This is a genomic window from Maricaulis salignorans (assembly GCF_900103475.1).
Classification (GTDB): Bacteria; Pseudomonadota; Alphaproteobacteria; order Caulobacterales; family Maricaulaceae; genus Maricaulis; species Maricaulis salignorans.
Genome location: NZ_FNHG01000002.1, coordinates 222,055 through 275,731 on the forward strand (window position 1 = coordinate 222,055; position 53,677 = coordinate 275,731).

General features: G+C 63.5%; 60 protein-coding genes and 2 tRNA genes (2 of these 62 running past the window's edge). 33 read left to right on the forward strand and 29 right to left on the reverse strand.

All coding sequences use genetic code 11. The features are described from left to right. The 3 genes from BLT42_RS02895 to BLT42_RS02905 form a co-directional block, all read left to right on the forward strand. Positions 1–483 carry the 3' portion of a J domain-containing protein gene (locus BLT42_RS02895; protein ID WP_091766495.1) on the forward strand. 132 nt of this gene lie to the left of the window's left edge, so 483 of the gene's 615 nt are visible here — the last part of the coding sequence; the start codon falls outside the window, past its left edge; the stop codon is at positions 481–483. Positions 484–810: 327 nt separating this feature from the next. After that, positions 811–1,797 carry a cobaltochelatase subunit CobS gene (gene cobS, locus BLT42_RS02900; RefSeq protein WP_091766498.1) on the forward strand — a complete coding sequence of 329 codons (987 nt, stop codon included), beginning with the start codon at positions 811–813 and terminating at the stop codon, positions 1,795–1,797. A gap of 81 nt (positions 1,798–1,878) precedes the next feature. Next, entirely contained in the window at positions 1,879–2,922 is a 1,044-nt protein-coding gene (locus BLT42_RS02905; protein ID WP_091766502.1) for a hypothetical protein, read from the forward strand. A gap of 156 nt (positions 2,923–3,078) precedes the next feature. Here BLT42_RS02905 and BLT42_RS02910 read toward each other — a convergent pair whose 3' ends face one another. Both BLT42_RS02910 and BLT42_RS02915 read right to left on the reverse strand, forming a co-directional pair. Beyond that, the gene (locus tag BLT42_RS02910) at positions 3,079–3,333 is read right to left on the reverse strand and encodes a hypothetical protein (RefSeq protein ID WP_143024025.1); all 255 of its coding nucleotides are present in this window, start codon (positions 3,331–3,333) and stop codon (positions 3,079–3,081) included. Between the two features lie 172 nt (positions 3,334–3,505). Further along, positions 3,506–5,542 carry a TonB-dependent receptor plug domain-containing protein gene (locus BLT42_RS02915; protein WP_091766906.1) on the reverse strand — a complete coding sequence of 679 codons (2,037 nt, stop codon included), beginning with the start codon at positions 5,540–5,542 and terminating at the stop codon, positions 3,506–3,508. A gap of 311 nt (positions 5,543–5,853) precedes the next feature. On the opposite strand from BLT42_RS02915, the gene BLT42_RS02920 reads away from it, so the two are divergent. From BLT42_RS02920 to BLT42_RS02930, 3 genes are all read left to right on the forward strand, one after another. Next, the gene (locus BLT42_RS02920; protein ID WP_091766508.1) at positions 5,854–6,282 is read left to right on the forward strand and encodes a MerR family transcriptional regulator; all 429 of its coding nucleotides are present in this window, start codon (positions 5,854–5,856) and stop codon (positions 6,280–6,282) included. A 215-nt stretch (positions 6,283–6,497) separates the two neighbouring features. After that, positions 6,498–8,411: a cobaltochelatase subunit CobT gene (gene cobT / locus BLT42_RS02925; RefSeq protein WP_091766511.1), complete on the forward strand. Its 1,914-nt coding sequence runs from the start codon at positions 6,498–6,500 to the stop codon at positions 8,409–8,411. Positions 8,412–8,425: 14 nt separating this feature from the next. Further along, positions 8,426–9,397 (forward strand): esterase-like activity of phytase family protein, encoded by a 972-nt coding sequence (locus BLT42_RS02930; protein WP_091766514.1) that lies wholly within the window; start codon positions 8,426–8,428, stop codon positions 9,395–9,397. On the opposite strand, the gene BLT42_RS02935 is transcribed toward BLT42_RS02930, so the two are convergent. Then, positions 9,394–11,169 carry an amidohydrolase gene (locus tag BLT42_RS02935; RefSeq protein WP_091766517.1) on the reverse strand — a complete coding sequence of 592 codons (1,776 nt, stop codon included), beginning with the start codon at positions 11,167–11,169 and terminating at the stop codon, positions 9,394–9,396. The two genes, BLT42_RS02930 and BLT42_RS02935, sit on opposite strands and share 4 nt — an antisense overlap. Positions 11,170–11,272: 103 nt before the next feature. Further along, the gene (gene rpmB / locus BLT42_RS02940; protein WP_091766520.1) at positions 11,273–11,578 is read right to left on the reverse strand and encodes a 50S ribosomal protein L28; all 306 of its coding nucleotides are present in this window, start codon (positions 11,576–11,578) and stop codon (positions 11,273–11,275) included. A 186-nt stretch (positions 11,579–11,764) separates the two neighbouring features. Between rpmB and BLT42_RS02945 the strand changes: the two genes are divergently transcribed. From BLT42_RS02945 to BLT42_RS02970, 6 genes are all read left to right on the forward strand, one after another. Next, positions 11,765–12,586: a DUF3108 domain-containing protein gene (locus BLT42_RS02945; protein ID WP_233342278.1), complete on the forward strand. Its 822-nt coding sequence runs from the start codon at positions 11,765–11,767 to the stop codon at positions 12,584–12,586. An 84-nt stretch (positions 12,587–12,670) separates the two neighbouring features. After that, positions 12,671–15,286: a helicase-related protein gene (locus BLT42_RS02950; protein WP_091766526.1), complete on the forward strand. Its 2,616-nt coding sequence runs from the start codon at positions 12,671–12,673 to the stop codon at positions 15,284–15,286. Then, positions 15,283–15,627 (forward strand): RNA-binding S4 domain-containing protein, encoded by a 345-nt coding sequence (locus BLT42_RS02955; protein ID WP_091766529.1) that lies wholly within the window; start codon positions 15,283–15,285, stop codon positions 15,625–15,627. The genes BLT42_RS02950 and BLT42_RS02955 overlap by 4 nt, the downstream gene beginning before the upstream one ends. Before the next feature lie 14 nt (positions 15,628–15,641). Continuing rightward, complete coding sequence (locus BLT42_RS02960) at positions 15,642–16,091, forward strand: tellurite resistance TerB family protein (protein WP_091766532.1); 450 nt, start codon at positions 15,642–15,644, stop codon at positions 16,089–16,091. A gap of 62 nt (positions 16,092–16,153) precedes the next feature. Then, the gene (fdxA, locus tag BLT42_RS02965; RefSeq protein WP_091766535.1) at positions 16,154–16,495 is read left to right on the forward strand and encodes a ferredoxin FdxA; all 342 of its coding nucleotides are present in this window, start codon (positions 16,154–16,156) and stop codon (positions 16,493–16,495) included. Positions 16,496–16,729: 234 nt separating this feature from the next. After that, positions 16,730–17,248 carry a CarD family transcriptional regulator gene (locus BLT42_RS02970; protein WP_091766538.1) on the forward strand — a complete coding sequence of 173 codons (519 nt, stop codon included), beginning with the start codon at positions 16,730–16,732 and terminating at the stop codon, positions 17,246–17,248. On the opposite strand, the gene BLT42_RS15340 is transcribed toward BLT42_RS02970, so the two are convergent. Together BLT42_RS15340 and BLT42_RS02980 are read right to left on the reverse strand one after the other, a co-directional pair. Continuing rightward, complete coding sequence (locus tag BLT42_RS15340; RefSeq protein WP_091766541.1) at positions 17,232–17,597, reverse strand: pentapeptide repeat-containing protein; 366 nt, start codon at positions 17,595–17,597, stop codon at positions 17,232–17,234. The genes BLT42_RS02970 and BLT42_RS15340 overlap by 17 nt on opposite strands. Continuing rightward, complete coding sequence (locus BLT42_RS02980; RefSeq protein WP_233342280.1) at positions 17,590–18,417, reverse strand: thermonuclease family protein; 828 nt, start codon at positions 18,415–18,417, stop codon at positions 17,590–17,592. Before BLT42_RS02980 ends, BLT42_RS15340 begins: the two co-directional genes overlap by 8 nt. A gap of 130 nt (positions 18,418–18,547) precedes the next feature. On the opposite strand from BLT42_RS02980, the gene BLT42_RS02985 reads away from it, so the two are divergent. From BLT42_RS02985 to BLT42_RS02995, 3 genes are all read left to right on the forward strand, one after another. Further along, the gene (locus tag BLT42_RS02985) at positions 18,548–19,105 is read left to right on the forward strand and encodes a methyl-accepting chemotaxis protein (RefSeq protein ID WP_091766547.1); all 558 of its coding nucleotides are present in this window, start codon (positions 18,548–18,550) and stop codon (positions 19,103–19,105) included. A 154-nt stretch (positions 19,106–19,259) separates the two neighbouring features. Continuing rightward, a tRNA-Arg gene (locus tag BLT42_RS02990) sits at positions 19,260–19,336 on the forward strand. Positions 19,337–19,452: 116 nt separating this feature from the next. Continuing rightward, on the forward strand, positions 19,453–19,776 hold the full coding sequence (locus BLT42_RS02995; RefSeq protein WP_091766550.1) for a DMT family transporter: 324 nt from the start codon (positions 19,453–19,455) through the stop codon (positions 19,774–19,776). Positions 19,777–19,841: 65 nt separating this feature from the next. On the opposite strand, the gene BLT42_RS03000 is transcribed toward BLT42_RS02995, so the two are convergent. The 4 genes from BLT42_RS03000 to BLT42_RS03015 form a co-directional block, all read right to left on the reverse strand. Further along, entirely contained in the window at positions 19,842–20,888 is a 1,047-nt protein-coding gene (locus BLT42_RS03000) for an NAD(P)-dependent alcohol dehydrogenase (RefSeq protein WP_091766554.1), read from the reverse strand. A gap of 78 nt (positions 20,889–20,966) precedes the next feature. Further along, entirely contained in the window at positions 20,967–21,749 is a 783-nt protein-coding gene (gene pgeF, locus BLT42_RS03005) for a peptidoglycan editing factor PgeF (protein ID WP_091766558.1), read from the reverse strand. Next, the gene (locus BLT42_RS03010) at positions 21,746–23,182 is read right to left on the reverse strand and encodes a protein adenylyltransferase SelO family protein (RefSeq protein ID WP_091766561.1); all 1,437 of its coding nucleotides are present in this window, start codon (positions 23,180–23,182) and stop codon (positions 21,746–21,748) included. The genes pgeF and BLT42_RS03010 overlap by 4 nt, the downstream gene beginning before the upstream one ends. Positions 23,183–23,222: 40 nt before the next feature. Further along, on the reverse strand, positions 23,223–24,146 hold the full coding sequence (locus BLT42_RS03015) for an alpha/beta hydrolase (RefSeq protein ID WP_091766564.1): 924 nt from the start codon (positions 24,144–24,146) through the stop codon (positions 23,223–23,225). A gap of 251 nt (positions 24,147–24,397) precedes the next feature. On the opposite strand from BLT42_RS03015, the gene BLT42_RS03020 reads away from it, so the two are divergent. Then, positions 24,398–24,766, forward strand: coding sequence for a VOC family protein (locus tag BLT42_RS03020; protein ID WP_091766567.1), 369 nt, complete (start codon positions 24,398–24,400; stop codon positions 24,764–24,766). A gap of 120 nt (positions 24,767–24,886) precedes the next feature. On the opposite strand, the gene BLT42_RS03025 is transcribed toward BLT42_RS03020, so the two are convergent. The 4 genes from BLT42_RS03025 to BLT42_RS03040 form a co-directional block, all read right to left on the reverse strand. Beyond that, positions 24,887–25,111 carry a hypothetical protein gene (locus BLT42_RS03025; RefSeq protein ID WP_091766909.1) on the reverse strand — a complete coding sequence of 75 codons (225 nt, stop codon included), beginning with the start codon at positions 25,109–25,111 and terminating at the stop codon, positions 24,887–24,889. A gap of 134 nt (positions 25,112–25,245) precedes the next feature. Next, positions 25,246–25,839 (reverse strand): DUF924 family protein, encoded by a 594-nt coding sequence (locus BLT42_RS03030; protein WP_091766570.1) that lies wholly within the window; start codon positions 25,837–25,839, stop codon positions 25,246–25,248. Beyond that, entirely contained in the window at positions 25,836–27,629 is a 1,794-nt protein-coding gene (locus tag BLT42_RS03035; RefSeq protein WP_091766573.1) for a long-chain-acyl-CoA synthetase, read from the reverse strand. Before BLT42_RS03035 ends, BLT42_RS03030 begins: the two co-directional genes overlap by 4 nt. Before the next feature lie 158 nt (positions 27,630–27,787). Further along, positions 27,788–28,279, reverse strand: a complete 492-nt coding sequence (locus BLT42_RS03040; protein ID WP_091766576.1) for a MarR family winged helix-turn-helix transcriptional regulator — start codon at positions 28,277–28,279, stop codon at positions 27,788–27,790. A 93-nt stretch (positions 28,280–28,372) separates the two neighbouring features. Here BLT42_RS03040 and BLT42_RS03045 point away from each other — a divergent pair, with 93 nt between their 5' ends. Then, the gene (locus BLT42_RS03045) at positions 28,373–29,485 is read left to right on the forward strand and encodes a dipeptidase (RefSeq protein ID WP_091766579.1); all 1,113 of its coding nucleotides are present in this window, start codon (positions 28,373–28,375) and stop codon (positions 29,483–29,485) included. A gap of 16 nt (positions 29,486–29,501) precedes the next feature. Here the strand turns inward: BLT42_RS03045 and BLT42_RS03050 are convergent, their stop codons facing one another. Beyond that, entirely contained in the window at positions 29,502–30,383 is an 882-nt protein-coding gene (locus BLT42_RS03050) for a DUF417 family protein (RefSeq protein WP_143024026.1), read from the reverse strand. Positions 30,384–30,480: 97 nt separating this feature from the next. Then, positions 30,481–30,565: transfer RNA gene (locus BLT42_RS03055), tRNA-Leu, on the reverse strand. A 125-nt stretch (positions 30,566–30,690) separates the two neighbouring features. On the opposite strand from BLT42_RS03055, the gene BLT42_RS03060 reads away from it, so the two are divergent. From BLT42_RS03060 to BLT42_RS03070, 3 genes are read left to right on the forward strand one after another with little or no spacing between them, the layout of a single operon-like run. Further along, entirely contained in the window at positions 30,691–31,308 is a 618-nt protein-coding gene (locus tag BLT42_RS03060) for an exopolysaccharide biosynthesis protein (RefSeq protein ID WP_091766585.1), read from the forward strand. A gap of 58 nt (positions 31,309–31,366) precedes the next feature. Next, positions 31,367–31,897, forward strand: a complete 531-nt coding sequence (locus tag BLT42_RS03065; RefSeq protein ID WP_233342281.1) for a disulfide bond formation protein B — start codon at positions 31,367–31,369, stop codon at positions 31,895–31,897. After that, complete coding sequence (locus BLT42_RS03070; protein ID WP_091766587.1) at positions 31,894–32,502, forward strand: demethoxyubiquinone hydroxylase family protein; 609 nt, start codon at positions 31,894–31,896, stop codon at positions 32,500–32,502. The genes BLT42_RS03065 and BLT42_RS03070 overlap by 4 nt, the downstream gene beginning before the upstream one ends. Here BLT42_RS03070 and BLT42_RS03075 read toward each other — a convergent pair. Together BLT42_RS03075 and BLT42_RS03080 are read right to left on the reverse strand one after the other, a co-directional pair. After that, positions 32,499–33,962 (reverse strand): sensor histidine kinase, encoded by a 1,464-nt coding sequence (locus BLT42_RS03075; protein ID WP_091766590.1) that lies wholly within the window; start codon positions 33,960–33,962, stop codon positions 32,499–32,501. The genes BLT42_RS03070 and BLT42_RS03075 overlap by 4 nt on opposite strands. Then, on the reverse strand, positions 33,955–34,737 hold the full coding sequence (locus BLT42_RS03080) for a TVP38/TMEM64 family protein (protein ID WP_091766593.1): 783 nt from the start codon (positions 34,735–34,737) through the stop codon (positions 33,955–33,957). Before BLT42_RS03080 ends, BLT42_RS03075 begins: the two co-directional genes overlap by 8 nt. A 131-nt stretch (positions 34,738–34,868) precedes the next feature. Here BLT42_RS03080 and rpmH point away from each other — a divergent pair, with 131 nt between their 5' ends. The 7 genes from rpmH (at position 34,869) to dapD (ending at position 40,367) form a co-directional block, all read left to right on the forward strand. After that, positions 34,869–35,003, forward strand: coding sequence for a 50S ribosomal protein L34 (gene rpmH / locus BLT42_RS03085; protein ID WP_091766596.1), 135 nt, complete (start codon positions 34,869–34,871; stop codon positions 35,001–35,003). A 5-nt stretch (positions 35,004–35,008) separates the two neighbouring features. Further along, a complete protein-coding gene (rnpA, locus tag BLT42_RS03090; protein WP_091766599.1) occupies positions 35,009–35,386 on the forward strand; it encodes a ribonuclease P protein component in 378 nt (125 codons plus the stop codon). Positions 35,387–35,400: 14 nt separating this feature from the next. Continuing rightward, positions 35,401–37,191: a membrane protein insertase YidC gene (yidC, locus tag BLT42_RS03095; RefSeq protein WP_091766602.1), complete on the forward strand. Its 1,791-nt coding sequence runs from the start codon at positions 35,401–35,403 to the stop codon at positions 37,189–37,191. A 68-nt stretch (positions 37,192–37,259) separates the two neighbouring features. Further along, a complete protein-coding gene (yihA, locus tag BLT42_RS03100) occupies positions 37,260–37,838 on the forward strand; it encodes a ribosome biogenesis GTP-binding protein YihA/YsxC (protein ID WP_233342282.1) in 579 nt (192 codons plus the stop codon). Between the two features lie 19 nt (positions 37,839–37,857). Next, positions 37,858–38,847, forward strand: coding sequence for a DUF1036 domain-containing protein (locus BLT42_RS03105; RefSeq protein WP_233342283.1), 990 nt, complete (start codon positions 37,858–37,860; stop codon positions 38,845–38,847). Beyond that, entirely contained in the window at positions 38,837–39,550 is a 714-nt protein-coding gene (locus BLT42_RS03110) for a pyrimidine 5'-nucleotidase (protein ID WP_091766611.1), read from the forward strand. Before BLT42_RS03105 ends, BLT42_RS03110 begins: the two co-directional genes overlap by 11 nt. After that, the gene (dapD, locus tag BLT42_RS03115) at positions 39,543–40,367 is read left to right on the forward strand and encodes a 2,3,4,5-tetrahydropyridine-2,6-dicarboxylate N-succinyltransferase (RefSeq protein WP_091766614.1); all 825 of its coding nucleotides are present in this window, start codon (positions 39,543–39,545) and stop codon (positions 40,365–40,367) included. Before BLT42_RS03110 ends, dapD begins: the two co-directional genes overlap by 8 nt. 70 nt (positions 40,368–40,437) lie before the next feature. On the opposite strand, the gene BLT42_RS03120 is transcribed toward dapD, so the two are convergent. After that, positions 40,438–41,742, reverse strand: coding sequence for a BaiN/RdsA family NAD(P)/FAD-dependent oxidoreductase (locus BLT42_RS03120; RefSeq protein WP_091766617.1), 1,305 nt, complete (start codon positions 41,740–41,742; stop codon positions 40,438–40,440). Between the two features lie 126 nt (positions 41,743–41,868). Here BLT42_RS03120 and BLT42_RS03125 point away from each other — a divergent pair, with 126 nt between their 5' ends. Continuing rightward, positions 41,869–42,210 (forward strand): aspartate decarboxylase, encoded by a 342-nt coding sequence (locus BLT42_RS03125; RefSeq protein ID WP_233342284.1) that lies wholly within the window; start codon positions 41,869–41,871, stop codon positions 42,208–42,210. Between the two features lie 3 nt (positions 42,211–42,213). On the opposite strand, the gene BLT42_RS03130 is transcribed toward BLT42_RS03125, so the two are convergent. Beyond that, positions 42,214–42,684, reverse strand: coding sequence for a cupin domain-containing protein (locus BLT42_RS03130; protein WP_091766623.1), 471 nt, complete (start codon positions 42,682–42,684; stop codon positions 42,214–42,216). A 50-nt stretch (positions 42,685–42,734) separates the two neighbouring features. Between BLT42_RS03130 and dapE the strand changes: the two genes are divergently transcribed. Together dapE and BLT42_RS03140 are read left to right on the forward strand one after the other, a co-directional pair. Then, a complete protein-coding gene (gene dapE / locus BLT42_RS03135) occupies positions 42,735–43,901 on the forward strand; it encodes a succinyl-diaminopimelate desuccinylase (RefSeq protein ID WP_091766627.1) in 1,167 nt (388 codons plus the stop codon). After that, complete coding sequence (locus BLT42_RS03140; RefSeq protein ID WP_091766630.1) at positions 43,898–44,479, forward strand: hypothetical protein; 582 nt, start codon at positions 43,898–43,900, stop codon at positions 44,477–44,479. Before dapE ends, BLT42_RS03140 begins: the two co-directional genes overlap by 4 nt. Positions 44,480–44,488: 9 nt before the next feature. Here BLT42_RS03140 and truA read toward each other — a convergent pair whose 3' ends face one another. Next, positions 44,489–45,232, reverse strand: a complete 744-nt coding sequence (gene truA / locus BLT42_RS03145; protein WP_091766634.1) for a tRNA pseudouridine(38-40) synthase TruA — start codon at positions 45,230–45,232, stop codon at positions 44,489–44,491. Next, positions 45,232–46,164, reverse strand: coding sequence for a methionyl-tRNA formyltransferase (fmt, locus tag BLT42_RS03150; protein WP_091766637.1), 933 nt, complete (start codon positions 46,162–46,164; stop codon positions 45,232–45,234). The genes truA and fmt overlap by 1 nt, the downstream gene beginning before the upstream one ends. Positions 46,165–46,250: 86 nt before the next feature. Here fmt and BLT42_RS03155 point away from each other — a divergent pair, with 86 nt between their 5' ends. Continuing rightward, positions 46,251–46,619, forward strand: coding sequence for a Kazal-type serine protease inhibitor family protein (locus BLT42_RS03155; RefSeq protein ID WP_233342285.1), 369 nt, complete (start codon positions 46,251–46,253; stop codon positions 46,617–46,619). Positions 46,620–46,666: 47 nt separating this feature from the next. On the opposite strand, the gene BLT42_RS03160 is transcribed toward BLT42_RS03155, so the two are convergent. Beyond that, positions 46,667–47,248, reverse strand: coding sequence for a hypothetical protein (locus tag BLT42_RS03160; protein ID WP_091766642.1), 582 nt, complete (start codon positions 47,246–47,248; stop codon positions 46,667–46,669). A 166-nt stretch (positions 47,249–47,414) separates the two neighbouring features. Here BLT42_RS03160 and BLT42_RS03165 point away from each other — a divergent pair, with 166 nt between their 5' ends. After that, complete coding sequence (locus BLT42_RS03165; protein WP_091766645.1) at positions 47,415–48,263, forward strand: pirin family protein; 849 nt, start codon at positions 47,415–47,417, stop codon at positions 48,261–48,263. Here the strand turns inward: BLT42_RS03165 and def are convergent. Next, positions 48,260–48,787: a peptide deformylase gene (gene def / locus BLT42_RS03170; RefSeq protein WP_091766648.1), complete on the reverse strand. Its 528-nt coding sequence runs from the start codon at positions 48,785–48,787 to the stop codon at positions 48,260–48,262. The genes BLT42_RS03165 and def overlap by 4 nt on opposite strands. Before the next feature lie 47 nt (positions 48,788–48,834). Beyond that, positions 48,835–50,265 carry a DNA recombination protein RmuC gene (gene rmuC / locus BLT42_RS03175; RefSeq protein WP_176780227.1) on the reverse strand — a complete coding sequence of 477 codons (1,431 nt, stop codon included), beginning with the start codon at positions 50,263–50,265 and terminating at the stop codon, positions 48,835–48,837. A gap of 135 nt (positions 50,266–50,400) precedes the next feature. On the opposite strand from rmuC, the gene BLT42_RS03180 reads away from it, so the two are divergent. After that, entirely contained in the window at positions 50,401–51,519 is a 1,119-nt protein-coding gene (locus tag BLT42_RS03180; RefSeq protein ID WP_091766655.1) for a GNAT family N-acetyltransferase, read from the forward strand. Here BLT42_RS03180 and BLT42_RS03185 read toward each other — a convergent pair. The 4 genes from BLT42_RS03185 to BLT42_RS03200 all read right to left on the reverse strand — a co-directional run. Next, on the reverse strand, positions 51,516–52,238 hold the full coding sequence (locus BLT42_RS03185) for a queuosine precursor transporter (protein ID WP_176780228.1): 723 nt from the start codon (positions 52,236–52,238) through the stop codon (positions 51,516–51,518). The two genes, BLT42_RS03180 and BLT42_RS03185, sit on opposite strands and share 4 nt — an antisense overlap. Positions 52,239–52,305: 67 nt before the next feature. Next, positions 52,306–52,911, reverse strand: coding sequence for a recombination mediator RecR (gene recR / locus BLT42_RS03190; RefSeq protein ID WP_091766660.1), 606 nt, complete (start codon positions 52,909–52,911; stop codon positions 52,306–52,308). Positions 52,912–52,930: 19 nt separating this feature from the next. Continuing rightward, the gene (locus BLT42_RS03195; RefSeq protein ID WP_091766663.1) at positions 52,931–53,254 is read right to left on the reverse strand and encodes a YbaB/EbfC family nucleoid-associated protein; all 324 of its coding nucleotides are present in this window, start codon (positions 53,252–53,254) and stop codon (positions 52,931–52,933) included. Beyond that, positions 53,251–53,677: the 3' end of a DNA polymerase III subunit gamma/tau gene (locus BLT42_RS03200; protein ID WP_091766666.1), read on the reverse strand. Its footprint extends 1,340 nt past the window's final position; the window shows 427 of its 1,767 coding nt (coding positions 1,341–1,767); its start codon lies beyond the right edge, outside the window — the gene reads right to left on this strand; the stop codon is at positions 53,251–53,253. Before BLT42_RS03200 ends, BLT42_RS03195 begins: the two co-directional genes overlap by 4 nt.

The following is a 53,677-nucleotide window of genomic DNA, read 5'->3' on the forward strand; positions in this document are numbered from 1 at the left end:
AAATCCAATGACCAGCTGAGCGATTTCTACTGGTTCTGCCAGAGCCATGCCTCGGAATACAACAAGTCGTGGAATTTCTTCGAAGGCATGAGCGAGACGGCGGCGCAGGCCTATCGCGAATCCTCCGCCTATGGACACCGCCCGACCTGGGGCTGGCGCAATTCGACCAGCAAGCGCGCCAAGGCCCAACGTGCCAGTCGTGACTTCGCCGATGGCTTCTCTGATCCGATGGGCAATTTCGGCGACAATTCCAAGCCTCACCAGGACGGCCCGCGCGAAAAGACCATGGGCCGGCTGCAATCCAAGGCACTGGAGACAATGGGCCTCAAACCCGATGTCGACCCGTCGACGGTGCGCCGCCGCTATGCCGAACTGGTCAAGCGCTTCCACCCCGACGCCAATGGCGGCGACCGCTCGAGCGAGGAACAGCTCGGCCGGGTGATTGCTTCATATCAGATCCTCAAGGGCGTCGGGATGGCGTGATTTTTCACGTTTTCTCCGCCTGCCGCCCGCTAAAGTTTTCTCAATAATCAACCCCTTGTCATCCCCGGCGGATGCCCCGCGCAAGCGGGGCGCAGATCGGGGAGCTACCCGTGCCTCCAGCTGGAACAGCGGCCAGGTCCCGGCTCTGCGCCCGGATCGCTACGCGTCCGGGCATCCGGCCGGGATGACAAGCGTTTGTTGGGTTGGGGGAAAAAGGGGGACATCTCACCCGCCTCCCTTGCCGTGCGACGCGGCCTGCGCTAGTCCGGATGCACGATCCCGTGCAGCTTTGCAGTCCTGACGTCCCCAAGCGAAAAGACCGGTTCCATGAACGACGAGTTCCCTGTGCCTGCCCCCGATGCCATTGCCGATACCCAGGCGCTGTTCGGCTTCGATGCCGGCTTCGAAGTGCCTATGTTTTCGAAGCCTGACGAGCACACGCCGAAGATCGATCCGGATTATGTGTTCGATCCGGCGACGACGCGGGCAATCCTGGCGGGCTTTGCGAAAAATCGCCGGGTAATGGTCCAGGGCTATCACGGCACCGGCAAGTCGACCCATATCGAACAGGTCGCAGCAAGGCTCAACTGGCCAATGGTGCGGGTCAATCTCGACAGCCATATCTCGCGCATCGACATGGTCGGCAAGGATGCCATCGTGCTGAAGGATGGCAAACAGGTCACCGAATTCCAGGAGGGCATATTGCCCTGGGCGCTGCAGCGTCCGGTCGCGCTGTTGTTTGACGAATATGATGCCGGTCGTCCGGACGTCATGTTCGTGATCCAGCGCGTGCTCGAGGCCTCCGGCTCGCTCACCCTGCTCGACCAGACCAAGGTGATCCGGCCCAACCCGTCCTTCCGCCTGTTCGCGACCACCAATACGATCGGGCTCGGCGACACCACCGGCCTCTATCACGGCACGCAGCAGATCAATCAGGGCCAGATGGACCGCTGGTCGATCGTGGCGACGCTGAACTATCTGCCGGCCGCGACCGAGAACGCCATCGTGCTCGCCAAGATGAAGGATCTCGCCGCCACCGAAGAGGGCCGCAAACAGGTCGCCGACATGGTCAAGCTGGCCGATCTGACGCGCGAAGCCTTCATCAATGGCGATATCTCGACTGTGATGAGCCCGCGCACCGTGCTGACCTGGGCGGAGAATAACGCCATTTTCAACGATCTCGGCCACTCCTTCCGCCTCACCTTCCTCAACAAGTGCGACGAGCTGGAACGCCCGACAATTGCGGAAATGTATCAGCGCGTCTTCGGAACGGATCTGGCGGAAGCGCCGATCAAGCCCGCCGCGGTTGCCTAAAGGACGAGGCGGGCGCTTGGTGCCCGCTTGACCCGTGCTGCGACTATCAGGACTATGCCCCCCGATACACGGGGGACAGGCATGATCAGAACCATCACACTCTGTGCGCTCGCGAGCGCCGGACTGGCCGCGCCGGCTCTGGCCTGCCCGCCGCCACCGCCGCGCTCCTACGAGCAAAACCTGGCCGCTTCGGCGACGCCGCGTCTCTATGACTATCTGTCCCGATCGGCCTTTGTGGAACTGGTCCGGCCCGTGGCCTGGCGTCCGACCGAGTTGTCTGGTTCTTGGGCGGCCATGATGGCCAATGTTGGACTGACCACATACACACTGCAGGTCGACCACCGCCTGAAGGGCATGGGCGAGGACACATTCGAGATCGACGGTGCTGCGGGCGCGGTCGCGGTTGAACCGGTGGCATCAGACGGCACCGATTATGCGGCCCTGCATGCGCAAACCCTGTTCTGGGACGAATTCCCCGTTGGCACGCCCAGCACAGCTTTTCTCAGCCTGCCGACCTGCGCCAATTCCATGGCGCTGATCCTCGAGCAGACCTATCTGGTCTTCCGCACGGCAGAGGGCGGCATCCTCGCGATCGAACCTGTCGGCGCGAATGATCAATTGGTACAGGGCGTGCGCAATCTGATCGCCGAGCCCGAGGCGAGACGGCCCTGGGAGACCGATCTGCGCGATTATCTGGTGCGCCACCGGCATCTCGACCGGATCGAGATCACGCAATGTGACCCGAGCCGCTATGAGGTCGAGATCACCAAGACCGGCGAGTATCAGCCCGGCCGCGGCCTCGTCCGTGACGCTGAGGACTGGGTCGAAGGCGCCGTTGCCCGGCGCGGGATCAATTATGCCCGTGGCCGGGTTGAAAGCCCCGATTGCGAGGCCGGTGAGGAATTCCTCGTCACGCATGATCGCTATATCGCCAGCTTTGGAGCCGGCCGGATCCTGAGCTGGGATTTGCAGAGCGTGTTTCTTGGCGCCTACCCGATCGAAGACGGACAGGCGGATTTCTCGACAACCTATTCGCAAATCGCCGTCACGGATGAGCGCGCTGTGCCCCTCACGGACGTGGAAGCCTGGTTTGCGGCCGCGCCGGCGATCCGCCCGCTCGACTAGCCGGCGGGCCGCCGCCCAATCCTTGTGAGAGGCAGCATCAGCACCGCCTCAACGCGATGTTCCGGCGCGAGTCGCTGCGGCGGACATTTCGGGGCCTTTCAGGCTCATCGATATACGTTGTGTATGCAGCATGCCGCCCGAAATGTCGGTCAGCCATCAGGCCGGCTCGACATCATTGCCGTTGGTGAGGCTCTCGAGTGCCAGGGCGACGCGGCGTTCCAGCAGCGGCCGGTCTGCCTCCATGCCCTCGGCCTCGGCGTCGGCGATTTCGGTGGCGTCGAATAGCCAGCGGCGCAGGATTTCGATCTTCTGCGCATCGCTCAACCCGGCCTGGCTCAATACCGCTTCGGGGGTATCAAAGGCCAGGGCAGGGTTTTCCAGGGCCTTGTCATAATCAAATGAAACACTCATTTCCGGCTCCTTCATTGCTTGGCAGGTCGCGGGGCTGGCAAACAGCCGCCAGTCCGCCATGAGCTGACATGGGAACACGCGACAGCCCGAACCGCAAACCGCGCGGCAGATGCCGCTCACCGCCGTCATCAACACTCGCAATTTCCGCTGGAAGATTCAGGTTGGTGCCCGATCAGCCACCAAATCGAAGCCGAAAGCCGCCATTGACGACGAAGCCATCCGTGCTCTGCCAGATATCCGTGGTCCACTGGCCGTCCGCCGCACGCGCCGGTCGCAGAATTGGATCCTCGTCGCTCTGACGCACGTCCAGCAGGTTTTCGAGATTGATGAACAGGCTCACCCTGCCGAGCACGATTTCGCCGAGCAGCCCGAGATGGAGATAGTCATCACTTCGCGTACGGTAGGGATTGTCATAGAGTTCTTGTTCGCCCGTGTAATAGGCTTCGAATCCCAGTCGTCCCTCACCATGACGCTCCCACATCGCCACAAATCCGGCTGAGTGTTGAGGGGTCAGGGGCAATTGGCGGCGAGCCAGTCCGACCGGGTCAACTTCGCTGGTATCCAGATAGAGATAGCTCCCGGTGAATTTGAAATCGCGCCAGAAATACCGGAGCAGAACTTCCGCCCCACGAATTTCGGTCTCGCCGTTCGCATTGACCAGCCGAACTGCATCGTCCGGCCCACCCGGCGCCGTTGCAAACGCCTGCAATTGTGTCGCGCCCTCCACGTCAGATCCGAACAGGGTCAGACCACCCTCGATTGCCCCGTTGCGGTAATTGAAATCAATCGAAGCGGTCGTCGCGGTTTCGGCCTCCAGACCGGCGAGGGGTTCCAGCCGCGACAGCCCGGCAGCTTCGATTGCCTCGACGAAAGGCGTCGGTGCAAAGAAGCCATTTCCCCACGATGCACGGATCGTCCAGTCGCCAGGCCGGTAGAGAACCGAGAGACGCGGACTGGTTTGCAACCCATATTCGGAGTGATCGTCGGCGCGCGCGCTCAATGACGCGGAAATAGTGTCGGTAAAGTCATGGTCGATCTGAGCGAAAATTCCCGGCGCTTCATAACGGTAGTCAAAGTCGCCAAAACTGTCTGAGCGAAAACCGTCAGCCTGATATGCAAGGCCCAGCACCCAGTCCGTGCGCTCACGCACGCCTGCGAGTGACGCTTCCAGGAGCAGCGTGTCATGGCTGTCCGAGTCGACCAGCCCACCGAAGCGGTGCTCGTGATCCTGCACCATGCCGGCAGCCCGGAAATTCAGGTCCAGCGAAGCGGAAAGGGGGTGCTGGGTGACCACACCGACATCAAAACGCGTGGTGTCCTGGTTCTGTCGGAAAGCCGTGCCCGCCGGTGTGAGAAAACCGTCGCGTGTGCCACCGGTGCGCTGCTCGGTCATGAAGCCGGCAGTCACATAGGCGGTCGACCCATCAAGGCCGTCGAAATGGAGGCGCGGGCGCACCGTGACGCGCTCATAGCCCGGCATATCAATCCAGCCATCATCATCAAGATCGACATTGCTCTGCCGGTGAGCCCCCAGTGTCAGCGAGGCAGCGAGCTGATCGCTCAAGGACGTGGATGCAAAGCTCGTAATATCCTGCCCGTCACGCGTCGTGGCGTTGAACAAGACCTCTGCATAGGGGGCTTCGGCGGGGCGACGTGAGACGAGATTGATCACGCCGCCAAGCGCGGATGCCCCGTAGAGCGACGAGGCCGATCCCTTGATGACTTCGACCTGGGCGAGGTCGGTTGGCGGAATTTGCAGCAACCCGATAGAGGCCGCCTGTCCGCCATAGAGCGGAAGCCCGTCGGCCAGCAATTGCGTGTAGCGTCCATACAGGCCCTGCATACGGATATTCGCGGCACCCAGTGCCGGCGATGTGACCTGCACACGCACGCCGCCGGTCTCATTGACCAGCATGGCGATATTGCCCGGTCGCATGATCGCCTTCTCCTCGATTTCCTCGCGGACAATCACTTCAACCCGCACCGGGTCGTCCTCAACATTTCGGCCGGTCCGCGTGGCACGCACGACGATGACGTCGTCCTCATGCTCCCCCTCATGATCGTGAGCATCGCCCTCATTCCGGTGGGCATGGTGTCCGGCCTCGGCCGCCGCACCGGGTTGTGGAACGGGTTCATCGGCTCGAGCGGCGACGCCACCCAGCGTGATCGAAATCAAGGCAAGAACGGTGAGGAGGCGGGCAATCGTCATGGGGGCATCTACCTGTTGAACTTGGACATGGATTGAGGCGTTGCGCGGGATGTCAGCGGGTATGGAGGGGATAGCGTGCAAGCCTGAACGGCCGATCAGGAGCCAATTCACGCCCGCGCCATTGAAGGCGGCGGGCATGAACTCTCCGGAGGATAAAGACCGCAGCCTTGCCCCCGCAGGCCTGCTGTCGAATCTTAGCTGGTTTTTACGGCGGGGCCCGGCCATGGCATTTCTCTCCGACTCGGCTTGCCGCCTATCAACAGAGATGCCAGATACAATCTACAGCCACTATAGATGCAAGAGGTAAAATCATGACGCGCACCTATGCCATCGGGGAGCTTTCCCGGCGCACCGGCGTCAAGGTCACGACGATCCGCTACTACGAGCAGAACGGTCTGATCGCCGAGCCCGAACGCGCGACGAGCGGCCATCGCCGCTATGATGATGCCGCTCTGGAGAGGCTGGGTTTTATCCGACAGGCGCGGCAACTCGGGTTTGATCCGACAGCCATCCGCGAACTATTGGACCTCGCAGCTGACCCGAACCGGCCGTGCACCGCGGTGGACATCATCGCCAAACACCATGTCGACGAGATCACCATCCGTATCCAGCATCTGTCCGCGCTCAGAAACGAATTGCAACGCGTGCTCGACAATTGCGGGAGCGGCCGGATCGGCGATTGCCATGTGCTGCAATCAATCGCTGACCGGACAGGGCATAAACAGGGCCCTGACGCATGACAGCACACTGCCCCTCGCCAGGCTTTCAACCAGGGCCGCGTGCAAAGTGAGCAGAGCGAGATCCCTGACAGGCTAGGGCACGGTCGATCAGCGCCGTCTGGTCGACCAGCTGCGAGACAGGGCCCCGCGCCGGCTTCGCCGAACCCACTTCTCAATGCCGCCGGCTTCCTGAACTCCCGGCTCGATTTTCTCCGCCAGCCGGTTAGTTTACACTCATGAGCCAGCCGCCCCCCGATCCCGACGCCTTCCGCCGCGCCCTTGCCATCACGACGCGGGCGATTGCCGGCGACAAGGAGCTCGATGTCCGCTTTGGCGGCGAAATAGCCGGGCTCAATGGCGGGCGCATGGTTCTGCCCAATCCGGGCCCCCAGCCAACCACCAAGGCCGCCGCTGCCGTGCGCGGTCGCGCCGACGCGCTGGCCCTGCGGATTGCCCACCACAATGAAGCCGCTCACGCTCGCGCCCTGCCGCCGGGCGCTACGGCGCGGGCCATTTTCCACGCCGCTGAACAAGCGCGGGTCGAGGGACTGGGCGCGCGCGAAATGCGCGGCATGGCGGCCAATCTTGACGCGGCCCTGATCGACCGTTGCCGCCAGAAAGGCTGGCAAAACGTCACCGAGCGCGAAATGGCGCCGATGGAAGAAGCACTGGCCATGCTGGTGCGCGAACGCATTGGCGGCCATCCCGCGCCCGCCGAGGCCGCCGGTCTGATGACACTGTGGCGTGATCAGCTCGAGGCCAAGGCCGGCACCTCGCTCGACGCGCTCGCGGTGAATGCCGAAGACCAGACCGCCTTTGCCGACATGCTGCGTTCGGTCATCAAGGATCTCGACCTGTCCGACGAGCTCGGCGGAGATCCGGAGGAAAGCGAGAATCCCGAAGACGAGGATGAAGGCGTCGAGCGCGAACAGAGAACCGGCGAAGACGAGGATGAAGACGGCCAGTCCGACGATAACCAGGACACGCCCGACGCTGCCGGTGAAGCCGGCGATGATGACGAGAATAATGCCGATAGTGATGATGCGGACACCCGCGTCGACTCGATGGATGATGAAGGCGCATCCCAGAAGGCCATGCGTCCCAACTGGCGCCCCGGCGATGATGGTGACGCCAAGTCCTACAAGGTTTTCACGCGCGAATTCGACGAAGTCATCCAGGCCGCCGATCTGTGCGACACCGAGGAATTGGCGCGCTTGCGCAAGTATCTCGACGGCACGCTGAAGGGGCTCGACCAGGTCGTCGGGCGCCTGGCTAACCGGCTGCAACGCCGTCTGATGGCGAAGCAGGAGCGGGCGTGGAAGTTTGACCTTGAGGAAGGCGTTCTCGACGGCGCGCGCCTGGCCCGCGTCATTGCAGACCCGACCCTGCCGCTCTCCTACAAGGCAGAAAGCGAAACCAAGTTTCGCGATACCATCGTCACCCTGCTGATCGATAATTCCGGCTCCATGCGCGGCCGCCCGATCATGGTCGCCGCCGCCTGCGCCGACATCCTGGCGCGGACGCTGGAACGTTGCGGCGTCAAGACCGAAGTGCTCGGCTTCACGACCAAGGCCTGGAAGGGCGGAAAGTCCAAGGAGAAGTGGCTCGCCGAAGGCAAACTGCCGCAGCCAGGCCGGCTCAATGATCTGCGCCATATCATCTACAAGGCCGCCGACACGCCCTGGCGCCGCGCCCGGATCAATCTCGGTCTGATGATGCGCGAAGGTCTGCTCAAGGAAAACATTGACGGCGAAGCCCTGCTCTGGGCCTGGAAGCGCCTGGCTGCACGACCCGAACAGCGCCGCATCCTGATGGTGATCAGTGATGGCGCTCCGGTCGATGACGGGACGCAATCGGCCAATTCAGCCGGCTATCTCGAACGCCATCTGCGCGAAACCATCGCCCTGATCGAAACCCGCTCGGATGTGCAGCTTCTCGCCATCGGCATCGGTCATGATGTAACCCGCTGGTATCGCCATGCGGTCACGATCAATGATGTCGACCAGCTTGGCGGGGCGATGACCGATCAGCTCGCAGCCCTGTTCGATGAAGACATGCCCGTAAGCTCCGGTTATACCAGTACTCGTCCGGCCTCGCCGACATCAACATTAAAGCGCGCCGACACTGCCGATATGGGGGCAAGGCGCTAACGGGGGGGATCCCGATGACACGCTACACCCTGCTGCTCGCGGTGCTCTTCGCCTCATCCTGTTCACAGCCCGTCCCGGTCGTCAGCAGCCCGACCACCCAGGCCGTCGCCCTTTTCCCCGATTCGCCGGAGATCCTGCAGCTGGGCCTTTTGGACTGGCGCGGCGGAATCGAGATTTCTGACGATGATGACCGTTTTGGCGGCCTCTCTGCGCTGGAGGCCTCCACCGATGGCGCGCGCCTGCTGGCCGTCTCCGACAGCGCCTGGTGGGTGACGACAGACCTGATCTGGTCCGATGCCGGCGAATTGAGCGGCGTGGACAATCTTGTCATCGCCCCCCTGCTGGACCAGGCTGGTCATCACCTCGAAGGCGAAGCGGGCGATAGCGAGGGCATCGCCGCCCTGGGCGGAGGCCGCTATGCCGTCAGCTTCGAGCGCGAAGCCCGTATCTGGTGCTATAATCTGGGTGAAAACTGGAACCGGATTGACCGGGCACGTCCGAATCTGCGCGACTTGCCGCCGACCGACCTGCCCATCACCCATAATGGCGGCATGGAAGCGCTGACCCTGCTCGATGATGGCAGCCTCTTGGTCGGCATTGAATGGCCCTTCTCCTCCGACACCGCCTATGACGTCTGGCGCCAGACAGGCGACCATTGGGCATTGTCGAGCATGGCCGCTGTCATCGAGTATGGATTGACGGGCTTGACGGTAATTGACGGCCAGGTCTACGCGCTCCAGCGCTACTGGACCCCGGCAGTCGGCTCCCAGCTGCGCATCGTCCGCTTCGACCAGACCGCACTTGATTCAGATGGGATCATCGAGCCGGAATTGCTGGCTGAATTTGGTGCCGCCAACTCCGTCGACAATTTCGAGGGCATCACTGCCTTCCATCGCGATGGTGAAACCATCCTGCTCATCGTCTCGGACGATAATTACAATCCGCAACAGCGCACCCTGCTGATGGCCTTCGCCGTCACAGGCTAGCCCTCATCGCTTTGATGGAAGGCGTCGGGCGCTTCAAAGACCACTTCGCCGTCGACGACCGTCATCCACGGCTGGACCGTCAGGATCTCCGCCTCGGGGATGGTCATGATGTCGGCCGAGAAAATGGTCAGGTCGGCGATCCGCCCCTGCTCGATCGTGCCCAATTCGTCTTCACGGAATGAGGCATGGGCCGGCCAGGCCGTGAACAGTTTGAGCGCGTCCTGTCGCGACAGGGCCTCTTCGCCATGCCAGTCATCGCCCTGGAAGCCGTCGAGGCTGGCGCGCGCGGTGGCGGCGTAGAATTCAATCCGTGGATCACCACGCTCGACCGGCGCATCACTGCCACCGATGAGATGGGCGCCGGCATCCAGAAGGCTCTGCCAGGCGTAGGCTCCGGCCAGCCGTTCCGCGCCAAGCCGCGCAGGCGCGAAATAGAGATCACCGATCGCATGCGAGGGCTGCATCGAGGCAATGACGCCGAGTTCGGCAAAGCGTGGAATGTCGGTGGGTTCGATGATCTGGCTATGCTCGTCGCGCCAGCGATGCTCCGGCAGCGCGCGTTCATCGGCGGGTACGGCGGCCATCGCTTCCTCGATCCAGTCGAGCAGGACCCGGTTTCCGCGATCCCCGATCGCATGCACATTGATCTGCACACCCGAGCGCAGCGCCTCGGTCATCACGCCCAGCATCTCATCGCCCTCGGGGAAGAGCAGGCCCGAACTCTCCGGGCGGTCGGAATAGGGTTCCAGCAGCGCCGCGCCGCGCGAACCAAGGGCGCCATCCATATACATTTTGACAGCGCGGGTGATGACGAGACCATCGGCGGCGATGCGCGGAGTCTCGGCAGCCAGGCGGGAATAGCCGCCCGGATTGATCGAGATGTAATCGCGAATCGGCAGACGGCCCGCGTCGGCGAGCGCCTCGATCATCGCGACATCCTCATAAGGCACGGACATGTCGTGTGCGCCGGTCCAGCCAAGGCTGGCCATCACTTGCGCACCCTGGGCATAGGTATCGGCGCGCACGCTGCCGCTCGGCTGTTCTATCAGGGAATAAACGGCGTACTGGGCAGCGTCGATCAGCATGCCATCAGGCTCACCGCTGGCCTCACGCAGGATCTCGCCACCATCCGGCGCGACACTGTCTACACCGATCCCGGCCTGTTGCAGCGCCAGGGAATTGGCGACCGAGGCATGGCCGTCGGCGCGGGTCAGGATGACGGCATGATCCGGTGCCACGGCGTCGAGGTCATGGCGATTGGGGAATCGTCCTTCAGGCCAATGCGTTTCGATCCAGCCACGCCCATAGAGCACGCTGCCAGCGTCCAGCTCTGCCGCCGCGGCGGCGATTCGCGCCTGCAGGTCTGCGATCGAGGTGACGTCGTCGAGATTGAGCGTGCGCTCGCGGGCGCCGACGCCCATCACATGGACATGACTGTCAGTGAAACCGGGATACATCGCGCCGCCATTGAGATCGACGACCCGCGTATGCGCGCCGATCCAGATCTCGGCGCCGGCCTGAGGGCCAGCAAACACGATGCGTCCAGCCTGGACAGCAACGGCCTGCACGGTGGGCTGGTTGTCATTGGCGGTGTGGATATTGCCGCCCCAGAACACCAGGTCGGCCGCGGGGATGGCGCCTTCAGCGGCGCGCTCGGTCGTCATCGCCTCCGGGGCCGCCTCAGGGGCTGGCGCAATAGTCTCGCCCGACGGGCCACCACAGGCGGCCAGCGCCCACAGGCAAAAGGGCATCAGAAAATTCATCGCACGCATGGCAGCCTCCCCGGATCAAGAGGGGCAAACTAGCGCCGCGGCACGCATACGACAACGCCCGCTGCAGGCAGCGGGCGTTGGCAGAATAATGAAGATCGCCGAATCAGGCTGCGGCAGTCGCCTCAGGGGCGGCCGAAGCCTTTTTCAGTGCGCGTTTGATCTTCAGGGCCTTGTCGGACAATTTCTCGTCGCGAGCCTTGAGGAGGAAGGCATCGAGCCCGCCAACATGATCGACGCTACGCAGGGCCTTGGCGGCAATGCGGAGTTTGAAATTGCGGCCCAGCTTCTCGGAAGCCAGGGTCACATCGCACAAATTCGGCAGAAAGCGACGGCGGGATCTGTTCATGGCATGGGAAACATTATTCCCCGACATTACACCCGTACCGGTCAGTTCGCAGCGACGCGCCATAGTCGCACCTTTCCAAAATAAAAAACTTTCGCTCGGGTCTTGCGACCAGAGTGGGAGCGGGCGAGATAGAGGAGGCGGCCCGCCTCGTCAAGCTTGCGGCGTTCATCTTGCAGTGGGTTTGGGTATATTATTGCAGTATGAAGGCGTCAATTGAGGCCTCCGGGTCCGGTAAAAGGAGTGCAGGGCGTGAAACAAGTGTGGTTAGCAGGCGTGGCAGCGCTGGGTCTGGTTGTCTCCGGCAGCGCCGGCATTGCCGATGACGCCGCCGATGCAGGGGTCTCGCCCCGCGCCGCCGGCACGCATGGCGTCACGGTACAGTATTCAGGCTCCGTGCTGATCTTCCAGGTCGCTGATATCAGCATCAGTACGGAATATGCCGATGATACCTATCAGGCTGCCGCGCGTTTCACCGCCGCCGGCCTGGCCGCCCTCTTCACCGATGCCGATATCGAAGCCGGTGTCAGCGGCTATCGCGATGGCACCCAGTTACAGCCTTACCGCTACAGCCATCTCAACCACGCCAGTTCCAAGAACCGGATCGTCGGAATCGACTTCCCCGATGGTGTCGCCATGCCCGACGTCAACCCGCCGTTTGGCAATATGGGCGAACCGGCTGCGACCGACGTGGATCGCGCAGGCGCCCGCGACCCGATCTCGACCCTGCTTGCCATGGGACTGGGGGCTGTTTCGTCTGGTAGCTCGCACTGCGATGGCCGCCTGCCAGTGTTCGATGGCCGCGCCCGCTATAATCTTCGCTTCGAGGATGGTGGCCGCAAGGATATCCGCACCCGGGCCTGGAGTGGCGAAGCGCTGATCTGCCGCGCCTATTACGAACCCATTTCCGGCTATGAGGCCGATGAATTCCCGACCGCCGAGGAGATTGCCGAACCGATCGATTTCTGGCTGGCCCCGATCAATGGCGGCGAATTCTATGTCCCGGTGAAGATCCGCACCAATGCCGGCTTTGGCGGCGTCACCGTATCGGCCCGCTCGATCGAGACCTATTGACCGCACCCGGCCCTCGCCGCCGGTAGGCGGGTGGCCTAATCTCTCGACTCATCAGACTTGTCCGACTCGTAACGGGAGAGCGGCGTGACGACGCATCGCGATACCGACGGCCAGATCACCGCCGCCCTCGGTCCGACCAATACCGGCAAGACGCATCTGGCGGTCGAGCGCATGCTGGGACGTTCATCCGGCATGATCGGCCTGCCTTTGCGGCTGCTGGCGCGCGAGGTCTATGACCGCGTCGTGCGCGCCAAGGGGGCCGCCGCCGTGGCTTTGGTCACCGGCGAGGAGAAGATCGTGCCGAAATCGGCGCGCTACTTCATCTGCACCGCCGAGGCGATGCCGCTCAATCTCAATGTCGCCTTCATCGCCATCGACGAAGTCCAGCTCGCCGCCGATCCGGAACGCGGCCATGTCTTCACCGACCGCATGCTGTATTGCCGCGGCAGCCAGGAGACCATGCTGCTTGGCGCCGCCACGATGGGCCCGCTGATCCGCGAACTGATTCCCTCAGCGCATATCGAGACACGGGAGCGCTTCTCCCAACTCAGCCATACCGGGCCCGCCAAGCTGACGCGCCTGCCACGGCGCTCGGCGATCGTCGCCTTCTCGGCAGAGTCCGTTTACGCGATTGCCGAATTGATGCGGCGGCGTCGCGGTGGGGCAGCGGTGGTGATGGGCGGTCTGTCACCGCGCACCCGCAATGCCCAGGTCGAGCTCTACCAGTCAGGGGAAGTGGATTTCCTCGTCGCCACGGATGCCATCGGCATGGGGCTCAACATGGATGTCGACCATGTCGCCTTCGCTGAGAGCCGCAAGTTTGACGGCCGCAAGCGCCGGCGCCTCAGCGCCGCAGAGCTGGCCCAGATCGCCGGCCGTGCGGGCCGTTTCCGCAATGACGGCACATTCGGCGAGACGGCCGATTGCGGTCCGTTTGATCCCGACCTGGTGCGACGGATCGAGAACCATCAGTTCGCGCCCGTCACCAAGCTGCAATGGCGCAATCCCGATCTCGACGAACGCTCGCTCGACAATCTCCTCATCTCCCTGGCCGAGCCGCCCGACCATCCGGCGCTGGAGCGGGCCCGTGAGGCAATTGACGAGCGCACCCTGGCGCTGCTTGCGTCCGATCCGGAGATCCGCGACCGCACCGCCTCCATGGCGGGCGTGAGGCGTTTGTGGGATGCCTGCCGCCTGCCCGATTTCCGCAAGGTCACCCTCGACGCCCATGCCAGTCTGGTGCGGACGATTTTCATGCACCTGACCGGCCCGGCCGGCCATCTGCCCGATGACTGGCTCAACGGACATTTGCAACGCCTCGACCGCACCGATGGCGAGGTCGATGTTCTCGCCGCCCGCCTGACCCAGGTCCGCACCTGGGCCTATGCTGCCCACCGCCCCGACTGGACCGCCGACCCCGAGCACTGGTGCGAGCGCACCCGCGAGATCGAAGACGCCCTGTCTGACGCCCTGCACGAAAAGCTGATGCAGCGCTTTGTCGACCGCCGCACCGGAGCGCTGATGAAAGGTTTGCGCGATGAGCGCGAAATGCTGGCCGGGGTCTCGCCCGAGGGCGAGGTCACGGTGGAGGGGCATTATGTCGGACGGCTGGTCGGGCTCTCCTTCAAGCCCGATGCCCAGGGACGCGAGCTGGCGGCCAGGGCCCTGCGCTCGGCGGCGATTGAGGCGCTGCGCCCCGAAGTCAATCGTCGGCTCGGCGCCCTCGCCCGCGTCACCCCCGATGAGATCATATTCGGCGAGGACGGCGCGATCAGCTGGCTGGGCGAGCCGGTGGCCCGGCTCACGGCCGGACCGGAGCCCTTGCGCCCGGCGGTCACCCTGGTCGGCGCGGAAATTGGCGCCGCCGAAGCCCGCGCCCGGGCGCGCTCGCATCTGGAACGTCTCGTGAGCCAGCTGGCGCAGGCACGTCTGGCGCCCTTGCTGAGACTGCGCGAGAGCGCCAATGGCGACGCGCTGGCCGGCCTCGCCAGCGGCATTGCCTGGCGGATGTTCGAAACGGGCGGCGCCCTGCCCCGGCTCGACGTCAGCGAGGAAATCCAGGCCCTCTCGCCCTCGGAGCGCCGCGCCCTGCGTGCACTGGGCGTCGAGATCGGCGAGCACATGATCTACCTGCCAGCCCTGATCAAACCGGCCGCGGCCCGCCTCAACAGCCTGTTGCGCGCCATCCATGCCGGTGACACCCGGCCCGCCTGGCGTCCGGCACCGGGGCTCACCTCCCTGCCGCGCGATCACAGCCGCTCGCCGGGGGATCATATCGCCATCGGCTATCAGCCCTGCGGCCCGCGCGCTGTGCGTTTCGACATTCTCGAACGGCTCGCCGACATGATCCGCGACGCCCGTACAGCCCGGCGCAAGGGCCAGTTCGCGCTGACGCCGGCCATGACCGCCCTGCTCGGCTGCAGCCTGGAAGATTTGCGCGGCATTCTCGGCGCGCTCGACTACCGGCGTCTGCAGAAGGGCCATCCACCCGAAGCGGGCCCTGAGGAGATCTGGGTCCGCCGGCGACGCACCCCGCGCGCCGCGCCGGCCAGCCCCGCCGCCATCACACCCGATACCGATAATCCGTTTTCCGCCCTCGCCGGTCTGAGTTTTGCGCCGCCGCCGGCCCGGCGTGTGCCTGCGGGCGCAACCAAGCGAGCCAGGCGGCGACGGCCACCCCGGCAGAAGGCGGGGTCATGAGCGAGCCGGCCGAAGCGCAACGGATCGATCTCTGGCTCTGGCATGCCCGGTTCTACAAGACCCGCAGCCTGGCCACCGCCATTGTCGCCAAGGGACGCATCCGTGTGACATCCAACGGGCTGACCCGGCGGATATCGAAGCCGGCAACACTGGTCCGCGCAGGCGACACATTGACCCTGCTGCGAAACGGTTCGATTGTCTGCCTCACCATTCTGGCGCTGGCCGAACGGCGCGGCACTGCCACGCAGGCGCAAGCGCTCTACCAATTGCCGGACGAGGCGCAGCCAGACGCCAGTCCGGCACAAGGAAGCAGAAGCGATGACCGCGTCAGCACCCGATAGCCTGGAGCCCGCCCATGTTTGACAAGCTGAAACAGATGTTTGGCCGTGACCCCGTCACCGCGCGGCCGGAGCTTGACCCCCATATCGCTGCGACTGCGCTCCTGGTCGAGGCCGCCCTTGCGGACGGAATTTATGCCGATTGCGAGCAGGACCAGATCAAGGAAATCCTCGCGGCCGCCTTCCTGCTCGACCCTGCCGCCGTCGACCGGGTGCTTGACCAGGCCGAGGAACTGGCCGAGGGCGCGATCGACCATCACCGCTTTACCAAAGTGGTCAAAGTCTGCCTGAGCGAGCAGGAGCGGGTCGCATTGATTGAGCAATTATGGATGGTCGCCCTCGCCGATGGCGAGAAATCACCCTTCGAGGACGCTTTCGTGCGCCGGATCGCGCCCCTGCTTGGCATTGCGGATCGTGAGCGGGTTTTCGCCCGTGCCCGTGCAGAAGCCAAGGTCCGGCACCGTTGACAAAACCGAGGCGGCAGCCCATGTCCGCCAAGCCCCGCCAATTCTCTGCATGACCGGTTCCCATGACCTATATCGTCACTGACGCTTGCGTACGCTGCAAATACACTGATTGCGTCGAAGTCTGCCCCGTGGATTGTTTCTATGAGGGCGAGAATTTCCTCGTCATTCATCCCGATGAGTGCATCGATTGCGGCGTTTGCGAGCCGGAATGCCCGGTCGAGGCCATCAAGCCCGACACCGAGGACGATCCGGACGGGAAGTGGCTGGCGATCAATTCGAAATTCGCCGAGACCTGGCCGAACATCACCGTCCGCAAGGATGCGCCCGCCGATGCCGATGCCCTGGCGGAAGAAACCGGAAAGTATGAAAAATATTTCTCGGAAAAACCCGGGTCCGGGGACTGAATCTTGCCCGGCTGCGCTCGCTAGCGTTTGGATTTCACGTAATTTTGTGATATGTAAGTCACATTGATGGGCAGCGCGTCTGGTGCGGCCCGCTTTTCTACGTGGTGGATTACACACAAATTTTGTCGATCTCGAAGCCGGATGGGTGCCGGAACTTCTTTGAGAACGCTCGGCAGTTTATTGTGTGCGATCAGCGTCAAGCGACCGCGTGAAGAGCCTAGCGAGAGTATATCAATGACGAAGAAAACCGCCAACGACAACAGATCTTTCAAACAAGGCGATTTCATTGTGTACCCGGCCCATGGTGTGGGCCAGGTATCCGGCGTTGAGAAAGATTCGGTCGCAGGTTTCGAAATCGAAGTTTACGTCGTGACCTTCGAGCAGGATAAAATGACCTTGCGGGTGCCAACCGCAAAAGCCGACGTCTCCGGCATGCGCCCGCTCTCGAGCGACCGCATCGTGAAGGACGCGCTGAAAACCCTCAAGGGCAAGGCCCGGGTCAAGCGTACCATGTGGAGCCGCCGTGCCCAGGAATACGAAGCCAAGATCAATTCAGGCGATCTGATCATGATTGCCGAAGTTGTTCGCGATCTGCACCGCGCCGAAGACCAGCCGGAGCAGTCCTATTCGGAGCGCCAGCTGTATGAATCCGCTGTCGATCGCATGGTCCGCGAACTGGCTGCGGTCGAAAATATCGAGCATGAAAAAGCACGCGATCTACTGTCCGCCTCGCTGATCAAGAAGGCCGCCTAGGCCCTTCCCGGCGACGGCTTGCAGACGACGATCCTGTTGATGAAGACGCCCGGCTCCGTGCCGGGCGTTTTTCATGGCGGGATCGGCATGATTGACGGGTCCCGGCCCCTGTGAATGTGGCCCCCCTGAATGTGGCCCCTGTGAATATGGCCCCGGCTAGTGTGGCCCCGGCTAATGTGGCTCTAGTGAATGCGGCCCTGGTGAATGTGGCGCCTGGAGCGGGCTGAACCGGTTCAACCCTCCTGCGCTTCCTGTTGGCACCGGGCAGACCGGCGCATGCACCCGGTCCCTGGGTGACCTGCCCCGGCCGAGACCCGACCGGAGAAGCCCTGGCCGCAACCTCACTCATCGAGCCACTCGATCCGTTCGGGATGATCAATCCGCATCAAGGGCCCATTCTCCGCCTCGATCCAGCCGCGCACACGGACAGGCCGGCCTTCCAGCTCAGCCAGCGGTCGCCCGGCCTCCTCGAACGCCGCCTCGTCACCGGCCTCGACGACGACAGTAAAGTCTGTCCGGTAGTCGAGACCGAAATTGATATAGGTCCGGCCCGAACGCAGCCGCGTAACCTCCACCACCCGCCCCTGGACCAGTTGCACCGAGCCGATATCCTGGGCCAGGCCGTCGGGATGGGTATCGCGGACGCGGTGGGCCGGATTGCCCCACAGGCCGGCACCGGCGGCGCGCGCCTGCGCTTCCAGCTGCAGCAGGGGTGCCGCCGCCTGCCGGTTTCCCGGATGCGTCAGCACACGTGCCAGCCCGGCAGAGACCATGTCCGCCTGAACCCAGCTGTCCTCACCCTCGCCTGCTCGATAGACCTGGGCGATCGCCCGGTCATAGCGGTCCCGCTGCAAGCCATCATAGCCCAGCCGGATGTCCTGCCCCTCGAGCCGGGCCCGCAGCCAGTCGGTGGCCGACGCCGCATCCGGCGCATCGAGCTCCGCCAGCCTGACCTCAAGCGGGCCATCACCGGTTTCCAGCACCAGGCTGAGCGGCCCGGAGATGGCGGTCACCTGTCCACTTTCGCCCGGCTCGAAGGCCGGCGCGAAAGCCGGTTGCGGTGCCTCGCACGCGATCACGAACAACATGGCAAACAGTTTGAGGATATCGGGCATGCCCGCCTCCACCTGATGGGTGATGGCCGGATAATACACCCTGCGATTGAACATGCAAGATGCAATCTGTGAGCGAGCCAAAATCCCGTCGCTGTCACCCACGCCCCGGACCGCGTCAGCGTTTACCAATCCTTTCATTCTCGCGCGCTAGCTGTGTGGGAGATATTCATCAGGGATTCGCGCCATGACCGCCTACGCCTATAATGACGACGCACAGAATATGGACAGCGCCAACGCCGCTGCCGACGCCGCCCGCGCGATCGCGGAAGCCATCAACGAGACCGCTGCGCGCGCCTCACAAGGCGCCGACGCGGCCCAGATCGCGCGCGATACGATGGATCAGATTGAGGAATCCAGCCAGGTGCTCGAACGCCGCGTCGAAGCCCTCACCGATGCCTCCAAGCGCATCAACGCCATCCTGACGACGATCGAGGCGATTGCCAGCCAGACCAATCTGCTGGCGCTGAACGCCACGATCGAGGCGGCGCGCGCTGGCGAAGCCGGCCGCGGCTTTGCTGTCGTCGCCGGCGAGGTCAAGGCCCTGGCCGGACAGACCGCCAAGGCGACCGAAGATATCGCGGCCCGCATCGCCTCGCTCGATAATGAGGTCAAGGAAATCCTCGACGGCGTGCGCGGATCCGGCGTCTCGGTCGCCCGTGGCAAGGAAGCCGTCGACCAGATGACCCTCGCCACCCAGGAAGTCTCGCAGCAACTCAACCGCCTGCGTGACCGCGCACACTGATCACCCAGGCATTGCACACAAAATTCGGGCGGCCGGCTGAACAGCCCGCCGCCCCTTTTTTGTGCGCCATCCCGGGGACGGAAGAATTGCTGCGATACCGTCAGCCCGACAGGCTTCAACCACACCCCAAAACCGTCTAAGACCAAACTCAGGCGACCCCGTAGCTCAGTCGGATAGAGCAACAGATTCCTAATCTGTAGGTCGCGCGTTCGAATCGCGCCGGGGCCACCATTTATCGGGCGATTGATTTTCCGGGGGCCGCCCCCTAGATCTGGGTCCGGGCAGGACGACCTGCTCCATCACGACCAATTTCCGGGACGACCCGGTCCTGTTGAGAGGGCCGTGTCATGGCTTGGATTTATCTTTCGATTGCTGGCGTTCTGGAAATTGTCTGGGCCTTCTCCATGAAGAAGTCCGCGGGCTTCACCCTGCTAACACCCAGTATAATCACGATCATTACGATGGTGGCGAGCTTTGCCCTGCTCTCGCTCGCGATGAGAACCCTCCCGCTCGGGACGGCCTATACTGTCTGGACCGGGATCGGTGCGGTCGGCGCGTTTGCGGTGGGCGTGCTTGTGCTGGCCGAGGCGGTAACGCCGATGCGCCTGGCCGCTGCGGCGCTCATCATTGCCGGGATAATGCTGATGAAGTTCTCCAGTACGGCTGGCTGAGGGCAGACAGTGGATTTCGGTGGCAGACTCCATTGTCGCCGTCATGGCTCGAGCCGGCCCCGCCTCTACCCCAGCGTCGCCATATCCACCACGAAGCGATATTTCACATCGCCCTTGAGCATCCGCTCATAGGCCTCATTGATGCCATCCATCGGGATGATTTCGATATCGGAGACGAGGCCGTGCCTGGCGCAGAAATCCAGCATGTCCTGGGTTTCGGCAATGCCGCCGATCAGCGAGCCGGCGATGGAGCGGCGGCGTCCGATCAGGCGGCCCACGGAGGGCGATGGATGCGCCACTTCGGGCACGCCGACCATCACCATGGTGCCATCGCGTTTGAGGCAGTCGAGGAAGGGGTCGAGATTATGGGCCGCCGCGACGGTGTTGAGGATGAAATCGAGCTGGCCGCGCATCGCTTTCATCTGGTCGCGATCCTTGGAGATCACCACCTGGCTGGCGCCAAGGCGCTTGGCATCCTCGGCCTTGCCGGGTGAAGTGGTGAAGAGCACGACTTCGGCACCCATGGCGGCGGCAATCTTGACGCCCATATGGCCCAGCCCGCCGAGACCAACCACGCCAACGCGCTGGCCGGGGCCGACCTTCCAGTGGCTGAGCGGCGAATAGGTGGTGATGCCGGCACACAGCAGCGGCGCGGCACCGGCCGGATCCATCCCCTCGGGCAGGCGAAGAACGAAATCCTCCTTCACCGTCATGCGCTGGGAATAGCCACCGAAAGTGTGGCTGCCGTCCGCAAGACGGCCATTATAGGTGCCGGTCATCCCGGTTTCGCAATACTGCTCCAGCCCGTCACCGCAACTGGTGCATTGGCCGCAACTATCGACCATGCAGCCGACGCCGACCTTGTCACCGGTCTTGAATTTGGAGACCCCGTCACCGACCGCCGTCACCGTGCCGATAATCTCGTGGCCGGGCACGCAGGGGTAAAGCGTATTGCCCCACTCGCCGCGCGCCTGATGCAGGTCGGAATGGCAAACCCCGCAATACTCGATCTCGATCAACACCTCACCCTTGCCGGGCTCGCGGCGATCAAAACGGATCGGCGCCAGGGCGGCGTCGGGAGCAGAGGCGGCATAACCAAGCGAAGCGGGCATGGGGGGTATCCTTTTGGGTGATCGGTGTTGCGCCCAATCTAGGCCCTCGATACCGGCGGCGAAAGGGCAGGCGCGAGCCTAGCGCAGCCCGATAATCCCCGCCTGACCACCAAACACGCCGCTTTGCCCGCGATGATGCGAGCGGCGGGCGGAGAAGAGGCGGGATTCTTCGGCATAGGTGCACAGGGGCGAGCGTTCGATCTGGCTGGCCGGTATGCCGGCGCCGATCAGCTGGCGGCGGCAGGCTTCGCCGACATCGAGCCGGGCGCCGCCCTCTTCATCGCGGACAACGAGAATGCCGGCGGTGTCTGCAAAGGCGGCTTCGAATTGGGCGACGACTTCCGGGCCGACGCGGTAATTGGCGGCCGAGATTGACGGGCCGATGGCGGCGATCAGATCAGCGGGATCGCTGCCATATTCGCGCTGCATCGCGGTGATTGTCTCGGTGACGATGTTCTGGACCGTGCTGCGCCAGCCGGAATGGATCGCGGCGATCGCGCGGCACTTCGGGTCGAACAGCAGGATCGGGGTGCAGTCTGCGGTCTGGCAGACCAGGCCGATGCCGGGCCGGTCGGTGATCATTGCATCGGCCTCACCGGCGGCCTGATCGCCCTTCGGCGCATCGTCGACGCGCACAACGGCCTTGCCATGCACCTGGATCGCGAAGGCGAGATAATCCAGCCCCAGCGCCTGGCGCACCCGCTCGCGATTGGTCGCGACATGTTCGGCGCTGTCGCCGCGCGAGCGCGTCATGTTGAGCGAGGCATAGGGCCCCTCGCTGACACCGCCGGCGCGGGTGGTGAAGGCGTGAACGAGATCGTCGCGCTTCAGGAGAGGTGAGGTCAGCAGATCGAGGCTCATGGCAAAAACCCTGTGCGGCCGGCGCCGAGATCAAAACCCTGTCGCGTCATCTCGATATCGGCCAGCGCCGCCTCGAGCGCGGTCCAGTCATCATCCTCGGCGATCCGGGCCCAGATGGCCTCGACGACATCGATCGTCATGGCGACCGGCTCGGTGCGCTGGAACAGGGCGTGGTCCAGCCGCTCCGGTCGCAGCGGCGCGTGCTGTATCAGCAGGTCGTGCCAGGCCTGGAATGCCTCACCGTCATAGGCGCTGGCGCGCGGGCCCTGCATCGCCCGACCCATAGAGGCCGCGCCGCAGAACCAGTCGAAGAAAACCGCCTCCCAGGGCAGGCGGGAGGCGAGCATGAAGCCGAGGAAGGCGCGTAACATCGTCTCGTCATTCTCGTCACCGCGCGAAGCGATGCCGAAGCGGGCGAGGAAGGCATCCAGCAAGGCCTGTCGGTAGAGCGCCGGGAAAGTGTTGAGCGCCGCCTCGAGGCTTTCGCGCTCGCCGACCAGAGAGAGTGCGCCGGCCAATTGCTGCAGCGCCCAGAACACGGCTTCAGGCTGGCGCGCATAGGCGTAGAGACCATTCTCGTCAAAATAGGCAGCGGTGAAGCCCGGATCATAATGCGGCAGGAAGCGCCAGGGACCGTAATCAAAGCTCTCGCCGGTCAGGTTGAGATTATCGGTATTGAGCACGCCATGCACGAAACCGGCGGCCATCCAGCTTGCCGCAAGGCGGGCATTGGCGGCGACGACGGCTTCCAGCAGGGCGGCGGGCCGGTCTTCGCGGCCTTCGAGGGCAGGATAATATTCGGCGATGGCGTGATCGATCAGCGCGGTGATGCGCTCGGGGGCTTGCTCATAGGCCTGGCGCTGGAAGCTGCCGAAGCGCAGGTGGGAATGGCCCAGCCTGGTCATCACGGCCGAGCGTGTCGGCGATGGCTCGTCATGGCGCTGCAGCGGCACGCCGGTCTCGAACACGGCGAAAAGCTTGGAGGTATAGACGCCGAGCGCCTCGAGCATCTGGGCGGCGAGAATCTCGCGCACGGCACCCTTCAGCGTCAGCCGACCATCGCCGGAGCGTGACCAGGGTGTCTGGCCGGAGCCCTTGGTGGCCAGATCGAGCAACCGCCCCTGCCCGTCACGCAATTGCGCAAACAGGAAGCCGCGCCCATCGCCGATCTGCGGGTTATAATTGCGGAATTGGTGCCCGTGATAGCGCATCGCCAGCGGCTCGGGCTGATTATCCGGCAAGGATTCGAAGCGCTGGAAATGCGCGATCCGGGCCGCTTCGTCGAGCGTGTCCAGCCCGACCGCGCCGGCCCAGCGCGTATTCCAGAAGCGTTCAATGGCGGCGGGGAAAGCGGCGGGCTGCACCGGATCGGCGAAATCCGGGCCCAGCGCCATGAAGCGCGGATCGGGCGTGTAGGGGGTCTTGTTCGACATGGTGACGAGCTAAGCACTTGCCGCGCAAAACGCAAATGCCTCAGTCGCGCAGGGCATCGCCCAGCGCCAGCGCCGCCTTGTCGATCAGTGAGCGTGCGCCAGGCAGAATAGCGGTGAGGTTGAAATAACCGTGCGGCAAGGCCTTGCCGAGCACATAGCTGACCGGCACGCCCGCCGCGATCATCCGGTCGCGATAGGCCTGCCCCTCATCCATCAGCGGATCGAGCTCGGCCGCAGCGATATAGGCGGGCGGCAATCCGGCCAGATCATCCTCGAGCAGGGGCGAGGCGCGCTTGTCGCTGGCATCGCCCTCATCAGCGAAATAATAGCGTGCGATCTGATCCAGCGTGATGGCGGAAAAAATATGGCCCTCAACCGCCTTGAGCTTGGGCTTTCGGCGCTCGACCATTTGCATCAGCGGATAGATCAGCAGCTGGAAACGCAATTGGCTCCGGCGCGCCTGGGCCAGCATGGCGGCGAGCCCGCCGCCCGCAGAATCGCCGGCCACGGCCAGACGCGCCGGGTCGGCCCCAATGATCGCGGCGCCCTCGCCCGCCAGCCAGTCGAAGGCTGCGAGCACATCATCGGGAGCCGCCGGGAAGACATGTTCCGGTGCAAGCCGGTAATCGACCGCCAGCACGCGCACACCGCCGATCGCCGCGAGACGTCGGCACAGCGCGTCATGGCTGTCGAGATCGCCGATCACATAGCCGCCGCCATGGCAAAAGAGCAGGCAGGGTGCCAGCGCGGTGGACCCATTGGGAATATAGAGCCGGGCCGGGATATCGCCGGCCGGACCGGGAATGGTCAGATCGCGCACGGACTCGACCGGCGGCGGCGTGACATCGATATGCGGCGCGGCGTCGCTCAGTGCCTTGCGCATATGCGTCGCTGTGCGGCCGGGCTCGAAGGGATCGTCGAGTCCGAATTTGTTCAGGGCGCGGGTCCAGGCGGAAGTGTCCATGGCGCTGGATTAGCACAGAGCGGAGCAGGGGCCTATCGCGCCATTTCGTCTCAATCGGTCATGAGGTTATCGAGCCGATCGGCCGGCGCGGAGAGCCGCTCAGGCTTCCTGCGTCGCAGGGGCTGCCCGTCTCCTGCCGGATCGATTGGCCGGCGTCGTCAAACGGGGTCGACAGCCGGTTGGGTCGATTTATGGCTTGATGATCTCACGATACAATTGCTACGCATCTGTTCAAGATATCGGAGAGCAACATGTTCAATGTTAGCAGAACTCAGCACGTATTAGCAGTAAATGACTTCGATTCGGCGGTGAATTATTTCACGGAAAAGCTGGGCTTCACTCTGGATAGAACCATTGGCGGATGGTCCTTTCTGCACCTCGACCAATTCTATCTGATGGTTGGCGATTGCCAGGGCGAAGTGCCGGCCAGGGAAACGAATAATCACGCCCTCTTCGCCTATGTGAATTGCGAGGGAATAGACGAACTATTCGATCAATATCGAGAACGGGGCGTTCGATTTAACCAGACCATCTCTGACAAACCCTGGGGATTGAGAGAGTTTGGTGTTGAAACCCCTGAAGGCCATCGAATTATGTTCGGACAGGAAATCCAGGCCTAATTCACGACCGGGCACATCCAATCGACCTGAAGCGATCAAGCCTGGCCCAGCGGACAGGCGTGCGCGCAGCATCGGCATCGCGCACCAAGGGCGGTCGACGTCTCCGGCCAGGCGCGCAATTTAGTGGATCGACAGCGAGCCGGTGCGGCCCAGGCGTCCGGCCAGGGCATCTTCCATCACCGAGCGCAGGGCACGCCAGGCATCAGCGCCTTCGACCTTGCCTTGCCCGTCGAGATCAAGGACGGCCTCATCGGCATAGCCGATGGCCTGCGGCCCGTGCAGATCGACCAGGGTCCAGGCGATCTGGCGGATGTCTTCGACGGTGATGTGGACGTGCGGCGTCATGAGCGGGCTCTCCGGAGCATTGAAGTCTTGCCGGAAGAACAGCAAGCCCGGGGCCACATAGCGCGCTCAAGCTACGCCTTTAATTCAACAACTTACAGATCAGTGCGATAATCTGCCGCCGGTCAGGTCTGCCCTCAGGTCTTTTTTGCCGAGTCGATCCGGCCCGGCGCATAACCGCCGCTCTGGAGATAATCGGCCTCTTCCGGCGTGGTTTCGCGCTGCAGAGCCTCATTGCGATACGGGAAACGACCGAAGCGGCGGATAACGTCCCGATGTTTGACGGCGTGATCATGCGTGCCCTGCAAAGTCAGCCGTTCGGCGGCCAGCTCGACGCAGTAATCCTGATCGCTCAGGGCTTCCGAATGCATGAAGGGCATATAGACGAAGGCGCGGTGCTCTTCGGCAATCGCCCAGTCGAAGCCGCGCCCGATCATGGCGCGTGCGACCTGGCGGGCGAGTGCATCAAAGGCGAAGGCCTTGCCGGAACCACGCCAGATATTGCGTGGAAACTGGTCGAGCAAGAGGATCAGTGCCAACGCGTCTTCGGCCTCGTCCTGCCAGGGATGTTCACCGGCGCGCAGCACAGCCGCCTCGCGCTCGACACAGGCTGCGAAACGCCGCCGCATCCGCGCGTCGAAATCCGGAGAGACGCGATACCAGGCCGCCGGCCCGGCCTCGTCGAACCAGAATTTGCGGATGTCTGCTGCGGTGACCGCCGGGGCCGTCATACCCGCAACCTTCCGTCGACGATCTGCTCATAGAGCTCGCGGGTCAGCCGGACATATTTGCCGATCACCGGGTGGTCGAGATAGAGCGGATCCTCGATCTGATCGGGGTCGAATCCTTCCTTGACCAGCTCGACCTTGCGCAGCTTGAAAGTGCCCGTTGTGTCTGTCTGTTGCTGCAAGCGCAGGAAAAGCGGGCGCGCAAAGGCCGGCAAGGCATTGTGGATATGTTCGTGCAGGGCTTCCAGATCGACCACATGATGGCCGGCGACCAGCGCCGCCATCCCGGCCCGGCCCGCATGGCCCTGAACCTCGACGCCATAGACATTGGCCTGCTCGATACCGTCGAAATTGAGCGCCTCGGCGACCTCGCCGGTCGAGACGTTCTCCGATTTCCAGCGATAGGTATCGCCGACCCGATCGACGAAATAGTAATATCCCAGCCGGTCACGCGTCATCAAATCACCGGTGCGGAACCAGGCATCGCCGGGCTTGAAGACATTGCGCAGGATCTTCTTCTCGGTGTCTTCCTCGCTGCCATAACCGTCAAAGCGGAAACGGGCATCCTCGGGATCGATCCGGCCGATAGCCTCACCGACTTCATCGGGCGCACAGACGACACAATGGCCGTCAGCGCCACGCAGGGGCATTTCGCTCTCAAGGTCGAACTTGACCAGATCGATATTGAACCGGCTGCGCAGATAGGACGGCACCCGCCCGATGGCACCGGGCTGGTTGGTGGCATTGACGAGACCGACATTGCCTTCGGTCGAACCATAGAATTCCACGATCTGCGGCAGTTTGAACCGTTCCTGGAATTGCTCCCAGACATCGCGGCGCATGCCATTGCCGATCGCACAGCGCAGCTGGTGGGCGTGTTCGTCGGGCACTTCCGGGGAGTTGACGAGGAAGCGGCAGAGCTCGCCCACATACATGAAGAGCGTGGCGCCAAAGCGGACCGTGTCGGGCCAGAAGGCCGAGGCCGAGAATTTCGGCCGGATCACCAGGGCACCGCCATAGGTGAGCGCACAGCCGACGCCGCACAGCCCGCCGGTCGCGTGATAGAGCGGCAAAACCATCATCATGCGGTCCTGCTCGGTGCATTTCGCAGCGATACCGAAAATATTGAGGTAATAGAGCGCCCGCACATGCGTCATCAGCGCCGCCTTGGGCAGGCCGGTCGTGCCGCTGGTGAACATTTTCAGCACCGGCTCGGAGGATTTGACGGCAGCGCGCACCGATGGATCGGGGCGCGCATCGCTCTGCCGCTGCAGCGCCGCGTTGAAATCGCGCGAGCTGGCAAATTCGCCATCGACACTCCAGGCTTGCGCTTCAATACCGCCGCAGGCCTCGGCGGAGAGATAGGCTTCGGCCAGGGATGCCTCGACGATGGAGTGGCGGGTCTCACCAATCGTCAGGCAGTGGGCGAGCGAATTGCCCTGCAGCTGGTTATTGATCAGCGAGGTCACCAGGCCGACCTTGGACAGGCCGAACCAGACGGCGATATACTCCCAGCGATTGGACATGAAGAGCGCGACGGTCTCGCCAGGCTTCATGCCCTGTTCGAGCGCCCAGTTGGCGACCCGGTTGGCGTAGGCGTCGAACTGGGCATAACTGACCTCGCCCTCATCGGTGAGGGCCATCGGTCGGTCTGCGAAACGGTCCACAGTCTTTTCGATATGATCGGGCACGCGCAGGCCTGACGCCGGCCCGACCTTCTTGATCTGACCGAGCACGCGCAGCATCGCCGTCAGAAAACCGGCTTCCCGCGTGATGGTGGTGAATACTCCCATAGGCCAATTCTCCCGATTGGTTTTCACCAGAGTATGTGCGTCCGGGTTACCGTCAAGCAAAGGGCGTCATTGCGCAGGTGTTGTGAACGAAGTTTCACAAGGTTACGGAGGAAATCTGCGGCAAGCGGCGCGTCGGGAGACACCGCAACGGCGGATTTCTACCGATCCTCTTCGAATCGACTGCGCACGCGGTCCTCGAATGACTGCCGCTTCAGGCTGTTTTCAAGCCGCTCCAGCGCCGCAATCACGCCGCCCGCTTCGGCCTCGATTTCAACGGCCACCGCCTCGAAACTCTGCCAAAGCGGATGCAGTCGAGCGACAAGTTCCTCGCCCCGCGCTGTCAGCGCCAGCAGTGTCCGCCGGCCATCGCGCGGATCGGAAGCTGCGGCAATGAGCCCCTTCAATTCAAGCGATTTGCGCGCCTGGCTGACCGAGACATGAGTGACGCCGAGCGCGGCGGCAATCTCGCCGACTGACATCCGCCCGTTAAGCCGGAGCTGGTTGAGCGTGCCGAACCAGCGCTGCTCGAATTTCAATCCGGTCAGCGCATAGCAACGGGTCGCGTCCAGATCGATCGCTTCGGATATGCGACGAAGTCTCGCGCCGAGGGCGCGGCTGCCGCAATCCCGGATGTAATCCGTTTGGGACATGACAAATCCTTAGGGTTTCGGACATGACGGGGTTCGGGCGAAATGCATATATGTAGGCACCTACGTAAATGCCAGTTTGGCTGAGGATCTGCAATGACCAATATCCTGCTGCACCGCCGGAACTTCCTGATGGCTGGCACCGCGGCCCTCGCCGCACCGGCCTTCCCCGTCGCGAGCCGGGCGGATGCGGCCCAGCTTGACGCCCTGATGGCGCGCGCCAGGGTGATCAATGGCAATATGCTGCCGGCTTTCGAAAGCAATCCGGAAGACGAGGCCTTTGGCCGCCAATTGCGCGCCACAGGCCTGACCGCCGTCAAATACAGTCTCGGCGGAGCCGGGGCCGGTTTTGACGATGCGGTCGATCATATCGGCTGGATCAGCAATGAGATCGCCCGACACGAGGCGCACTACCTGCCGGTCTTGCAGGTGTCGGATATTGCGCGGGCGAAGGCGAGCGGGCGTATCGGCATTATCTATGCGTTTGAAGACGCCACCATGTTCGACGACGATATCGAACGCATCCCCTTCTTTCACGCGCTCGGCGTACGGGCGATGCAACTCTCCTATAATGGAACGTCGCCCTGGGCCTCCGGTGTCATGGTCGCGGATGAAACGGCCGGTCTGAGCGAATCGGGACATCGAGCCGTCAATACGATGAACGCCGTCGGGGTCACGATTGATACCAGCCACTCCAATGACCGTTCGACGCTGGACATCATCGCCGAGTCCAACCGCCCGGTGATGCTGTCCCATGCCGGCTGCAAGGGCGTCTACAACCATCCGCGAAATCGTTCAGACGCCGCCCTCCGGGCGATCGCCGACCAGGGCGGGGTCGTTGGCCTGTATGAGCTGGCCTATCTGACGCCGGGCCTGGAGCAACAGACGCTGTCTGACTATCTGCGCCACCTGCTTTATGCGCTCAATCTCTGCGGCACCGAGCATGTCGGTATTGGCAGCGACGCCCTTATGCTTGAATTCGACACCTCGCCCGCATCGATGGAAGGCTGGAATGCCAGCATCGTTCAGCGCCGAGAGACCGGCGTTGCCGCACCCGGTGAAGGGCCGCCCCCTTTTGTGGTCGGCCTCAATGGTCCGCAGCGCATGCGGCGGATCGCCGAGGAACTCCTCGCCAATGGCTATAGCGAAACCGTGGTTGAGAAGGTGCTCGGCGAAAACTTCCTGCGCGTGTTCGCGGACACTTGGTAGTCGCCTCGACGGCGGCCTAGCGGTAGCGCCGCACCCGGGTCTCGTTGATGAAGGCGAAGCAGACCGCCAGCAGGGCCAGGTCCTTGAGCAGGAAATGCCCGCTGCGCGAGAGGGCCGGGAAACCACCGAGATCTGCATCCCAGGCGCCGGGATAGGTGAACAGGAATGACAATGTCATCAGGAAGGTGATGATCGACATCACCAGGCCGATGCGGAACAGACGCGGATTGAACCAATAGCCCAGCAAAGCCAGCGCGGTCAGGATTTCAATCACCCCGATCAAGGCCGAGATTGCCTGTTCCGGCATGAAGGCCTGCATCCAGGAAAACAGCGGGCTGCTGGCAATCAGCGGCGCGATACCGGCCGCTTCGGCGGCGGTGAATTTCATCAGGCCGATCCAGACCAGCACGACAACCAGACCGCACCACATCACCGGCAGGCTGATCGCCCGGGTCTTGCTGGTCCGGTTGGAGAAGATGCGCGAATTGTCGAAACTGCCGGCCCACAGGGCCAGACCGAGAATGGCGATATATTTGAGAATGCCCTGCCCCGACCCGATCGCCGGGAAACCGCCCTCGGCCTCGAGCCAGACCGGATTGGTCAGCAATGCCGTCAGCGCCAGGCCAGCGAATATCCCCAGCAGGACGAAACCGATACGGCGGAAACTGCCCAGCGGCAGCGGCGCGCCGATCAGTACCGCCATCACGATCTGATAGATCCCCAGCGCCCGCGCCGCGGAGGCGGCCTGGTCCTCGAGTCCGGAGAGGAAGGCATGACCGCTGATCCAAGACCCGGCAATGGCCTCGCCAACCGGCGTGAATCCCATCGCACCGAACCAGAAAAAGATGACGGCCAGGCTCGCGCGGGCGAACAGCAAGGCATTGGTTGTGGATGGCACGAACCGGTCTCCTGATGGCGCCCGGAAACGCTAGCACCGGTCCGCGCCGGTGGCGAGGGTGACGGCAGATTCGAGACGAAACCGGTCTGTCGAAAAATGGTGCCCCTGGCCAGACTCGAACTGGCACTCCGTGAGGAAACGGATTTTGAATCCGTCGCGTCTACCAGTTCCGCCACAGGGGCTAACCGTGGGAAATGCAGGAGGCGCAAGCTGACGATCCGCGCGCCCGCTGTCAACGGCCCAATGCGCTCGACCGGCAGCCCTCGTACAGCTAGGCTTGCCCGCGATTTTCGATCCAGGATGTCCGATGACCGAAACGACTGCCCCGCGCGGGCTGATTGGCGCCCTCGAACAGATTGCCGATGGCGCTGGCGAGGACGGGATGAGCCTTGGCGAATTCGTTGATGCGCTGGGCGAACGCGCCTTCGGCATCATCCTGTTCGCGATGGCGCTGCCGGTCTCAATTCCATTCCTCTATGGCGTGCCGCAAGTGATGGCGCTGCCGATGATGGCGCTGTCGGTGCAGATGCTGCTGGGCCGCGGCGAGCCCTGGCTGCCAGCGCGCTTCAAGGCCGGCCGGCTGGAAAAACGCGGCCTGACGCGGATGGCGACGGGCGGACGCAAATGGTTTGGCTGGCTGGAAGCCCTGGCGCGGCCGCGGCTGACCGCATTGTCAGGCCCGACGGCGGAACGCGTTGTTGGCGGCATTTTCGTGATTTTCTGCACCAGTATCCTGATCCCGCTGCCGGCCACCAATACGACGCCGGGGATTGCGCTGGCAATTGCGGCGCTTGGCCTGCTGACGCGCGATGGCCTGCTGGTGATCGCCGGCCTGGTGCTCGGCATGGTGTGGATCGCGCTGCTGCTGGTTTTCGGCCATGCGGTGATTGATGTCATCAAGACTTACCTGCAATCTGTCTTCTAGTTTCCTTATTCCTGTGTGCGCATTCGTCACGGTGCGAGCCCAATCAAGGTCGGTAATCATGCCCGAGATGAACCCTGTCCTGTCCCGTTTTCCGCTGACCCGGTGGCCGCTCCTGCTCGCGGGCGGCTCGCTGCTGATGATGTTCGGCGCCTGGGGATTTCAATATATCGGCCATTACGACCCCTGCGCGCTTTGCTATGACCAGCGCCATATCCACATGGCCGTGATCGCGTTTGGCTTTGCCGTCGGCTTCGCGCTGATGATCAGACCGGAACTCGCCCGCTTCGCGCCCTGGGCGTTGTTCGCGATGGCGGCCCTGCTGCTGTATTCGGCCGGTTTCGCCGGCTGGCATGCCGGGATCGAGAATGGCTGGTGGGACGGCCCGGCCAGCTGCACGGCATCGGGCGGCGGCAGTATCAGCGCCGACGACATCATGGCCGCCCTCAATGGCGAGCGCCCGGTCGTGCTGTGCGACGAGGCCGCCTGGCGCATGCTGGGCATCTCCATGGCCGGCTATAATGCGCTGATCTCCGCGGCGATGGCCGCCGTCGCGGCCTGGGTCGGCTATCGGGGGCTGAAAGCATCATGACCAAGCGCGCCGCCAACAACGCCGGCACGCCCGGCGAGATCATCCCCCAACCCGGCATCCCCCTGCCCGGCAAGCGCCGCGATCCGAACCGGATCGAGCAAATGCTGCGCGTCGACCATGCCGGCGAATACGGGGCGGTGGCGATTTATGGCGGCCAGCGCGCAATCTACGGCAAACTCCCGCACAAGGCCCGCATCGCCCGCCAGCTTGAGGAGATGGAAGCCGACGAACAGGCTCATCTCGACGCTTTCGATGCCCTGCTGGTCGAACACCGGGCCCGCCCGACCGCCCTGGGTCCGGTCTGGAACATGGCCGGTCACGCGCTGGGCGCGGTGACGGCCCTGATGGGCGACAAGGCGGCGCATGCCTGCACCGAGGCGGTCGAGACCGTGATCGAACAGCATTATGCCGGCCAGATCACCGAGCTGCGCGCCATGGGCGAGGACACACTCGCCGACCGGTTCGACCAGTTCCGCCTGGAAGAGCTGGCCCATCGGGACCTTGCCGTCGAGGAAGGGGCCAGGGAGGCCGCGGGCTATCCGCTCCTGTCCGGACTGATCCAGGCCGGTTGCCGGCTGGCGATCAAGGTCAGCGAAAAAGTCTAGACCGGCAGGCGCACCGCAAACACGGTGCCCTCAGGCCCGGTTGAGACCAGTTCGATATCCCCGCCATGCGCCCGCGCCAGCTCGCGCGCAATCGACAGGCCGAGCCCGGTCCCGCCGCGCTTGGTCGAGCCGGCGAAGGGGCGAAACAGCTTGTCCTGCGCCCGCAGCGGCAGGCCCGGCCCGGTATCGCGCACTTCAATACGGAAGAAACCGGTCTCGCCGCTGGCGCTCACTTCGAGCACAGCCGGTGCATCACTGCCGGCCATCGCCTGGATCGCATTGCGGAACAGGTTGAGAAAGATGCGGTGCCCATGATCGGGATCGGCCTGGATGACCTGGTCAGGCCCGGCATGATTGCGCCAGTCGATCCCGGCCCCACCCTCGACCAGAAGCGCATCGTCGGCGGCCTCTTCGAGCAGATCGGCGAGGATCACGCTCTGGCGCACGGGCGGGCTTTCCTCGGCGCGGCCAAATTCCAGCGTCGCCTCACACAGGCGCACACCGCGATCGACGGCGCGCACCAGACGCTGGCCCATGCCGCGCACGCGTTCATCGCTGTCGGTGGCCAGCCGGTCGGAGACGAGCTGGGCGCTGGCGAGCACATTGCGCAGATCATGATTGATGGTGGCGACCGCTTCGCCCAGCGCCGCGAGCCGCTCGCGCTGGTGCAGCGCCTGACGGATTTCCGTCTGCATCCGCGCCAGTTCGGTCTCGGCCTGGCCAATCTCATTGCGCGCACCGCCGGGTCGAATGGTGCGGGCCGGATCATGGGGCGCATCGCGGAAGCGAATCATCGCCGTCGCCAGCCGCCGCATCGGTCGCACGAAGAGGTAGAAGAGCGACAGATAGATAATCACGCCCACGCCCAGCGCGATCAGGACCGAATAGGCCAGATAGCGGCGCGAGAAATCAGCCAGCTCGGCCTTCAGCGGCGCTTCCGGGACAATGACATCGATCAATTCATCGGGGCGCCCCATCGGCGTGGCACGAATCCGCACGAAACGGCCCGGCCCGGCGGTCAGCGTCCCGACCGTGTCGCGCACATGGCCGACCCAGCCGGTGGTACGCACATCGCTCTCCACCAGGGGGCCGTCGATCGGGCCGGCATAGAGGACGAGCTCATTCATGCCATTGCGCACACGCGACACGGCGACCGCGTCAGCGCCCGCCAGCAGCGCCCAGACCTCATCCTCGCCCAGGGCACCGCCCGGCGCGACATCGGCCGCGAGCGCGGCCAGGTGTGCCGCCTCGGCCCGGCCCATCATCCATTGCAGGCGGTAACCCGCCGAAGCAGGGAAATAGACCAGCACGACGCCAATCGCGATCAGGCCGACGGTCAGCATCAGCAATTGCCCCGGCAGGCTCTCGATAAGCCCGCGGCAAAGCGCAGCAACAGCGCCGCCCAACCGGTTCAGGGGCTCGCGCGGGGCGTCCGGGTTTGGGGGCGTCGGATCATTCATCGGTAGCGTGCCGCATATCGGAGGGCCGGGATTGCGGCAAGGCTTCGCCACTCCGGCGCCGGACCCAGATCCGGTGTCCAATCGCGACACCCGCCATCAACACCACCATCGCCACCGCCACCAGGAAGGAAGGGCGCGTCAGGTCTGACAGGCCCGGGCGCACGCCGGCCTCGACCAGTTCACCCAGTCCCGCCCCCAGATTGGCGTAGAGAATAATGGAGGGCAGCGAGCCCAGAAATGTGCCGGCGAAGTAGGGAAGGAAGCGGTGGCCGAGCAGGGCCGCGGCGAGATTGACCAGGAAGAAGGGCAAGGGCAGCACGCGCAGCAGGACGACATAGGCGAATTCATTGCGCTGAAATCCGGCCGCGAACCGGGCAATGCGGGCGCTGAAGCGTTGCCGCAATCCCGGCCCGGCCAGATAGCGCATGATCAGCCAGGCATTGGCCGCGCCGAACACTATCCCGAAGGCCGAGGCGGGAATCGCCGCTGCACTGCCCAGCAGAAAACCGGCGCCAATGGTGAACCAGAGCGCACCCGGCAGCGAGACCGTGACGGCGAGCATGTAGAAAATCGCATAGACGAGACTGGCGAGCAGGAGATGATCATTCGTCCAGCCCTCCCAGCCATCCGCGCCCATCGCACCGAGCAGGGTCTGGGGCGAGGCGCCGAGAAAAAGCGCCGTCAGCATGACGCCCAGCAATAAAGCTCCGGCCACAAGCCGCAGGCGGATCGGTGTCTTCACGGCCGCAGGATCGATTGATACCGGTTCATGCATTGGCTATTCCTACACCGTCACTGCAATTTCGACACCCTGCGCTGATGCGAATAACTGCCCGCGCGCTTGACGCCTGCTTCACATATGCGTATTAGCGCCGCTCTTGAATTGATCGCCGATGGAGCGCGACCGTGAAACGCACTTTTCAACCGTCCAAGCTCGTCCGCGCACGCCGGCACGGCTTCCGGGCCCGCATGGCCACTAAATCTGGTCGTATTATCCTGGCTCGCCGCCGGGCCAAAGGTCGCAAGCGGCTCTCCGCTTAACGATCATGGACACCACGCCGCCAGCCATCGACCGGCTGAAAAAGCGGCGTGAATTCCTGTATTGCGCGCAAGGCAAAAAAGCCGTCCGCTCTGGTGTTGTCGTTCAGGCACGCCAGCGGGACGGCGCCTTGCGTTTGGGCGCAGGCTTCACAGCCACGAAGAAAGTCGGCAATTCGGTTGTACGCAGCCGGGTGAAGCGACGCCTGCGCGAAGCGGCGCGGCTGCTACTGCCCCTCCACGGACGGCCCGGCTTTGACTATGTATTCATTGCACGCGCGACCACCGCCGATCGGGCCTGGCCGCATTTGCTGCAAGATGTTGAAAGTGCATTGGTGAGCCTCGCGTCTGACGAGGCCCCGGGCAACGCGAAACAACGAGCCTGAGAGGCCTGACTGTCATGGGCGGAGAACAACGCAATCTCTTTATCGCGCTGGGGCTGATGCTGGCCATCATGCTCGGCTATCAATTCCTGGTCACCGGGCCGGCGCAGGAGCGCCAGCGCGCTGCGCTGGAAGCGGAACAGGCCAGCCTGATCGATCAGGAAGCCGACCCCAACCTGCCCGCCGCGCTGACCGCGCAGCCGACGGTCTCTGCCCTCGACCGCCCCGAAGCCCTGGCCACAGCCCAGCGGGTCGAGATCAATGCGCCGAGCGTTGAAGGCTCCTTCTCGCTGACCGGTGCGCGTTTTGATGATTTGCGCCTGCGCCGTCATACGGTCGAGGTTGGCGGCGACGAGCTGATCTCCCTGCTCAACCCGATTGGCAGCGAGGATGTATTCTACGTCCGTGACGGTTGGCAATCGCCGACCCCGGGCTTTACCGACCTGCCGGGCGGCACCACGGTCTGGTCGCTGATTTCCGGCGATGTCCTGACCACCGAGACCCCCGTCGTGATCGGCTATGACAGCCCGTCAGGCCTGCATTTCGAACGTACGATCAGCATTGACGAAAACTACCTCTTCACCGTCTCCGACAGCGTCACCAACACGACGGGCAGCGATGTCGAGCTGCAGCGTTACGGCCTGGTCCGTGATGAAGGCATGCCCACCGACCTGACCAATAATATGGCCGTGTTCGAAGGCGCCCTCGCCGTGGTCGATGGCCGCCTGATCCAGCGCAAATTCTCCAAGCTTGAAGATGGCGAAGAAGACGAAGCCAGCGGCGTTGGCGGCTGGTCCGGCATCACCATGCGCTATTGGATGGCTGCCGCCATTCCCGCCCAGGACCGCAGCTTCACCGCCCGTTTCCGCACGATCGAGCGCGCCGGCATCACCGCCTTTGAGTCCAGCTATGTCGAAACCGCGCAAATCCTGCCGGCCGGCGCTTCGCTGAACTCGGTCACCCATATCTTTGCCGGTGCCAAGGAACTCGACGTGCTGCAGGCAGCACAGAATGATCAGGGCATCCAGAAGCTCGACATGGCCATCAATTGGGGCTGGCTCTGGTTCCTGGCACGGCCTTTCGTCTGGCTGCTGCACCATCTGGAAAACCTGACCGGCAATGTCGGCCTGGCGATTCTCGCCCTGACGCTGATGGTCAAGATCGTGATGTTCCCGCTCGCCAACCGTGCCTTTGCCTCGATGGCGAAGATGAAAACGGTGCAGCCGAAGGTCGCCGAGATCAAGGAGCGCTACGCCGCCGACCAGCAAAAACAGCAACAGGCGATGATGGAGCTCTACAAGAAAGAGAAGATCAATCCGCTCGCCGGTTGTCTGCCGATTCTGCCCCAGATTCCGATTTTCTTCGCGCTCTACCAGACCCTCTTCAATGCCATCGAAATGCGTCACGCGCCCTTCTTCGGCTGGATCCGCGATCTGGCGGCGCCAGATCCGACCAATATGTGGAATCTGTTCGGCCTCCTGCCCTTCGATCCGTCCAGCTGGCCGATCCTCGGCGGCGTGCTGGCGATTGGCATCTGGCCGATCCTGATGGGTCTGACGATGGCCGCGCAGCAGGCGCTCAACCCGCCGCCGCCCGATCCGATGCAGGCGAAAATCTTCGCCTTCCTGCCCTTCGTCTTCACCATCATGCTGGCGGGCTTCGCCTCCGGCCTGGTGATCTATTGGGCCTGGAACAATGCGCTGTCGGTAGCCCAGCAATATGTCATCATGCGCCGTCACGGCAATGAGACCCAGCTCGACAAGCTGATCGCCCATATCCGCGACCGCATGAAGGGAGACCGGAGCTGACCGCCACCGACGATGATCTTGATCTGACAACAGGCCGCCGCCTGTTTGCGCGCCCCTGTAAATTCCTCATGGGTGCGGTTGATCTCGATCATTTGCCACCGCCGGACCGGACCGAGGTCGCGTTTGCCGGACGCTCCAATGTCGGCAAGTCCTCGCTGATCAACGGGCTGACCAACCAGACCGGTCTGGCCCGTGCCTCCGGCGAGCCCGGGCGCACGCGCGAGCTCAATTTCTTCAATCTCGAGGGCAGCAATCTGCGCCTCGTCGACCTGCCCGGCTATGGCTTTGCCAAGGCCCCCAAGGATGTGGTCGAGAAATGGACCCGGCTGACGCGCGCCTTCCTGCGTGGCCGCGTCAATCTCAAGCGCGTCTATCTGCTGATCGACAGCCGTCATGGCCTCAAGCCGGTCGATAATGCGATCATGGACGTGTTTGACGAGGCCGCGGTCAGCTATCAGATCGTGTTGACCAAGTGCGACAAGATCAAACCGCCGCAAGTGGCGCGCACGATCGAGGAGACACTGGCGGCGATCCGCAAGCGCCCGGCCGCCTTCCCGCGCGCCGTCGCGACCTCCAGCAGCAAGCACCAGGGGCTGGATGATTTGCGGGCCGAGATCGCCGCGCTGCTGCCGGATGCCGCAGGATAGGAAGCTGACTGCCATGCTGATGCGATTACTGATCCTCCTCGGCCTGTCTTTTTGCGTCACCGCTCCGGCCCGCGCCTATGATATCTGCAATGAGACCAGCTATATCGTGCATGTCGCGACCGGCTGGCCGGTCACCGGCGGTGTCGCCATCCAGGGCTGGATGCGGCTGCGGCCGGGCGCCTGCGAGGAAGTCGCCGCCGAGGTCGAACTCGCCGATGATCAACCGCTCTATTTCTACGCCAAGACGAGCGACGCCTATCTGGGCGGGGTGCGCGAATGGCGCGGCAATTCCGCCCTGTGCGTCGATGAAGCCGATTTCGAGGTCGTCGCCAATACGCGCTGTGCCTCGCTCGGCCTGGCCACGCGTGACTTCATTGTCCGCGAAGGGTCCGCCCGCGACCGGACGGTGCTGGTCGGACCGGATAATTTTGGCAGCCATGCCGAAGTCGCCGGGATCCAGCGCCTGCTGCAATCGGCCGGCTATCCAATCACGGCCGTCGATGGCTATGACGGGCGCGGGACCGACCGCGCCATCACACGCTTCCTGGGCGATGCCGAACTCTCGTCCCGGCCTGCCAATTCGGCCCTGATCGACGCCCTCGAATCGCGCGCCATGACCCGCAATGCCCAGAGCGGGCTGACGGTCTGCAATCAGTCGGACGGTGATATCGCCACCGCGATCGGCTATCGCGCCGGCGAAATCTGGCAGTCACGCGGCTGGTGGCGCCTGCATGCCGGCGAATGCGCGCGTCTGCTGGCCGCGCGGCTGGAGACGGTGAACAGTTTTTTCTATGCCGAGCGCCTGACGCCAACCGCACGGCGCCCGATCAATGGCGGCCAGGACGCCTTCTGCATCGCCCCGGCCCGCTTCCTCGCCGAAGAGCGCACCGGTTGCACCGAGCGCGGCTATGCGACGGCGAATTTCCGCCGCATCCCCGAACCGGTCGATGGCGGTGTCCGCGTGACGATCGAGGAATCCGATTTCGAAGGCCCGCGGCGTGACCGGTAACCGCCCCGACCTGACCCATATCGATCACTGGGTCTTTGATCTCGACGATACGCTCTATCCTTCCGATGCCCCGGTGATGGCCCAGGTCAGCGCCCGCATGACCGAATATGTCGCCCGCCTGCTCGACCTGCCGCAAGACGAGGCGCGCCTGCTGCAGAAGTCCTACTGGCGCGACTACGGCACCACATTGCACGGTCTGATGGCCAATCATCCGCTCGATATCCGCGAGTATCTCGATTACGTCCACGATATCGACCACAGCGTCATACCGGCCAATCCCTTGCTGATCCGCAAGCTCGAAGCCCTGCCCGGCAAACGCCTCGTCTACACCAATGGCTCGCTCAAACATGCCGAGAACGTGTTGGTCCATCTCGGCATTGATCATTTGTTCGACGACATCTTCGACGTCGAGGCGGCGGGCTTCACACCGAAACCGCACCGCGAGGGTTTCGACCGTTTCGCCAGCCGTTTCGACCTGCCCGTGCCCCGGTCCGTCCTGTTCGAGGATTCGGTCCGAAATCTGAAAACCGCGCATGAAATGGGCTTCACAACCGTCCTCATCCGCGCGAAGGAAGGCCTGCGCACCGAAGACCACAGCGCGCCAGGCGAACACCCCGACCATGTCCATTTCGCCGCCGACTGCCTGACGACATTTCTGGGCGAGATGCGGACATCGACGACAGCGGAGACCTCCGATGACTGACACCCTCCAGACCCTGATCGAATCTGCCTGGGAAAATCGCGACGCGGTGTCGACCGACACCACCGGCGAAGTCCGCGAGGCCGTAGAAGCGGCCATCCAGCTGCTGGATAGCGGCAAGGCCAGGGTAGCCCAGCAGGTGGGCAATGGCGACTGGACGGTCAATCAATGGCTGAAGAAAGCCGTGTTGCTGGGCTTCCGTCTCAATCCCATGGGTTTGATCGATGGCGGCATTGCCGGTGCCGGCTGGTGGGACAAGGTGCCGTCGAAATTTGAAGGCTGGGGCGAAGCAGAGTTCAAGGCCGCAGGGTTTCGCGCCGTACCGCCCTGCGCCGTGCGCCGCGGGGCCTATATCGCGCCGGGCGTCGTGCTGATGCCCTCCTATGTCAATCTCGGCGCTTATGTCGATGAAGGCACAATGGTCGATACCTGGTCGACGGTCGGCTCCTGCGCCCAGATCGGCAAACGGGTCCATATCTCAGGCGGGGTTGGCATTGGCGGTGTGCTGGAACCCTTGCAGGCCGGACCTGTCATCATCGAGGACGACGTCTTCATCGGCGCCCGTTCGGAAGTCGCCGAAGGCGTCATCGTGCGCACCGGCGCGGTGATCTCGATGGGCGTTTTCCTCGGCCAGTCGACCAAGATCGTCGACCGCGCCACCGGCGAGATCACCCGCGGCGAAATCCCGGCCTATTCGGTCGTCGTGCCCGGCACATTGCCCGATCCCAAGGGCGGACCGTCACTGGCCTGCGCCGTGATCGTCAAACGCGTCGATGCCCAGACGCGCTCAAAAACCTCGATTAATGAGTTACTTCGCTGACGCATTTTCAGCAAAAGTGGGAACCGGTTCTACGGTCCGAAAAGGCGGAAAACCAAAAAACTAGAGCCGGCTAAACGGCACTAGGCTCATCCGCCGGCGGATCTTCATCGGCGAGCGGCTCGTCTGAAGCTGTTTCTTCCGCCACGTCGTCCGGCTGTGTCTGCAGCCCCATCCAGACCTCGATCCCGCGTGCCGCAGCGATGCCGGTCGAGAAACAACCCTGCAGGAGATAGCCACCGGTCGGCGCTTCCCAGTCGATCATCTCGCCGGCGACGAAAACGCCCGGCAGGGCTTTCAGCATCAGACCGATATCAAGCCCGTCGCGGGCAATGCCGCCGGATGAGGAAATCGCCCGTTCCAGACCGGTCTGGCCGGTGATGGTAAGCGGCGCCGCCTTGATACGCCGCGCCAGATCGGCAGGCGCTGTTGGCAAATCACCGCCTTCGCGCAACACGCTGATCGCTTCGGGCGACAGGCCGGCCTTGCGCAGCGTATTGGCCAGCGACTGGCCCTTCTTCGCCTCGCTGAGGCGCGCCGTCACTTCGGCAATCTTGTGATTGGGGCGCAGATCCAGCGTCACCGTGACCGGATAGCCGGTCGCCAGCGCCTTGCGGATCGGGGTGGAAAGCGCATAGACCGCGCCGCCTTCCAGACCGTAATTCGAGATCATCGCCTCGCCGCGCACGGTCTCGCCATTGAGGCTGATCGAAATTGTTTTCAGCGGCTTGCCGGCGAAGCGCGATTTCATGACCTCGCTCCAGGCGATCTCGACACCGCAATTGGCGGCGGCGAAATCCTGGATCTCGACATCGCGCGTCCGCAGCGCCTCAACCCAGCCCGCATCCGAACCCAGTTTCGGCCAGCTCGCACCGCCCAGCGCCAGCAGCACCGCGTCAGGCTTGTCGACAACCCGGTCACCATCTGGCGTGTGGAACAGCAATTCGCCGTTCTCACCCCAGCCCGTCCATTGATGGCGCAGGTGAAACTCAACACCCTGGGCTTCAAGCCGGGCAATCCAGGCGCGCAGCAAAGGCGAGGCCTTCATCGCCTTTGGGAAGACACGCCCGCTCGAGCCGACAAAGGTTTCCTGCCCGAGGCTTTCGGCCCAGGCGCACAGATCGGCCGGCGTGAAAACCTCCAGCCAGGACGACATCCAGCCCGACGCCTCGCGATAGCGTGCGACAAAGGCTTCGCGATCATCGCTATGGGTCAGGTTGAGCCCGCCGCGTCCGGCCATCAGGAATTTGCGCCCCAGGGTCGGCATGCGCTCATAAACGGTCACAGAATGGCCGCGCGCGCTGAGGCGTTCGGCGGCGATCAGGCCGGCGGGGCCGCCACCGATAATGGCGATTTGTTTTGGAGAGTGTTCGGTCATGGCCGTCTTCTAGTCTTTTCCCGGGACAACAGCCAGAAACCCGCCCAGTGCGCTGATGCAGCCCTGTCACGCGGGCCTCGAATCTGATGCAATGGCCGTCAGAGAAGAACCATGAAGGAAATTGCCGTGAGCGATGTGAAAGCCAAGACCAATCCGGATGCTGCCGATCCAACCGCGCCCTACGGCTCCGCCAATAACCCGTCGGAATTCGATGTCCTCAAGCGGCTCGACGCCAATGAGCCCTATTTCATCATCCGCGGCGGCGATCCCCTGTCGGACGCGCTGGTCGAGCTGCACGCCTATATCGGTGCCGGCCAGAGCGGTGCCGCCCACGACACGCTGGAGCGAATTCTGGCCCTCACAGCCCAGCACCCGCCGCGCCCTGTGGGTTCACCGAAATATCGCGAGACCTTCAAGATCTCGATCTCGATGGAACGCTATCGCGAAACGCATGGGCGTTCGCACTAGGGCTCAATAAGGCGTGCCATCCTTGTGGACGAATATGCCGCTGCCGGGACGGTCATAGCGTTCCGGCAGCGCCTTCATGTCGATATCGGGATAGTCACAGCCGTCGGCGTCGATGCGGGTGCCGATGGCGAGGAAGACGCAATCACTGTCCGACCGATTGACCAGGTGATGACCGTCCTCGACGCCGGCGCGGAAGCCCGCGCAATCGCCGGGACGCATCACCGTCTCGCCGCCATCCATCACCAGCACCGCCTCGCCGGAGAGGATCTGGACGAATTCATCTTCATGCGTGTGCCAGTGGCGCTGGGATGACCAGGCACCGGGCTCGAGCCGCACCTGGTTGACGCCGAACTGGGACAGGCCCGCCACCTCACCGAGACGCCGGACATGGCGGCCCTTGCAGGGCTCGTTGATGGGTGCGGGATAGCTGCATTTCGAACTTTCCTCGACATCGTTGACGGCGAACGTGCTCATCGCTGCATCCTTGTTCTGGCGCGGCCGGGCGAACCGGCTATGTTTCGATTATGAACACTGAACCCGATCTTTCCAATCCGCTGACGCTGGCCCAGCGCCTGATCCGATGCCCCTCGGTGACCCCGGCCGATGCCGGGGCGCTGGATGTGGTGCAGCAGGCGCTGGAGAGCCTTGGCTTTACTTGCCGCCGTCTGCCCTTCGGCGAGATCGACAATCTCTATGCCCGCCGCGGCACCGCCTCGCCCTGTTTCATGTTTGCCGGCCATACCGATGTCGTGCCCTCGGGCAATGACGCCAAATGGACCCATCCACCCTTCGCCGCCGAGGCGATTGACGGGGTGTTGTGGGGCCGCGGCGCCGCTGACATGAAGGGTGCCATCGCGGCCATGGTCGCTTCCGTGCAGCGCCTGCTCACCGAGCAGGGCGAACCGGCCGGATCGATCGCCTTCCTGATCACCGGCGATGAAGAGGGCATGGCGATCAATGGCACCAAGGCGGCGCTGGAACAGCTCGCTGCCGAGGGCGAGACCTTCAATCACTGCCTGGTCGGCGAACCCAGCAATCCGACCATCATGGGCGAAACAATCAAATCAGGTCGCCGCGGCAGCCTCAATTGCCAGATATCCATCACGGGTCGCCAGGGCCATGTCGCCTATCCGGAACGGGCCGAAAATCCCATTCCGCCCCTGTTGACCCTGCTTGGCCGCCTCACCGCGCGTGTGCTCGATGATGGTGCGGAGAATTTCCAGCGCTCGAATCTGGAAGTGACCAGTATTGATGTCGGTAATCCGACCACGAATGTGATTCCGGGTCATGCCGGGGCGCGTTTCAATATCCGTTTCAACATCGCCCATACCGGTGATGAGCTGCGGCGCTGGATCGAGGCCGAGGCCGCGCTTGTCGCGCTGACCTTCGATGGTGAGGTCGCCTGCGATATCCATGTCACCGGAGAAGCTTTCCTGACCCCGGCCGGTGAATTCACCACACTCTTGCAGGACGCCATCGAGGCGGAAACCGGGCGGCGCGCCGCGCTGACCACAGGCGGCGGCACCAGCGATGCCCGCTTCATCCACAAATACGGACCGGTCGCAGAATTCGGCCTGGTCGGCGCCAGCATGCACCAGATCGATGAATGCGTGCCCGTCGCCGATATCGAGACGCTGACGCGGATCTATACCCGCATCCTGGCCGCCTATTTCGCGGACACGCCGGCATGATGCGGCTGGTCGCCGAGGCCTGGCTGGCGCTGCAGGGCAGCTGGCGCATTCTCACCTTCAAGGAAGGCTGGGAGGCCAATTTCGACACCTCTATGGGCGGGCTTTGGCACTCCTTCGCGGCGGCAATCTTTGCCCTGCCTCTCGTCGCTCTGATCCTGCTCAGCGCCTGGCATGGCTCGGCGGGCGAACGCAGCTACGGGCTCGAGGACTTCCTCGTCTATTCCCTGTCCTGGGTCGTGTTTCCGCTGGCCGCCTCGATCGCAGCTCACATCGTCGGCGCCCGCGGGCGATGGGCCGCCTGGGTAGTGCTGCACAATTGGAGCTCAATCCTGCTCTTTGCGGTGCAGGCGAGCTTCTGGACGCTTTTTCTGGCCGGGCTGATCAATCTACAGGTCCTGGGTCTCCTGTCCGGCCTCTATGGCTATCTGCGGATCCTGGTGCACTGGCGCATCGCCTATATCGCACTGGGCACGCCGACGATCACATCGGCCGCGGCCTGCGCGGTTCCGATTCTGGCCGCGAAGATCATGGTGGTCCTGATCAGCCTCGCCATGACACCCGCAATCCCGGCGGGTTAGGTGCCGGCTTCAGTCCGGATAGTCCACCGCCACCAGATAGAGCCCGTCCGACGGTGCCACCGGTCCGCAGCGCTTGCGATCCGCCGCATCAAGCGCCGCCTTGAAATCGCGCACCGACCATTTGCCGACACCGACCTCGACCAGGGATCCGACGAAGGAGCGCACCTGGCGGTGCAGGAATGAGCGGGCGCTACAGGTGACCTGCACTTCCTCGCCAATACGCGAAACGCGGATCTCGTCGAGCGTCTTGACCGGGCTTTCCGCCTGGCATTGCGCATCACGGAAGGTGGAAAAATCATGGCTGCCGACCAGCATCTGCGCCGCGGCATGCATGGCATCGCTGTCGAGTTGTTGCGGTACGCGCCAGATCTGGCCCTTGTCGAGGGTCAGCGGCGCGCGGCGATCGATCAGACGGTAGAGATAATGCCGCTTGGTGGCCGAGAAGCGGGCATGAAATTCCTCCGTTACCTTTTCCGCCTCCAGCACGGCAATCGGGTCAGGGCGGAGATGATGATTGAGGGCATCACGCACGCGGTCGCAACGCAGATCCTTGTCGAGATCGACATGCGCTACCTGCCCCAGCGCATGGACACCGCTATCGGTACGCCCGGCGCCCTGAACAATGACCGGCGCGCCATTCAGCGCCTCGACGGCGCGTTGCAGCGAGCCCTGCACGGAGGGCCCGTGGTCCTGCCATTGCCAGCCGTAAAACGGGGTGCCGTCATATTCCAGGGTGAGCTTGTAGCGCGGCATCAGCCCAGCACCGTTCCGGCCGGCACCGCAGTGCCGCGCAGGAAGTCCTCCGCCTTCATTGCCCCCTTACCCTCGCGCTGCAGCCGCACCAGGCGCAGGGCACCGGCCCCGCAGGCGATCAACAGCTTGTCGTCGAGCGCCGTGCCGGGCGCACCCTCGCCGGCTTCGCTGGTCGCCATCAGGACCTTGACCCGGACAGGGCCTTTTTCGGTCGCCAACTCGAACCAGGCACCAGGGAAAGGCGAGAGACCGCGAATGTGGGGCGAGAGCTCGGCCGCCGGGCGCGTCCAGTCGATGCGGGCTTCTTCCGGGGTGATCTTGCTGGCGTAGGTGACGCCCTCTTGCGACTGCGGCACTGCCTGCAAGGAACCGCGTTCAAGCGCAGCCAGGGCGCGCGACCACATCAGGGCGCCGGTATCCATCAGCTTGTCATGCAGGCTGGCAGCCGTATCGGTATCGCTGATCGCCACGGTCTCGGAGAGCAGGATCGGCCCGGTATCGAGGCCGGCCTCCATCTGCTGGATCTGCACGCCCGTCACCGTGTCTCCGGCCATCACAGCGCGCTGGACCGGTGCCGCGCCGCGCCAACGTGGCAACAGGGAGCCATGCAGGTTGAGGCAGCCCAGACGCGGCGCATCGAGCGCGCGCTGTGGCAGGATTTGTCCGAAGGCGACAACGATGGCGGCATCAAGGTCGAGCGACTCGAACGCCTCAAGCACCGCGTCATCCTTAAAGCTGACAGGGGTGGATACCGGAATTCCCAGGAGTTCAGCCAATTGATGGACCGGGGTTTTCTGTTCCGACTGGCCACGCCCGCGCTTGCGCGGCGGCTGGGTGTAGACCCGCACGATTTCGTGCCCTGCTGCGGCGATCTCGGCGAGTGAGCGAACGGCGAAGTCGGGCGTTCCCATGAAGGCGAGGCGGAGGGTCATGCGCGAACGGGTCCCGTCAAAATCAATTGCATTCTTCCAGCTGTCTTAACTTTGTTATAGGTTGACCGCCAAGCAGGAGCGACACCATGACAAAACTATCCGGCATGCTCATCACCCTCGTTTCCGGACTCTTCGCGCTGAGCGCCTGCGCGACATCAGCGCCGACCGGCTCGCCGGAAGATCCTCGGCAATCCGCCGGGATTGGCGGCATGTGCGGGGGAATGATGGGTATTGGCTGCACCGATAGCGGCGCCTATTGCCGCTATGAACCGGCCGCCCAGTGCGGTGCGGCCGATCAGAGCGGCATTTGCACGCCGCGGCCACAAGCCTGCACGCGCGAGTATCGGCCGGTTTGTGGTTGCGACGGCCAGACCTATGGCAATGCCTGCACCGCGGCTGCGGCCGGCGTCAGCGTCATACGGGATGGCGCATGTGCGCCGTCAGAGGATGACTGATAATCGGGCCAGCGGGACATGCGCCGAAGGCACATGTCCCTGAACGCTTACTCGAAACCCCAGGGGGCCGGCGGAACATCAACCGGACGGGTCATGTCGAAGCTAACTTCGAAATGGCGCTCCGGGCGGTCGAGGGCATAGGTCAATGCTGTATCGGTCAGCGCAATCGTCCAGACATTGGTGACGGAGACGGCAAGCCCCTCGCGCTCGAACAGGTCTTTCGAAAACTGATCGGCGGGGAATTGGGCTCGCCCATTGGCCGGCGGCGTCACGGTCGAGCCGCCATACATGGTCACGGCATCATCGCTGCCGTCTTCATGACGGTGGTCATGCTGCAGGCGCAGACCATCGCCCTGGCGGCTGATGATCCAGGTGCGCGACCGGTTCTCGCCAACATGGAGCGGGATGCGGACTTCGTCATCGCTGCACTGGCGGAAATGGATAGTCAGCACTTCCGACGCCCAGTCCGCATCGCGCGGGTCGTCGCTCGTGACGGCGCCCTCGAAGGCCTGGCCGCAGTATTGCGACAGCGCGGCCAGCATATCGTCGCTCGCTGGCGCTGATTGCGGTGCGGAACAGGCTGCGAGGCTTATCAGGCCGAGCGCGGCACTGGCATGGATCAGTTTCATGATGGCAATCCCCTTGAAATCAATCGGCGACGATCCCGCACCTGTCCGACGGGGTCAAGCAACAAGCGACCCTGTCCACAGAGGAAAGAATGCTTTTCGCGCCCGCGGCTGGTCTCTCCCCGGCAAGGACCTATTTTAGGGGCAGGAAAGCCCGCAGGAGCGCTTCATGAATACGACCACCCAGACCAAAACCCGCCGCATCAGCCAGGTCTCTCGCGGTCTGCCAACCTCCGACGGGGCCGGCGTCAAACTCACGCGCATGCTCGGCCATCAGGGGCTGAATTATCTCGACCCCTTTCTGATGCTCGACCAGTTCCGCTCCGATAACCGCGATGACTATATCGCCGGCTTCCCCAGCCATCCCCATCGCGGATTCGAGACCGTCACCATCATGCTCGATGGCCGGATGCGCCATGGCGACAACAAGGGCCATAAGGGTGTCATCAGTGCCGGCGGCATCCAGTGGATGACCGCCGGGCGCGGCATCGTCCATTCCGAAATGCCCGAACAGGAAGAGGGGCGCATGTGGGGCTTCCAGCTCTGGGTCAATCTTCCGGCCAGGCAGAAGATGACGGCGCCGCGATACCAGGAAATCTCCGCTGAGCAGATCCCGGTCGAGGATCGTGAGGGCGGTGCGGTGCGCGTTCTCGCCGGCAGCAGTGCCAGTGGCACGACGGGCCCGGTCGAACAAATCGCCACAAGGCCACTCCTGCTCGACGTCACGCTTGAGCCAGGTGCCACATTCACAGAGGCCGTGCCGGCCGGGCATACGGTCTTTATCTCCGTCTATAGGGGCGAGGTGTCCGCCGGGCGGGAAATCGTCAAGGATCCCGACCTCGCCGTCCTGACCGATGGTGATGGCGTGGAACTCAAAGCGGGCGCCAAGGGCGCAAGCTTCCTGCTGGTTGCCGGCCAACCGCTCAATGAGCCGGTCGCGCGCTATGGCCCCTTCGTGATGAACACCCAGGCGGAACTGCAGCAGGCGGTCGCGGATTTCCAGGGTGGCCGGTTTTAGGCCGCGTCTTCGCGGGCCTTGTCTTTTTCGAGCTTCTTGACGCGGGCCACGGCGCGCTGGCGCTTCAGGCGCGAGAGATAGTCGATGAAGAGGATGCCCTCAAGATGATCCATCTCGTGCTGGATACAGACCGCAAACATGCCCTCGGCAATCTCTTCGCGGGGCTGACCGTCATAATCGAGATATTCGATCTTGATCCGGTCCGGGCGCTCGACCTCGTCGAACACGGTCGGAACGGACAGACAGCCTTCTTCATAAGGCTGTAGCGTGTCGGACGGGTCGGACAGGACCGGATTGACGAAATAGCGCGGCTGCGGCGGTTCGTCGGCCTTGGCCAGATCCATCACGATGACGCGTTTGGGCTCACCGACCTGGATTGCGGCCAGACCGATACCATCGGCGGCATACATGCTCTGCAGCATGTCATCCATCAATTCGCGCAAGTCGTCATCCACCCGCTCGACGGGTTTGGACACCAGTTTCAGGCGCGGATCGGGAACGGTGATGATTTCTCTGACAGCCATGCGCTCTAGATAGGACGTGCCGGTTAGCGAATCAAGAATTGGACACTTCAGTCAGCCGCGTCCGGGCCGGTGAGCGCAGGACGTGCCGCACTTTCCTCCTCGGTGTCGAGGCCCGCCGCTTCGAGATAATCATCGGGCAGGGATTTCTTGGTGCCGGCGCCGAGCTGTTTGAGCATTTCGGTCTGGCGAACGAGATTGCCGCGCCCCTCGGACAGCTTGCCCTTGGCATCGTGCCAGGCCGTCTTGGCCGCATCGATGCGCTGACCGACCTTTTCCAGATCGCCGATAAAGCCCTCGAACTTGTCGTAGAGCGAGCCGGCGCGGCTGGCGATTTCGCGGGCATTCTGGTTCTGCCGGTCGATGGTCCACAGATTGTGCACGGTGCGCATCGCCATCATCAGCGTCGTCGGCGTCGCGATCATGACATTGCGCTCGCCCGCGAAGATCGAGATTTCCGGATCATTCTGCAACGCCAGCGAGGCGGCACCTTCGAGCGGGATGAACATCAGCGTGAAATCGACGCCTTCGTAGAATTGGGCATAGTCCTTGTCGCCCAGCGCCTTGATGTGCGTGCGCACTGAATTGATATGTTGTTTCAGCGCCACGCCGCGCGCGTCCTCGTCCTCCGCATTCACGCAACGCTCGAAGGCGGTCAGGCTGACCTTTGAATCGATCACCAGGCGTTGCTTGCCCGGCATTTCGACCACGACATCGGGCCGGCGGCGGGCACCGTCATCGGTGGTCTCGCTCTGCTGGGTGAAGAATTCCTGACCCTCGCGCAAGCCGGCGCGCTCCAGGATCGTCGCCAGCACCATCTCGCCCCAATCGCCCTGCACCTTGCCCGAGGAACGCAGCGCATTGACCAGCCCCTTGGCGTCGTCGGACATCTGGCGCGCATCCGAGTGGAGGGTCTGGATCAGGGTCTTGATTTCGGTAGTCTGACCCATGCGCTTTTCAGCATCATCAATCACCCGTTTCTGGAAGCCGTCGAGCTGTTCCCGCAAGGGCTTGAGCAAGACCTGCAGGCCTTCGGCGCCCTGCTTGTTCATCTCCGCGCCGCTGGTCTTGAGAATTTCGGCTGCGGTCGACTTGAAGGTCTCGGTCAATTTCTCGCGGGCTTTTTCGAGCTCGGCGAGTTTTTCGTCATGATGGCGGATGGCGGCGTCGTGTTCAGCGCGCAGGCTGGCGAACTGGGTGTCCAGCTTCCCCTTCTCGGTCTCGACTGCCTCGAGCTTTTCGCGCAAACGGTCACGCTCCTCGACTGCGGTCTCGATGCGCGCAAGTGCCTGGCGGGCTTCTGACAGCGCCGCGGACTGGCGATCCGCCTCGCTGCGCAACTCGTCGCGTTCGAGCTTCAGCTCCTCGACCTGCGCCGCCGCTACAGCGCCGCTCTCGGCCGGCTTGCGCACCAGAATGACAACCAGAAGCACGAGCACGATGCCCAGCCCGGCGAGCAAAAGAAGAGAGGCGATATCCATGACGTCGATCCGAATCTGATTGATGAGCTGAAGCCTAGCACAATGGGCAGGACAAAAGCTGTCGCCTGCCATTAGGCGGGATCAATCCGGCCCGCAACTTGCTTCTCCCCTCACAAGCGAAACCGGGGAAGCTGAATGCACGTGAGAATCGTTTCAATCGGGGACATTGACGAAGCGATGGTCTCGCGCTGGAACGCTTGGGTTTCTCCCGGCGGCCGGCTTGTCAGCCCTTATCTGAGATTTGAATTCACCCGCTGCATCGCGAGCGTGCGCGATGATGTCCGGATTGCCATCTTCGAGGATGCCGGCGAAATTATCGGCTTCTTCCCGCATCATGCGGCCCGCGAGGGCGTCGTCCGGCCGATCGGCGCGCCAATGAGTGATTATCAGGGCGTTATCGCTGCCCCGGGCCGGAGGTTTGATCTCAGGGCCGTACTCGGGACTGCCCGCGGTTCGGCGCTTGTTTTCGACAACTGGTATGGCCCGCTCGCGGATCAGGCATCGCAAATGCGCGACATCGACGGCTCGACCATTGTCGATCTCGCTGGTGGTGCCGACGCCTATTTCGCGGCGCGTAAGACGGAATTTCCATCACACTTCCGCAAAACGGCACGCCTGCAACGCAATGCCGAACGGGATCACGGACCAGTGCGGGTGCAATTGGGTGATCCCGACGGCCGCCTGTTCGACGCGCTGTGCACCTGGAAACAGACCCAGTACCGCGCGACCGGCAAGCTCGACGTGTTCGCGATTGACTGGGTGCAGGCCGCGCTGAGCGATCTGCGGCAGGGCGAAGGCTCGGAATTTGGCGGCATGACTGCGGCGCTCTGGTTCGGCGACCGGCTGGCCGCAGTCGAATTCGGACTGGTTGCGGGCGAAGTCTACCACTCCTGGTTCCCCGCCTATGACCCGGAACTGGCGAAGTATTCACCCGGCTTGCTGCTGATGCAGGGTATTTTCAGACAGGCCGGCGAACGCGGCATTGAACGCGTCGACCTGGGCGCGGGCAGCGCCCACTACAAGACGTATTACCGCAGCTATGACGTCCCGCTCGGGCAGGGACGGGTGCTCGGTCGCGGGCTCGCGGCGCTGGGTATCCGCAGCTGGGAAATGACGGAATTGGCAGCGCGTATCATGCCGGGCAAGCTGGGTGAAATCCCGGCCCGCCTGCGCCGCCGCTGGGCCCAGGCCTCGGCCTTCGAGTCCGGCTTGCCGCCGCGCCTGGCCAGCATGGCCCGCGCCCTGACGCTCTAGCCACGCAAGTCGAGCAAGCGCCGGCCTTCCGCGAAATTGCGGATCAGATAGATGGCGGGCGTATCGAAAGCGGCCACCAGGATCTTGATAATGACCTGACCCAGGATCAGGCTGCCGATCGCGGCCAGCGGGACGGTGCCCAGGAATCCAGCGCTGATGAAGATGATACTGTTGAGTATCTGCGAGGCGATGGTCGAGATATTATTGCGGAACCAGAGCCGGTTCTTGCCGGCGTCACGCTTCTGGAAATAGTGGAAGATCAGAACATCGACGCTCGCACTGATGCCAAAGGCGAGCATGCCCGCGATATTGAGCCGGTTGCCAGCCTGAAACACTGAAACGAAGGCCGCCTGGCGTTCCTCGGTCCAGCCTTCGGTGGGGGAGATGAACGGGAAGACCTGCTCGGCGTAGAGCGCATACAGGATCAAAACCATCATCAGCAGTCGCATCACCATGCCGACCAGCACGACGCACAGCGCATAGTTGCGGCCCCAGATTTCGCTGATCGCGTCGGTCGCCAGATAGGTGAGACCGAAGGCTATCGTCCCCGCCGGAACCAGAACCGTCAGACCACCAATATGGAATTGTTCAAGCTTGACCGAGGTCAGTGCTGCGATGACCAGGGAGACCATGAAAAGGCCGATGCAGAAGAACAGCGTCATCGTCTTGCGCGTCAGCCGAACGTCCAGGTGCAGGCTTTGCTCTGATTGATCGTCCATTGCCGGTCGCCCCCTCCTTGGTTGGTGAGCCGACAATAGAGCGATTTGCCCGGCTGAACAGGGCTCGCTAGACCGCCGCCCGGCTGCGGAACGCCGCCGCCAGCGTGCCGTCATCGAGATAGTCGAGCTCACCGCCCACCGGAACGCCGCGCGCGAGCGAAGTGACCGAGACTCCGGTCGGGGCCAGCTTGTCGGCGAGATAGTGCGCCGTCGTCTGGCCATCGACCGTGGCATTGAGGGCCAGTACGATTTCGACAATCTCATCGCGCGCGGCGCGTTCGATCAGTTTGGCGATGTTGAGATCGTCGGGGCGCACGCCATCGAGGGCCGACAACACGCCGCCGAGCACGTGATAGCGCCCCTTGAAAGCGCCGGCACGTTCGAGCGCCCACAGATCGCCCACCGTCTCGACCACGCAGAGCGCCGCCGGTTGACGGCCCGGCGAGGCGCAGACCGCGCAGGGATTGGTGACGTCGAGATTACCGCATTCGCTGCAGGCACCGATCTTGTCCGCGGCATCACCCAGCGCTTCGGCAAGCGGGCGCATCAGGCTGTCGCGCTTGCCGAGCAGATGCAGGGCCGCACGCCTTGCCGAGCGCGGGCCCAGGCCCGGCAATTTTGCGAGCAACGCCATCAGGCGTTCGATTTCAGGTCCGGCAGAGGCGGTGCGCATCAGGTCAGTTCCAGTTCGCTCAGCCCGGCATCGACATGCCGGGTGGCAATTGCAGGCCGCCCGCGACGTCCTTCATTACGTCCTGCTGCATGGCTTCCATCTTGCGTTTGGCGTCATTATAGGCAGCCATCACCAGATCCTCGACCACTTCACCTTCGGTCGGGTTGAGCAGGGATGGGTCGATCGACAGGGCGCGCATTTCGCCCTTGCCGCTCAGGGTCAGCGTCACCAGTCCGGCACCGGCTTCACCGACCACCTGGCTGGCGGCGAGCTTTTCCTGCGCCTCGCCCATTTTCTGTTGCATGGCCTGAGCCTGCTTCATCAATCCCATCAAATCGGTCATGCGCGATTCTCCGCCTGGCTGCTCTCGTCATCGGGTTCGGTGGTCGGGGCGGCTTCAATCACGCGGACGATCTCGGCACCGGGAAAGAGACGCATCGCCTCCTCCACGGCCGGATCACTGCGGATATCGGCCATTCTTTCCTGCTTGCCACGCTGGCGGCGCTCCGACCAGGTCTCGCCGCCCTTGGCATTGGCGTCGGCCAGGATCATCCAGCGCGTCTCGGTCCATTCCTGCAAGCGCTTGGACAGGCGTTGTGCCAGATCAGAAGGCGCATCCTCGGCAGGCTGATAGGTCATCGCGCCGGGCTTGAAGGAGACCGGGCGGACACAGCGCTCGACATCGAGCTGCAGAATGATGTCGCGGCGCTCCTGCAGCATGGCGATCAGGGCTTCGAATGTGTCCGGGCCCTGCTGCACGTCCGCC

What these genes read in the sequence shown, in the direction of transcription:
- cobS (WP_091766498.1), top strand. Translation starts at nt 811, where the DNA reads ATGAACGACGAGTTCCCTGTGCCTGCCCCCGATGCCATTGCCGATACC.
- BLT42_RS02905 (WP_091766502.1), top strand. Translation starts at nt 1,879, where the DNA reads ATGATCAGAACCATCACACTCTGTGCGCTCGCGAGCGCCGGACTGGCC.
- BLT42_RS02910 (WP_143024025.1), bottom strand. Translation starts at nt 3,333, where the DNA reads ATGAGTGTTTCATTTGATTATGACAAGGCCCTGGAAAACCCTGCCCTG.
- BLT42_RS02915 (WP_091766906.1), bottom strand. Translation starts at nt 5,542, where the DNA reads ATGACGATTGCCCGCCTCCTCACCGTTCTTGCCTTGATTTCGATCACG.
- BLT42_RS02920 (WP_091766508.1), top strand. Translation starts at nt 5,854, where the DNA reads ATGACGCGCACCTATGCCATCGGGGAGCTTTCCCGGCGCACCGGCGTC.
- cobT (WP_091766511.1), top strand. Translation starts at nt 6,498, where the DNA reads ATGAGCCAGCCGCCCCCCGATCCCGACGCCTTCCGCCGCGCCCTTGCC.
- BLT42_RS02930 (WP_091766514.1), top strand. Translation starts at nt 8,426, where the DNA reads ATGACACGCTACACCCTGCTGCTCGCGGTGCTCTTCGCCTCATCCTGT.
- BLT42_RS02935 (WP_091766517.1), bottom strand. Translation starts at nt 11,169, where the DNA reads ATGCGTGCGATGAATTTTCTGATGCCCTTTTGCCTGTGGGCGCTGGCC.
- rpmB (WP_091766520.1), bottom strand. Translation starts at nt 11,578, where the DNA reads ATGGCGCGTCGCTGCGAACTGACCGGTACGGGTGTAATGTCGGGGAAT.
- BLT42_RS02955 (WP_091766529.1), top strand. Translation starts at nt 15,283, where the DNA reads ATGAGCGAGCCGGCCGAAGCGCAACGGATCGATCTCTGGCTCTGGCAT.
- BLT42_RS02960 (WP_091766532.1), top strand. Translation starts at nt 15,642, where the DNA reads ATGTTTGACAAGCTGAAACAGATGTTTGGCCGTGACCCCGTCACCGCG.
- fdxA (WP_091766535.1), top strand. Translation starts at nt 16,154, where the DNA reads ATGACCTATATCGTCACTGACGCTTGCGTACGCTGCAAATACACTGAT.
- BLT42_RS02970 (WP_091766538.1), top strand. Translation starts at nt 16,730, where the DNA reads ATGACGAAGAAAACCGCCAACGACAACAGATCTTTCAAACAAGGCGAT.
- BLT42_RS15340 (WP_091766541.1), bottom strand. Translation starts at nt 17,597, where the DNA reads ATGAGTGAGGTTGCGGCCAGGGCTTCTCCGGTCGGGTCTCGGCCGGGG.
- BLT42_RS02980 (WP_233342280.1), bottom strand. Translation starts at nt 18,417, where the DNA reads ATGTTCAATCGCAGGGTGTATTATCCGGCCATCACCCATCAGGTGGAG.
- BLT42_RS02985 (WP_091766547.1), top strand. Translation starts at nt 18,548, where the DNA reads ATGACCGCCTACGCCTATAATGACGACGCACAGAATATGGACAGCGCC.
- BLT42_RS02995 (WP_091766550.1), top strand. Translation starts at nt 19,453, where the DNA reads ATGGCTTGGATTTATCTTTCGATTGCTGGCGTTCTGGAAATTGTCTGG.
- BLT42_RS03000 (WP_091766554.1), bottom strand. Translation starts at nt 20,888, where the DNA reads ATGCCCGCTTCGCTTGGTTATGCCGCCTCTGCTCCCGACGCCGCCCTG.
- pgeF (WP_091766558.1), bottom strand. Translation starts at nt 21,749, where the DNA reads ATGAGCCTCGATCTGCTGACCTCACCTCTCCTGAAGCGCGACGATCTC.
- BLT42_RS03010 (WP_091766561.1), bottom strand. Translation starts at nt 23,182, where the DNA reads ATGTCGAACAAGACCCCCTACACGCCCGATCCGCGCTTCATGGCGCTG.
- BLT42_RS03015 (WP_091766564.1), bottom strand. Translation starts at nt 24,146, where the DNA reads ATGGACACTTCCGCCTGGACCCGCGCCCTGAACAAATTCGGACTCGAC.
- BLT42_RS03020 (WP_091766567.1), top strand. Translation starts at nt 24,398, where the DNA reads ATGTTCAATGTTAGCAGAACTCAGCACGTATTAGCAGTAAATGACTTC.
- BLT42_RS03025 (WP_091766909.1), bottom strand. Translation starts at nt 25,111, where the DNA reads ATGACGCCGCACGTCCACATCACCGTCGAAGACATCCGCCAGATCGCC.
- BLT42_RS03030 (WP_091766570.1), bottom strand. Translation starts at nt 25,839, where the DNA reads ATGACGGCCCCGGCGGTCACCGCAGCAGACATCCGCAAATTCTGGTTC.
- BLT42_RS03035 (WP_091766573.1), bottom strand. Translation starts at nt 27,629, where the DNA reads ATGGGAGTATTCACCACCATCACGCGGGAAGCCGGTTTTCTGACGGCG.
- BLT42_RS03040 (WP_091766576.1), bottom strand. Translation starts at nt 28,279, where the DNA reads ATGTCCCAAACGGATTACATCCGGGATTGCGGCAGCCGCGCCCTCGGC.
- BLT42_RS03045 (WP_091766579.1), top strand. Translation starts at nt 28,373, where the DNA reads ATGACCAATATCCTGCTGCACCGCCGGAACTTCCTGATGGCTGGCACC.
- BLT42_RS03060 (WP_091766585.1), top strand. Translation starts at nt 30,691, where the DNA reads ATGACCGAAACGACTGCCCCGCGCGGGCTGATTGGCGCCCTCGAACAG.
- BLT42_RS03065 (WP_233342281.1), top strand. Translation starts at nt 31,367, where the DNA reads ATGCCCGAGATGAACCCTGTCCTGTCCCGTTTTCCGCTGACCCGGTGG.
- BLT42_RS03070 (WP_091766587.1), top strand. Translation starts at nt 31,894, where the DNA reads ATGACCAAGCGCGCCGCCAACAACGCCGGCACGCCCGGCGAGATCATC.
- BLT42_RS03075 (WP_091766590.1), bottom strand. Translation starts at nt 33,962, where the DNA reads ATGAATGATCCGACGCCCCCAAACCCGGACGCCCCGCGCGAGCCCCTG.
- BLT42_RS03080 (WP_091766593.1), bottom strand. Translation starts at nt 34,737, where the DNA reads ATGCATGAACCGGTATCAATCGATCCTGCGGCCGTGAAGACACCGATC.
- rnpA (WP_091766599.1), top strand. Translation starts at nt 35,009, where the DNA reads ATGGACACCACGCCGCCAGCCATCGACCGGCTGAAAAAGCGGCGTGAA.
- yidC (WP_091766602.1), top strand. Translation starts at nt 35,401, where the DNA reads ATGGGCGGAGAACAACGCAATCTCTTTATCGCGCTGGGGCTGATGCTG.
- yihA (WP_233342282.1), top strand. Translation starts at nt 37,260, where the DNA reads ATGGGTGCGGTTGATCTCGATCATTTGCCACCGCCGGACCGGACCGAG.
- BLT42_RS03105 (WP_233342283.1), top strand. Translation starts at nt 37,858, where the DNA reads ATGCGATTACTGATCCTCCTCGGCCTGTCTTTTTGCGTCACCGCTCCG.
- dapD (WP_091766614.1), top strand. Translation starts at nt 39,543, where the DNA reads ATGACTGACACCCTCCAGACCCTGATCGAATCTGCCTGGGAAAATCGC.
- BLT42_RS03120 (WP_091766617.1), bottom strand. Translation starts at nt 41,742, where the DNA reads ATGACCGAACACTCTCCAAAACAAATCGCCATTATCGGTGGCGGCCCC.
- BLT42_RS03130 (WP_091766623.1), bottom strand. Translation starts at nt 42,684, where the DNA reads ATGAGCACGTTCGCCGTCAACGATGTCGAGGAAAGTTCGAAATGCAGC.
- dapE (WP_091766627.1), top strand. Translation starts at nt 42,735, where the DNA reads ATGAACACTGAACCCGATCTTTCCAATCCGCTGACGCTGGCCCAGCGC.
- BLT42_RS03140 (WP_091766630.1), top strand. Translation starts at nt 43,898, where the DNA reads ATGATGCGGCTGGTCGCCGAGGCCTGGCTGGCGCTGCAGGGCAGCTGG.
- truA (WP_091766634.1), bottom strand. Translation starts at nt 45,232, where the DNA reads ATGCCGCGCTACAAGCTCACCCTGGAATATGACGGCACCCCGTTTTAC.
- fmt (WP_091766637.1), bottom strand. Translation starts at nt 46,164, where the DNA reads ATGACCCTCCGCCTCGCCTTCATGGGAACGCCCGACTTCGCCGTTCGC.
- BLT42_RS03155 (WP_233342285.1), top strand. Translation starts at nt 46,251, where the DNA reads ATGACAAAACTATCCGGCATGCTCATCACCCTCGTTTCCGGACTCTTC.
- BLT42_RS03160 (WP_091766642.1), bottom strand. Translation starts at nt 47,248, where the DNA reads ATGAAACTGATCCATGCCAGTGCCGCGCTCGGCCTGATAAGCCTCGCA.
- BLT42_RS03165 (WP_091766645.1), top strand. Translation starts at nt 47,415, where the DNA reads ATGAATACGACCACCCAGACCAAAACCCGCCGCATCAGCCAGGTCTCT.
- def (WP_091766648.1), bottom strand. Translation starts at nt 48,787, where the DNA reads ATGGCTGTCAGAGAAATCATCACCGTTCCCGATCCGCGCCTGAAACTG.
- rmuC (WP_176780227.1), bottom strand. Translation starts at nt 50,265, where the DNA reads ATGGATATCGCCTCTCTTCTTTTGCTCGCCGGGCTGGGCATCGTGCTC.
- BLT42_RS03180 (WP_091766655.1), top strand. Translation starts at nt 50,401, where the DNA reads ATGCACGTGAGAATCGTTTCAATCGGGGACATTGACGAAGCGATGGTC.
- BLT42_RS03185 (WP_176780228.1), bottom strand. Translation starts at nt 52,238, where the DNA reads ATGGACGATCAATCAGAGCAAAGCCTGCACCTGGACGTTCGGCTGACG.
- recR (WP_091766660.1), bottom strand. Translation starts at nt 52,911, where the DNA reads ATGCGCACCGCCTCTGCCGGACCTGAAATCGAACGCCTGATGGCGTTG.
- BLT42_RS03195 (WP_091766663.1), bottom strand. Translation starts at nt 53,254, where the DNA reads ATGACCGATTTGATGGGATTGATGAAGCAGGCTCAGGCCATGCAACAG.